Here is a 57,671-nt window from a genome sequence, read left to right as displayed (position 1 = left end):
CGAGATCGTGCCCGCGGGCACCGGGGTGCCGGTCATTGGCTGGTTCGGCAATTACAAGGACCTGCGTGCCTTCGCGCATTGCGACTGGTTCGTGGGCTGCACGGCGGATATGGCGGCCTCCATGGTGGCCCGTGGCGCGCCAGCGGACCGCGTGGCCTATATCCCCACGTTCCCATCCGTAAAACCGCAGCCGCCGGTATTGCGGCACGCACTTGATACGCCGCCCGATGCCCCGGTGCTGCTGGTGCTCTCGCGCCTGCACCCGGCCAAGGGGCTGGAAACCCTGCTTGACGCGCTGCCCGCCCTGCCGCGCTGCCATGTGTGGCTGGCAGGCGAGGGCGAACTGCGTGAAGCCCTTGGCGCGCAGGCGGCACGGCTGGGGGTGGCGGAGCGGGTGCATTTTCTGGGCTGGCGCTCGGACCGGGGGGCTTTGCTGGCGGCAGCGGATCTGTGCGTGTTGCCCTCGCGCTATGAGCCGTTTGGCACCGTGATCCTCGATGCCTGGTCAGCGGGCGTGCCGCTGGTGGCCTGTGCGGCCGACGGGCCGCGCGCGCATATCCGCAATGGCGAGAACGGCATGCTGGTGCCGATCGACGATGCCCCGGCCCTGGCCACTTCCATCCGCGCGGTGCTTGATGACCCGGCCCTGGCCGCGCGTATCGTGGCAGGCGGCACGCGTGATTACGAGGCAGGCTTTACCCCGCAGGCGGTAACCACCCAATGGCTGGCCTTTTACGACCGGGTGCAACGGACCCAAAACGGATAAAAGTTTTTGGGTGCCGCCTTTTTTCAAAAAGGCGGCGTCTTTCGAAGCTTTTTGAAAAAAGCTTCACCAAAAACTTCTGTTATTTTACAGCCGCTTTGACTGCGGGCGGGGGTTTTGGGGCAGAGGCCATGCCATCAAGAAATGCCTCGGCCAGGGCGGCGTAGAGCGGCTGCGAACAGATCATGCGCGATACGCCATAGGCCAGGAACGACGTGGCCAGCAGTGCCAGCGTGACCTGCTGGTTGTCACACATTTCCATGACAATGACCGAGGCCGTCAGCGGTGACTGCACCACGGCGGAGAAATAGGCCACCGTGCCCAGCAGCACCACGGCACCCGGCGTGGTGTGCGGCAGGAACTGCGCCACCCACCCGCCAAACCCCGCCCCGATGGCCAGCGAGGGCGCAAACAGCCCGCCCGGAATGCCCGAGCAGTAGGAAATGATGGTGGCGATGAATTTGAGGATGAAGAACGAGGCGGGATAATGCGTCCGCCCATCAATGATTTCATGCGCCTGATAATAGCCGGTGCCATAGGTGATCCCGCCCGAGGCAATGCCCAGTATGGCCAGCAAAAGCCCGCACACGGCGGCAAAGGCCACCGGCCGCCCCTTGGCAAAGCGCCCCAGCCCGCCGGGCAGGCCACGCGTGGCCCGGATGAGAATGGCCGAGAACACGCCCCCGCCAATACCGCCCAGAATGCCGCAGGTCGGCACCGCGATCCAGCTTATGCCAATGGGCACGACCACATCGGTGTGGCCGAAATAGCTGTAATTGCCCACGAGTGCTATGGCCGTCACACCCGACAGGATCACGCCGGTGAGCATGGTGCCGCTGGTGCGCTGCTCAAACGAGTGGCTGAGTTCCTCGATGGCGAACACGATGCCCGCCAGCGGCGTGTTGAACGCAGCCGATACGCCTGACGCGCCGCCCGCCAGGATCAGCCCGCGCCGCATGCTGATGGTGGACAGGTTGAGCCACCGCCCGCACGCATGCATGATGGCCGCACCGATCTGCACGCTCGGCCCCTCGCGCCCGATGGAAGCCCCCGCCACCAGCCCCAGCGAGGTCAGCACGATCTTGCCCGCCGCCACCCGCAGCGACAGCAGCCGGTCGACAATGGTGAAATTTTCAAGGTGCAGCGTGGCAATGGTCTGCGGTATGCCGCTGCCCTGCGCGCCACGGAACCACGTGCGCGTGAGCCACGTTGAAAGCGCAAGGCCGCCCGGCGTCAGCACCAGCATCAGCCACGGGTTGAACGCGATGATGTGCGTGCGCAGGCTTGCCGCCGCATCGGCCGCCATGGCAAAGCCCACCGCCACCACGCCCACCACCACGGCCGCCGCCCAGCACGCGAGCTTGCGCCGCCACTGCTCGGTGGTGATCCGCGCGGAACGGCGCAGGTGGCGCATGTGTTTCCGGCGTATCTCGGTAAGGTCGGTTCGCATGCCCGGTAACGTACTTTCAGCAACAGCCCTGAAACAGGTAAAACCGGGTTCAGGCCGTCCGGTTTCGCGGCAGGGATGGTATTTATCGCAGGTCAGGCGGTCATCGGCACACTATCTGCCCCGTCCGCCCCGTCGCCAGGTCAGGGCAGCACCAGCACGCCGGTATGCTTGGCCTTGCGCTCGGGTTCGACATGGATGTTGATCAGCGCATCGCCCAGCCCCGCGCGCAGGCCCTCTTCCACCCGGTCGCATATATGGTGGGCTTCCTCTACGCTCATGGCACCGGGCACGACAAGATGAAACTCGATAAACGTCATGGCACCCACGATGCGCGCGCGGATGTCATGCGCCTCCATCGCGCCGGTGGCGGTGTGCGAGATGATGGAGCGGATCTCGCCCAGCGTTTCGGAGTTGGGGGCCTCGTCCATCAGCCCGGCGATGGATGTGCGCATCATCTCCCACCCCGTGCGCAGCACGTTGACCGCAATCAGGGCGGCGAGCAGCGGGTCGAGCCACAGAAAGCCGGTGAGCGGGATCAGCACGAACCCCGTGATCAGCACCGCCGATGTCCAGACATCGGACAGGACATGATGCCCGCTGGCCACCAGCGCGGGTGAATGGCGCGCGCGCCCCAGCCGCAGCAGGAACAGCCCCCACACCAGGTTGAGCACGCCCGCGCCGCCATTGAGCGCAATGCCCAGCCACGAATCCTGCGGCGCATGCATGTGCCGGAAGCCGATCCACGCCTCATGCGCGATGGTGATGGCGGTAATGACCACCAGCACCCCTTCGGCCACGGCCGAGAGGTATTCGGCCTTGTAGTGGCCATAGGTGTGGTTGTGGTCGGGCGGCAGGCTGGCCACCCGCAGTGCCCACAGCCCGGCCACGGCGGAGACCACGTTGATGATGGTCTCGATGGCATCGGAATACAGCGCGATGCTGTCGGTCACCCGCCATGCGGCATATTTCATGCCCAAGGCGATGAGGCTGACGGCAACGCTGCACCAGGCGGCGCGGATCTTCGGGTCGGTGCTGGAAGACATGCTGAACGGGGTGTCCTTGCGATCAGACGGAGTGGGCTTCGGCCAGAATGCAGTGGTCGGCATCGGTCAGGGTTTCAATCTGCAAGGTGGGGTGAACAATGCCAAAGCGGGCCTGAAGCTCGCTGGCAGCGCGGTTCAGCAGGCCATCAGGCGCGTGGCCCTGCTCGTCCGCCGCGCGCACGAGGTGAACGGTCAGCGCGGTTTCGGTGGTGCTGATGGGCCAGATATGCAGGTCATGCAGGTCGCACACGCCGGGCAACGTGCGCAAAAAGGCATCGACGGCGGCGGGGTCGATGCCGCGCGGCACGCGGTCGAGCGCCATGTCCAGCGAATCGCGCAGCAGCGACCATGTGGCCACGATGATGGACAGCGACACCACAAGGCAGATGACGGGGTCAACGCGCAGCCAGCCGGTGAGCAGGATCAGCCCGCCCCCCGCCACCACGGCCAGCGCCATCACCGCGTCGGATGCCATGTGCAGGAACGCGCCATGCAGGTTGAGGTCCTTTTTGCCGCCACTGGCAAACAGCAGCGCGGTCGCGCCGTTCACCACGATGCCGATTCCCGCCACCACCATCACCGCAACGCCTGCTACCGGATGCGGGTGGACCAGCCGCAGCACGGCCTCCCACATGATGCCGCCGGTCACCACCAGCAGGGCCACCGCATTGCCCAGCGCTGCGAGGATGGAAGAGCGCCGCCACCCGTAGGTGAAATTGGCGGTCGGCGCGCGGCGCGAGAGCACCTCGGCCAGCCATGCCGCCCCGAGGGCCAGCACGTCGGACAGGTTATGCCCCGCATCGGCCAGCAGCGAGAGCGCATGGCTGCGCACGCCCCACACCGCCTCGCCCACCACATAGACAAGGTTGAGCGCGATGCCGATGGCAAACGCCCGGCCATAGGAGGCCGGCGTGTGCACATGGTGGTGGCCAAACAGCCCGCCATGCCCGTGATCGTGCCCGCAGCCGCCATCATGCTCATCGGCGGCGTGGTCATGCGCATGGTCATGCCCGCCGTCATGGCCCGCATCCGGCCCACAGGCGGCAGGGCCGTGGTGCGCATGGTCGCCCTGCGCGTGGTCGTGGCCGGTGCAGGCCGTGCCGTGCGCGGGTGGGGGAGCGGCGTGGTCATGGGAGTGGTCATGGCCATCCGCGCCATGGTTGTGCTGGCATTCGCCCATGGGGCCTTAAGTCCATATTGATCGGGAGGGGCAGGGTATCGCCGCCTTCCTAGCAGAAGGTTGCGGCGCGTCACCAGCATTTAGCACATTCCTGTGCGCTACCCCGGCGTGATATGGCTCCCGCACTGTCACCAGCCACGGAAAACCCGCCCATGATCCGACTGACCGAACTGCGCCTGCCCATCGCGCATGACGAAGCCGCACTGGAACAGGCGGTGGCCGGGCGGCTGGGTGTGGCGCGGGCGGATATCGAGGCCATCACCATCTTCCGCCGTGGCCATGACGCGCGCCACCGGCACCGCATGATGCTGGTCTATACCGTGGACTGCACCGTGCGCGACGAGGCCGCCGTGCTCGCCGCCCACCCGGGCGCGCGCAACATCATGCCCACGCCTGATACCACCTACCGCCTTGCGGTGGAGGATGGCCCGGCCCTTGCCGCCCGGCCCGGTTTTGCGCGCCCGGTGGTGATCGGGGCGGGGCCGTGCGGGCTGATGGCAGCGCTCGTGCTGGCGCAGATGGGCCTGCGCCCCGTGGTGCTCGAGCGCGGCAAGGTGGTGCGCGAGCGCACGGTCGATACTTTTGCCCTGTGGCGCAAATCCATCCTCAACCCTGAAAGCAACGTGCAGTTTGGCGAAGGGGGGGCAGGCACCTTCTCCGATGGCAAGCTGTACAGCCAGGTCAGCGATCCGCGCCATTATGGCCGCAAGGTGCTGGCTGAATTCGTGCGCGCGGGCGCGCCGCCCGAGATCGAATACCTCTCGCGCCCGCATATCGGCACGTTCCGCCTGGTGTCGATGGTCGAGCATATCCGTGCCGAGATCGAGGCGCTGGGCGGTGAATACCGCTTTGGCGCGCATGTGACCGAATTCGTGACCGGCGATGACGGCACAGGGGGCCAGCGCATCCGCGCGCTGCGCCTGGCGGATGGCGATGAGATCACGGCAAGCCACGTGGTGCTGGCTATCGGCCATAGCGCGCGTGACACCTTTGGCGCGCTGCATGACGCAGGCGTTGCCATGGTGGCCAAGCCGTTTTCCATCGGAGTGCGCATCGAGCACCCGCAATCGGTCATCAACACCGCCCGCTATGGCCAGCCCGAGGCCGTGCCGCTGCTGGGGGCGGCGGATTACAGGCTGGTGCACCATGCCAGCAATGGCCGCGCGGTCTATTCCTTCTGCATGTGCCCCGGCGGCACGGTGGTGGCCGCCACATCCGAGGTGGGGCAGGTGGTGACCAACGGCATGAGCCAGTATTCCCGCGCCGAGCGCAATGCCAATGCCGGGCTGGTCGTCGGCGTGACGCCGGAGCGTGATTACCCCGGCGGGCCGCTTGCGGGCATCGCCTTCCAGCGCGAGTGGGAGCGCCGCGCGTTCGCCGCCGGTGGCGGGGCCTATTTCGCGCCCGCGCAGACGGTGGGTGACTTCCTTGATGGCGTGGCCTCCACCACGCTCGGCGCTGTCGTGCCATCCTACCGCCCTGGCGTGACACCGACCGACCTTGCAACCTGCCTGCCGGATTTTGCCATCGAGGCCATGCGTGAGGCCCTGCCGCATTTTGACAGCAAGCTGGCAGGGTTCTCCATGCGGGATGCGGTGATGACGGGGGTGGAGACGCGCACATCCTCGCCGCTGCGCATTCCGCGCGGGGTGGACGGGCAGGGCGTGAACCTGCGCGGGCTGTTCCCGGCGGGCGAGGGGGCGGGTTATGCCGGGGGCATTCTCTCGGCAGGCATTGATGGCATCCGCATTGCCGAGGCAGTGGCCCTGTCGCTGGCGGGGCGGGATGTGGAGCAGGCGCTGCACCGGGGCATGACCCATGCCACGGAGGCGCAGTAAAGCCTTAAAAAAGTAAAAGTTTTTGGGTGCCGCCTTTTTTCAAAAAGGCGGCGTTCTTCGAAGCTTTTTGAAAAAAGCTTCACCAAAAACTTTTATCTTTTTTCCTGTCTACAGGAACGAGACCGGATCGATATCCACGTCAATCCGCGCCCCGCGCTCGGGTTTCACGCGGCTGAGCCATTCGCGCATGATGGGCTGCACCGCAATGTTGCGCCGTGCGCGCAACAGCAGCCGATGGCGGTGCCGCCCGCGCAAAATGGCCAGGGGCGCCGGCGCGGGGCCAAGAACCTGCACGCCATCAAGGCGGGGTGCGTTCTGGCCAAGGGCGCGGGCTGTCAACTCGGCGGCATCGGGTGTTTCAGCACTTACGATCAGGGCGGCCAGCCTGCCATAAGGCGGCCAGAAGCCGGGGCGGCGTTGTTCGGCCTCCTGCTCCATGAAGCTGCCGAAATCACCTGAAACCAGCGCCTGCATGACCGGGTGGTCAGGCACGTAGCTCTGCAACAGCACCCGGCCCGGTGCTTCCGCGCGGCCCGCCCGGCCCGCGACCTGATGCAATAGTTGCACCGTGCGTTCGGAGGCCCGCAGGTCGCCGCCGCCAAGGCCGAGATCGGCATCGACAATGCCAACAAGCGTGAGATGCGGGAAGTGCCAGCCCTTGGCCACGATCTGGGTGCCGATCACAAGGTCCACCTCGCGCCGGGCAATGCGTTCGACCGCGGCGGCCGTGGCGGCCGGGCCGCTGAGCGTATCGCTCGCCATGACCAGAATCCGCGCATCGGGGAAGGTGGCGCGTGCCTCCTCCGTTATGCGTTCCACGCCGGGGCCGATGGGGGTCAGGCTGTCGGCATCGGCGCATTTGGGGCAGGTCTGGGGAATGGGCTCGTCATACCCGCAATGGTGGCAGGTCAGGATATGGCGGGCGCGATGCTCCACCAGCCAGGCCGTGCAGTTGGGGCACTGCATGCGGTGGCCGCAGGTGCGGCACAGCGTGAGCGGCGCGTAGCCCCGGCGGTTGAGGAACAGCATGGCCTGCTCGCCCCGGCCCACGGCCTCGTTGATTGCGCCGGTCAGCACGGGCGAGAGGAACAGCCCGCGCTCGGGCGGGTCGGCGCGCATGTCCAGCGTTTGTACCACCGGCATGGTGGCATTGCCGTGGCGGGCATTGAGCTTGAGGTGCCGGTAGCGGCCCGCCCCCACATTGGCCAGGCTTTCAAGGCTGGGGGTGGCCGAGACCAGCACGATGGGCGCTTTGCTCATGCGCGCGCGCACCACCGCCATGTCACGCGCGTGGTAGGTCACGCCATCTTCCTGCTTGAAGGCGGTCTCGTGCTCTTCATCAACGATGATCAGCCCAAGCTGGCTGAACGGCAGGAACAGCGCCGAGCGCGCGCCCACCACCACGCGGGCCGTGCCATCGGCTACCGACCGCCACGTGACCCGCCGCAGCCTTGCCCCAAGGTCGGAATGCCACAGCGCGGGCTCCGCGCCAAAGCGGCGGGCGAAGCGCCCGGTCCACTGTGCCGAGAGCGCGATTTCGGGCAGCAGCACCAGCGCCTGCCTGCCTGCCTCAAGGCAGGCGGCGATGGCCTCCATGTAGATCTCGGTCTTGCCTGATCCGGTCACCCCTTCCAGCAGGGTGATGGAAAAGCTGTCCTCATCCACCCTGGTCCGCAATTCGGTCGCCACCTCGGCCTGGTTGCCGCCCAGCGTGGGCGGGCAATGCGCCGGGTCGGGTGTGGCGAAGGGTGGCGGGGGCGTGATTTCAACCGCGCGCAGGGCACCGGCCTGCGCCAGGCCGCGAATCACGGCCGCCCCCACGCCCGCCCGGCGGGCGAGTTCGGCGGCGGGGAGCGGGGGGTTATTGCCTGCAATGTCCAGCACCTTCTGGCGCGCGGGTGTGAGCCGGAGGTCAGCGGGCAATGTCGGCGCAGGGCTGTAGCCCGTGCTGGGCTTGGGCAGCGCAGCCAGCGCATTGGCCCGCAGCGCCATGGCCAGCACCATGCCGGGTGGCGAGAGCGTATAGGCGGCCACCCAGTCCACGAACTGGCGCAGTTGTGCTGGCAGGGGCGGCAGGTCAAGGCGGGCGGCCACGGGCTTGAGGCGGCTGGTGGGCACCTCCTTTGGGGGGGGCGGCCTGAATTCGGGCGGCAGGTTGGGGGCGGCATCCCAGATCACGCCGGTTTCCGTGCGGCGGCCAAGCGGCACGGTCACGATATCACCGGGGCGGGCCTCGGCCAGGTGCTGCGGCAGCAGGTAGTCCAGCGGCCCGGCAAAGGGCAGGGTGAGCATGACCCGCACGCGCCCGTCAGGGGCGGGGGGCAGCAGGTCCGTCTGGGTAGGGTTGCGATGCGGCATGTGTTTTTCTACCGTCAGGCAGCGGCTGTGTCTTGTCCATCCGTAAGGCATGGCGCATCCATCGCCCCGATAAGATATGATTTTGAAACAGTGCATTGATTAAAAAGTGATAAAAGTTTTTGGGTGCCGCCTTTTTTCAAAAAGGTGGCGTTCTTCACCAAAACCTTTTTTCAGTCAGGCAAAGGGCAGGCGGCATGATGGCAACCGGGGCACGCGATGCCTTTTTGCAGTGGATGGAGACCGAACGCCGGGCCTCCCCCCTCACGCTTGCGGCCTATCGGGGCGATCTGGACCGTTTCCTGGCCTTCCTCATGGGGCATCTGGGCGCCGAGCCCGATCTGGGGGCGCTGGCAGGGCTTTCGCTGGCCGACCTGCGGGCCTGGCTGGCCCATGAGCATCACGCCGCCCTGACCGGCAGGCGCCCCACCACGCAGGACCGGGCCGCGCGCACGCGGGCACGGCGCGTTTCAGCGCTGCGCTCGTTCTATCGCTACCTTGCCCGCTACCATGGGGTGGACAATCCGGCCCCCGCCCTGCTGGCCACGCCGCGCACCCGCCGCCCGTTGCCCCGCCCGCTGCCCAGGCCCGATGCGTGCGAGGTGCCCCAGGGCGTGGCCGACATCGCCCACACCCCCATGGCGCAGGTGCGCGACGGGGCGCTGTTCCTGCTGCTGTACGGCTGCGGGCTGCGCATTTCAGAGGCGCTGGGGCTGGATGTGCGCGATTTTGATCAGGCCGCCAGCCTTGGCAACCCGGTGCAGGGCGATGGCGTGCTGCGCATTCGCGGCAAGGGCGGCAAGGAGCGCATGGTGCCGGTGCTGCCACAGGTCATGCAGGTATTGCGGCGGTGGCGCAATGCCCACCCGCTGCCCCAGCCCGATGCGCCGCTGTTCGTGGGGGTGCGCGGCGGGCGGCTGCAGGCGGGCATTGCCCAGCGCGCCATGCGCACGTGGCGGCATATGGCGGGCCTGCCCGAGCATGCAACTCCGCATGCGCTGCGGCATTCCTTTGCAACCCACCTGATGGAAGGCGGGGCCGACCTGCGCGTGATCCAGGACCTGCTTGGCCATGCCAGCCTGTCCACCACCCAGCGCTACACCCTGGCCGATGAAGCACGGCTGATGGATGTCTGGACACGCGCCCATCCGCATGCCACCACCGACACCCCGCCCGATACTGCCCCATGAACAGGAAAATCCATGCCTGAGCGGTTTGCCTACCCCCCCATCGACCCCTACGACCACGGCTGGCTTGATACGGGGGAGGGGCACCGCGTTTACTGGGAGCTGTGCGGCAACCCTGATGGCATTCCCGTCGTGTTCGTGCATGGCGGCCCCGGCGGCGGGTGCTCGGCCTTCCAGCGCCGTATGTTCGACCCCGCCCGCTACCGCATCCTGCTGTTCGACCAGCGCGGCTGTGGGCGTTCCACGCCACATGCCTCGCTCGAGCACAACACCACATGGCACCTCGTGGCCGATATGGAGCGCCTGCGCGTGCTCACGGGGGCACAACGGTGGATGGTGTTTGGCGGCTCATGGGGCTCCACCCTGGCGCTGGCCTATGCGCAGGCGCACCCCGATCAGGTCACGGCGCTGGTCATGCGCGGCATCTTTACCCTGCGCCGGGCGGAACTGCTGTGGTACTATCAGGAAGGCGCGTCATGGCTCTTCCCCGACCTGTGGGAGCAGTTCATCGCCCCCATCCCGCCCGAGGAGCGCGGCGACCTGATCACGGCCTATAACCGCCGCCTGACCGGCACCGACCACGACGCGCAGATGAAGGCCGCCATCGCCTGGAGCGTGTGGGAAGGGCGTACCATCACCCTGCACCCCGCGCCTGATACCATCACCCGGCATGGTGACCCGCGCTATGCGCTGGCCTTCTCGCGCATCGAAAATCATTATTTCATCAATGCCGGATGGCTGGAGGAGGGGCAGTTGATCCGCAACGTGGACCGCATCCGCCATATCCCCACCATCATCGTGCAGGGGCGCTATGACGTGGCCACCCCCATGCGCACGGCATGGGACCTGCACCGCGCCTGGCCGGAGGCGGATTTCCAGGTCATTGACATCGCCGGGCATGCCATGACCGAACCCGGCATTCTTGAAGCCCTGCTGGCCGCGACCGATGCCATGGCGGAGCGGCTGGGCTAGTGGCGGCCCGCAACGCCCTGCTGGCCATGGGGCTGGCCTGTGGCCTTGGCGTGGCCCATGATGCCGCGGCCGCCCCCGATGCCGCGCGCGCCGATACTGCGCGGCTATGCAACCATGAGCGCGTAGCCCAGGTGCCGCTGCGCAATGATGGGGGGTACCTCTCCATCGTCATCAGCATTGCAGGCCACAGCCTGAGCGCTCTGGTCGATACCGGCTCGGATGGCGGGCTGCTTACGCCCGAGATGGTGGGCTACCTGCGCCTGCGCCTCGACCCCGATCATGAAACGGTGGTGCATGGCACCGGCGGGGTGGCGCAGGCCACGCCCAACGCCATCGTGCCCGATCTGCGGGTGGGCGGGGTGGATTTTGGCGCACGCTCCGTGCCGGTGGGCGAACTGCCCGGCCAGCCCATGATCCAGCCGCCCGTGGCGGGGCTGCTTGGTGGTGATATCCTCTCGCGCTTCGATCTCGACATGGACGTGCCCGGCGGCACGCTCAGCCTGTGGAACATCCAGCACGGCTCGCTCGCCTGCGCGCCCCCGCCCGCGTGGGATGGCCCGTATGAAAGCCTGCCCCTGCGCAGGCAGGACAACCGCTTCCTGCTTGACGTAAAGCTTGATGGCAGGCCGGTCACCGCCCTGCTCGATAGCGGCGCGCGCTCGCGCATTGTCTCGCCCGACGTGGCGCACCGCGCCGGTGTGGCCCAGTCACAGCTTGAGCGCGACCCCGGCGGTGTCACCGCCAGCGTGGACGGGCACAAGGACATCTATCACTGGCACCGCTTTGACAGCCTTCAGGTGGGCCACGAACTGGAGCGCAATGTCACGCTCACCGTAGCGCCCCTGCGCGAGCATCTTGAAATGCTGCTGGGCTCAGACTGGTTTGCCACCCACAGGGTGTGGATATCCTACGCCACCAGCCAGGCCTTCGTCCGCCCCGCGCGCCAGCAGGGCGGGTAGGGCACGGGCCACCGGCAGGGCAGCCCGTGCGGGGCATCAGCCCTTGAGTCTGGCGTTGCACAGGCTGTAATAGCCGCCGCCCTTCTGGATCCAGCGCAGGCCGGCATTGGCATTGGTGGCCTTGTTGGCATTGTACTGGTCAAGGCAGGTGTGCATGCGGGCGGTGCCAGCGGCTTCCTTGCTGTATTTTTCAGCGATGGCCGTCGGCATGACGGCGGAGGTGGCGGCCTCAGGTGCCGCGGCCTTGCTGGCTGCCGGTGCGGAGGCCCTGGCGGCCTCGGGGGTGGTGGCTGCCGTGCCGGTATCGCACTGCGCGGCCTTGAATTGCTTGTAGGTCTGCGTGCCCAGCGTTCCGGCCGTGCGGGCCGCCGTGAATTTGGCGTGGCAGGACTTGGAGGTTTCACGCGCCTGGGCGGCCCCGGTGGAAAGGGCAAGCGCAACGGCGCAGGCGGCGGCGAGGGAGAGGCGGAGTGATGTGGCCATGGGGTCTGGTCAGTCCTGAAATGATGTATGGAAAATAGGGGGCTTACAGCGCGCTGTCGCCTGTCTCGCGCGTGCGGATGCGGATGACGCTGTCAAGCGGGGAGATGAATATCTTGCCATCGCCGATCTTGCCGGTGTGGGCGGCTTCCAGAATCGTCTCGACCGCCTGTTCCACAAGTTCGTCGGTCACGGCGACCTCGATCTTGATCTTGGGCAGGAAGCTGACATGGTATTCCGCCCCGCGATAGATTTCGGTCTGGCCCTTCTGGCGACCGAAGCCCTTGACTTCCGATACGGTCAGCCCCTGAATCCCCAGCGGGGTCAGGGCCTCACGCACATCGTCGAGCTTGAAAGGCTTGATGATGGCTGTGACAAGCTTCATCGCACCGCGTCTCCATTCTTGCTGTTCCGGCCGGTTGACCGTGGGTGAAGTAAGGTAACCGCTCCGTCTATACCCCGATCGGATGATCCATGTCATCCGCCTTCGCGCCGTGCATATGGCAAGCGTGCTTGTGCGTTACCCCCGGTGGGGAGTAAATCCGTGTGGCCTGCCCCGTTGCCCGGGGGGCCCAGAACAGGAAACGAGATGACCGCGAACATGACAGCCACCGCCATGCCCGAAGCCCTTGGGGTTGATGTCTGCATCGTGGGGGCGGGTCCGGTTGGCGCCACGCTGGCCTGCCGCCTGGCAGCAGCGGGCCTGCAGGTCGCGATCATCGACCGCGCGGCCCTGCCGCCCATGGAGCACCCGGCCTTCGATGGTCGCGCCTATGCCATTGCCGCAGGCTCGCGCCGCCTGCTCGAGGAGGCGGGCGTATGGGCCCGCCTGCCCATGGAGTCGTGCGATATCAACGAGATCCGCGTGACCGATGGCCGTCCCGGCCAGCCGCCTTCGCCCCTGTTCCTTGAATTTGGCCGTGCCGATGCCGACCAGCCCTTCGGCGCGATGATCGAGGCGCGCGCCCTGCGCGTGGCGCTCAATGCTGCCCTTCACGCAACGCCGGGGCTGCATGTCTTCGCCCCCGATGAAGGCCGCGTGACCCGCACGCCCGAAGGGGCGGTGATCCATACCACCAGCGGCCGCACCATCAACGCCCGCCTCGTGGTGGCAGCCGAGGGGCGGCGCAGCCCGCTGCGCGAGCAGGCCCGCATCACGGTTACCCGCATGCCCTACAACCAGTGTGGCATCGTGTGCGCCGTGGCCCACGAATTCCCGCATGAAGGTCGCGCGCTGGAGCATTTCCTGCCCGCAGGCCCCTTTGCCCAGTTGCCCATGGCGGGTAACGCGCAGCATCCCAACCTCTCCGCCCTGGTCTGGACCGAGAGCGAGAAGGTGGCCCACCGCCTGGCCGACCTGCCACATGAGGCCTTTGCCCATGAGATCCGCCGCCGCATGGGCGATGACTGGCTGGGCGCCGTGACTCCTGTGGGGCGGCGCTGGGTCTATCCGCTTTCCGCGCAGTACGCGCAGCGTTACATTGATGCGCGTCTGGCGCTGGTGGGCGACGCCGCCCACGGCATCCACCCGATTGCGGGCCAGGGGCTCAACCTTGGCTTCCGTGACGTGATCGCCATGGCCGACATCCTGGCGCAGGTGCATGCGGCGGGTGGCGATGTGGGCGCGCCCGACGTGCTGCGTCGCTACCAGGCGCGCTGCAGGCCGGCCAACATGCTCATGCTGGCGGCCACCGATGCGCTCGAGCGCCTGTTTGGCAACGATAACCCCGTGCTGCGCCTGGCGCGTGACGTGGGGCTGGCCACCGTCAACCGCATCACACCGCTGCGCCGCAGCTTTGCCCGGCACGCCATGGGGCTGTGAACGCCTGCCTGCCAGTCATATGACAACCGCCCATCGGACGGAACGGACCGATCATGCCTGAAAACCCGCCTGCCGCCCTTTCACGCCAGGACCGTGCCAGTCCCGTGCTGCCCCCCACGCTGGGGCCGGTCGATCCCGCCATGCTGTGGCGCGAGATCGTAAGCGGCGCGTGTGGCTGCAATGACCCGCTGGTCAAGGGGCTGCTGGCCACGGGCATCCGCAATCACGGCTCCTTTCGCGGCGCGCTGGCCGCCCTGCTCGGGCGCAAGCTTGGCGACCGCTCGGTAGCCGATGACGCGCTGGCCGAACTGGTGACGGAGGTGTTCGAGGCCGACCCCGACATCGTCAACGCCGCCGCCGCCGACCTCGTGGCCATCCGCGAGCGCGATCCGGCCACGGCGGAATACGTAACGCCCTTCCTGTTCTTCAAGGGCTACCATGCCGTGCAGAGCCACCGCGTGGCGCACTGGCTGTGGCATAACGGGCGCGGCTATCTGGCGCTGCACCTGCAGAGTCGCTGCTCCGAACTGTTCGGGGTTGATATCCACCCCGCCGCCCGGCTGGGGCGGCGGGTGCTGTTCGACCACGGCACGGGCATCGTCATTGGCGAGACCTCGGTGCTGGAGGATGACGTGTCGCTGCTGCAGGGCGTAACCCTTGGCGGCACCGGCAAGAACGTGGGCGACCGCCACCCCAAGGTGCGCCGCGGCGTGCTGATCGGGGCCGGGGCCACCATCCTGGGCAATATCGAGATTGGCGAGGGGGCCAAGGTGGGGGCGGGGTCCATCGTGCTGGAATCCGTCTCGCCCTACACCACGGTGGTGGGCAACCCGGCCCGCGTGGTCGGCACGCGCCATTCCAGCCTGCCCGCCTTCACCATGGACCAGATGCTTCCGCCGATCGATTACATCATCTGATGACCGAATTCGTTTTCCGGCCGCATGTGGCCATTATTGGCGGTGGCCCGGCGGGCCTTGCCGCAGCCGAGATCCTGTCCGGGCGGGGCTGTGCGGTCAGCGTGGTCGAGCAGATGCCCACCATGGGCCGCAAGCTGCTCATGGCCGGGCGCGGCGGGCTGAACCTCACCCATTCCGAGGATATGGCAGCCTTTGGCGCCCGCTATGGCGCGGCCGCGCCCATGATGCAGGCGGCCCTGACCGCCTTCAGCCCCGCTGACATGATGAAATGGGCCGAAGGGCTGGGGCAGCCATGTTTTACCGGCAGCAGCGGGCGGGTGTTTCCGCGCGCCATGAAGGCGTCCCCCCTGCTGCGCGCATGGCTTGAGCGGCTGGCCGCGCGTGGGGTGCGCCTGCTCACCCGCCACCGCTGGCAGGGCTGGGATGAGGCGGGCCGCCTGCGCGTGTCCGGTCCCGGCGGGGCGGCGTGCTGGCGGGTTGATGCCACCGTGCTGGCCATGGGCGGGGCAAGCTGGGCGCGGCTGGGGTCGGATGGCGCATGGCGCGGGCGCCTTGAGGGGCTTGGAGTGGATGTAACACCCTTCGCGCCCGCCAATTGCGGGTTTGTTACCGGGTGGAGTCCGGCCTTTCGCGAGCGGTTTGCAGGCACGCCGCTGCGCGGCATCGGCCTTGCGCTGGAAAATGGGCCAGGCACGCGCAGCGAGGCGGTGGTGACCGAGACGGGAATCGAGGGCGGCGCGGTCTATGCGCTTTCAGCCGCCATTCGCGAGCGGATTGCCCGCACCGGCCATGCGCGCCTGCTCATTGACCTGCGCCCGGCCCTTGATCCCGTCGGGATCGCCACCCGCATCGCCCGCGTGCGGGCGCGTGAGAGCCTGTCCAACACGTTGCGCAAGGCGCTGAAGCTTTCCCCCGTTGCGGTGGCGCTGATGCGTGAAGGTGGTGATGGTCCGCTGCCGCGCGCGCCACAGGCCCTGGCGGCCCGGGTCAAGGCCGTGCCGGTTGATGTATGCGCTCCTGAAGCACTGGACCGCGCCATATCGGTGGCCGGTGGCGTTGCGTGGTCTGCACTTGATGCGCATTTCATGCTCCGGGCCTTGCCCGGCGTGTTTGCCGCAGGCGAGATGCTGGACTGGGAAGCCCCCACCGGCGGCTACCTGCTGCAGGGCTGCATGGCCACGGGCCGCATGGCGGGCGAGGGCGCATGGGCGTGGTTGCAGGACTCGCGGCGCGAGCGGTATCCGTCAGCGCCATGAGTGTTGCAATCACGATAGGCGAGCGGCGCGGGGCGGTTGCGGGCGATGGCCCGGTGACGATGGACCTGGCCGAACTGCTCTCCACCCGCCTGCTGGTGCAGGGCAATTCCGGCTCGGGCAAGTCGCACCTGCTTCGTCGCCTGCTGGAACAGTCGGCGCGCATGGTGCAGCAGGCCATCATCGACCCCGAGGGTGATTTTGTCAGCCTGGCCGAGCGCTTCGGCCATCTGGTCATTGATGCCGCCGAGCACACCGAGGCGGCCTTGCAGGCGGCAGGCGAGCGCATGCGCATGCACCGCGCCTCGGTCATCCTGAACCTTGAGGGCGTGGATGCCGATGTGCAGATGCGCCGCGCTGCCGCCTTCCTTGGCGGCATGTTCGAGGTGCCGCGCGATTACTGGTACCCCGTGCTGGTGGTGGTGGATGAAGCCCAGCTCTTTGCGCCAGCGGCGGCGGGCGAGGTGTCGGATGAGGCGCGTCGGGCCTCGCTTGGCGCCATGACCAATCTCATGTGCCGTGGCCGCAAGCGCGGGCTGGCAGGCGTGATCGCCACGCAGCGCCTGGCCAAGCTGGCCAAGAATGTCGCGGCCGAAGCCTCGAACTTCCTCATGGGCCGCACCTTCCTTGATATCGACATGATGCGTGCGGCTGACCTGCTGGGTATGGAGCGGCGGCAGGCCGAGAGCTTCCGTGACCTTGAGCGCGGCTATTTCGTAGCCCTCGGCCCCGCCGTGTGCCGCAGGCCGCTTGCGGTGAAAATTGGCCCGGTCGAGACCGAAAGCCGCTCGGCTGGCCCCACGCTGATGCCCTTCGAGCCGGTGCCTGCGGGCGACGAGATCCGTGAACTGATCCTGACCCCGGTGCCCGAGCGTGAACTGCCCGCCCGCCCGCCGCGCAGCATCAATCCGCCGCCTGATATCCTCTCGCAACTCGCAGCCCATGCCGAGACCGCGACGCTGGAGGCCGAAACCGCAGCACCCGAAGCCCCGCCGGTGGATGCGGCAGCGCTCCGGCTGCGCTTTATCGACATCCTGACCGACATATTGCGTGATGAGGATGCCGGTTTCCGCCCGGTGCATGTGCTGTATCAGGATTTTCTGGTGCGCTGCCGGATCGAGGGCATGGGGCGTGACGCGCTCGACATGCCGCGCTTCCGCCGCCTGCTGGCCGTTGCCCGCGCGGGCGTGGATGCCACCACGGTGGAAAGCGAGGACTGGCGGCAGGCCGAGCAGATGGCTGCCGTGTTGCCCGATGACATACAGGGCATCTTCCTGCTCATTGCGCGGGCGGCACTGCATGGGGAGCCTTGCCCGTCCGACAGCCTGATTGCGCGGACTTACGGCACCCACTCGCTTGGCCGCGCCCGGCGGCAGCTTGCCTATCTTGAAGAGCAGAACATGATCGTGCTGCGCCATGACGGGCTTGGCCGCCGCAGTGCCGCGATTATCGGTCCCGGCTGGGAAACCGCGCCCGCCTTGCCTGAAGGCGCTTGATCATAAAGAAGTTTTTGGTGAAGCTTCTTTCAAAAAGCTTCGAAAGACGCTGCCTTTCTTAAAAAAGGCAGCACCCGAAAACGTTTATTGCAGCGCGTGCCTGTCAGTAAAACTCGCACGCCCAGCGCCACGTCCCATCGGGCGCGCGGAAGAAATAGGCGATCCCGGCATCAACCCAGGCCAGGTGGACCTTTTCCTCCGAGCCGATCTGGAACACGAAATCCTCCACCCCCACGTCAGACTGCACCACGGTCGGGTAGCCGCCCACCTTGGTCTGGTCATAGCGCTGGAAATCATCGTAGAACGCCTTTTCTGCCTCTTCATCGTCATCGAGGGCGCGCATGTTGAGCAGGGCACAGGCTCCTTCCCAGTAGGGCGCGTCATCCTCAACGCGCGTCCAGCGGATGGGGAAGGGCTTGAAGTCGTGTGTAGCCTCGGGCAGCGGCACCAAGCCGTTGGTGGACGTATATTCACGGATCAGCCAGCCCTCGCCATGGGGCTTGTCGAAGGGCAGGTCCTCCATGTCCAGGAACACGACAATAAGGGCCAGATGGGCCAGTTGTTCTGGCACGTAAGGCAGTTCATCAATACGGATCTGGAGGATCGGGATCATGGGCCTGCCGTTCCATTGTGGCAGGTTTTCACCCGGCTGGCCCACGGCCCGGCAGAACCATGACGTGACCGGGTCGGATGGCGGGCGGAAGCCGCCTGCGGTTGCGACTGACGCCGGGCGCAGCAGGGTGCGAAGCTGGTCAAGGCATTTGCGGGCGGCTGGGGTCATGGTTATTCCAGTCCTTTAACTTGTACAGTTTCTACAGGAATAGGGTTATTGTACACCAATAATAAAATAAAAAAAGTTTTTGGGTGCTGCCTTTTTTCAAAAAGGCGGCGTTCTTTCGAAGGTTTTTGAAAAAAGCTTTACCAAAAACTTTTGATGAAAACAGAATTCATTCGAACAATAAAAAACCTGCCTTCTTGCGAAGGCAGGTTTTCTACTTGGTCAGTCAGTCACGCTGCACTCAGCGCTTCCACCAGCCCGTGCGGCGGCGGGGTGTCGCTTCCGCTTCGGTCGATGCGGCAGGTTCAGCCGCCTCATCCGTTGCCGGTTCCGCTGCGTCTTCCGCCTTCTTGCGGCGGCGCGTGCGGGTGGCTGTCGCCGTGGTGGTGGCAGCCTTGCGGGTGGTGGCCCGCTTGCGCGGCGCAGGCTTGGCCGGTGCGGCTTCCACTGGCTCGGCAACCACTTCCGCCGGGGCCTCTGCTGCCTCGGTGGCGGCAGGCTCGGCCTTCTTGCGGCGTGCCGGGGCACGGCGGCGCTTGGGGGCTTCCTCCGCAGCCGGGGCTTCGGCTTCCGCTTTCACAGGGGCTTCTGCCGTGGCCTCGGCAGCCTCATCCGCCTTGGCAGCCGTCTTGCGGGTGGTGCGGCGGCGCGTGGTGGCCGTCGTCGTGCCCGTGCTCCGGCTGGCCGCACGCTTGCGCGCGGGTTTGGCGGGTGCGGCTTCCGCAGCGGGTGCGGCCTCTTCCGCTGCGCTTGCGGCTGCTGCCTCGACCGGGGTTTCCTCCGGCGTCTTGGCGGCGGCCTTGGTGCGGCGGGTGCGCGTGGTGGTGGTTGTGCTGCTCGCGCGGCGGCGGCGCGGCTTGGGCGCTTCCTCCACGGGTTCGGCCACGGCTTCCACAACCACCGGCTCGGCAGGGGTGGCTTCCACTTCCACAACGGTGGCTTCGGGCTCCGGCGCGCTTGCTTCGGCTTCCGCCCCGGCCTGCGGGGCCTCGGCGGTGGCTTCCGTTTCCACCGGGGTGCGGCGGCGCGTGCGGCGGCGGCGGCGCGGCCTGGGCGCTTCCTCTTCTTCCGCCACGGCAACGACCGCAGGCTCGGCTTCCACAACCTCTTCCACGATCTCGGCAGGCGCCGTGGTCTGCTCGATCACGTCAAAGATGTCGATGATCGGGTCACCATACGGATCAGCCGGGGTGGGGCCGCGATAGGCTTCATGCGCGGGAGCAGGCACGGGGGCCGGTTCCACGGCGGTGGGCTGCTGCGGCGTCTCGGTCGTCTGCTCGGGCGTGGTGGCCGCCGAACCGCGACGGCGACGACGGCGACGGCGGCGGCGGTGGTCGGTGCCCGAGGCGATATCCTCGTCCTCTTCCGTGCTGGCCGGGGCTTCCGGGGTTGTTTCGGCGACCGGCGGCTCGGCCTGGATCTGGATCTCGCGCACATGGCTGGTTTCAGCCGGGGCATGCGCGATGGCGGCCGGGGCCTCGAAGCGGGCCGTCTGCTGGCGCACGCGCTCGATCTTGCACTCGGGCGGCTGGAGCGTGGCATCAGGCGCGAACACGACCTGCATCTTGTGCCGCGTCTCGATTTCCGAAAGCCAGGCGCGCTTGTTGTTGAGGATGTAGAACGCAACCTCGGGTGCCACCTGCACGGTAATTTCCGCGGCCTTGCGCTGCATGCCCTCGTCCTCGATCGCGCGCAGCACGTGCAGCGACGAGCTTTCGATCCCGCGCACGATGCCGGTGCCCTGGCAGTGCGGGCAGGGCATGAAGGCGGATTCGGCAATGGAGGGGCGCAGGCGCTGGCGCGACATTTCCAGCAGGCCGAAATGCGAGATCTGGCCTACCTGGATGCGCGCGCGGTCGGTGCGCAGGGCATCCTTGAGCTTGCGCTCGACCATGCCGTTATGCTTGCGGCTTTCCATGTCGATGAAGTCGATCACGATCAGCCCGGCCAGGTCACGCAGGCGGAGCTGGCGGGCGACTTCCTCGGCGGCTTCGAGGTTGGTGCGCAGCGCCGTTTCCTCGATGTTGCGCTCACGCGTGGCGCGGCCCGAGTTCACGTCGATCGCGACCAGCGCCTCGGTCTGGTTGATGACCAGGTAGCCACCCGACTTGAGCTGCACGGAAGGCGAGAGCATGGAATCGAGCAGCCCCTCCACCTTGTAGTGCGAGAACAGGGTCTGCTCGTGGTCCTGCCACAGGCGCACCTTCTGCGCGTTCTGGGGCATGAGCATGCGCATGAACTCGCGCGCCGACTTCCAGCCCGGCTCGCCATCGATCAGGATCTCGCTCACCTCACGCGTGTAGATATCGCGGATGGCGCGCTTGATCAGGCTCGCTTCCTCATAGATCAGGGCGGGGGCGACGGATTCCAGCGTGTGCTGGCGGATGTCATCCCACAGGCGCAGCAGGTACTCGCAATCGCGCATGATCTCGGCGCGCGGGCGCTGGGCGCCGGCGGTGCGCACGATCATGGCCATGCCGCGGGGGATCGAAAGCTCGGTGATGATGTCACGCAGGCGGCGGCGGTCGGCCACCGAGGTGATCTTGCGCGAAACCCCGCCACCACGCAGCGAGTTGGGCATGAGCACGCAGTAGCGGCCCGCCAGCGAGACATAGGTGGTCAGCGCCGCACCCTTGTTGCCGCGCTCTTCCTTGACCACCTGCACGAGCAGGATCTGGCGGCGGCGGATGACTTCCTGAATCTTGTAGTTGCGCAGGAAGCGGGCGATGCGGCGCTGGGCCTGGGCCTCGTCACCGGTATCGTTCTCGCCGCCTACGGTCTCGGGCTCGTCGCCTTCATCGCCCGCGGGGGTTTCGGCCTCGTCCTCGGCGCGGGGGGCGTCTTCTTCCTCGTCATCACGCGCGCGGCGTTCTTCTTCCGCGCGGCGTTCCTCCTCCTGCAGCGCGAGCAGCTTTTCGCGGTCGGCTACGGGGATCTGGTAATAATCGGGGTGGATTTCGCTGAAGGCGAGAAAGCCGTGGCGGTTGCCGCCATAATCCACGAACGCAGCCTGAAGGCTGGGTTCTACACGGATAACCTTGGCGAGGTAGATGTTGCCCTTGAGCTGCTTCTTGGAAGCGGCTTCGACATCGTAGTCCTCAAGGTGGTTACCATCCATCACGACCACGCGGGTTTCTTCCGCGTGGGTCGTGTCGATCAGCATGCGTTTGCTCATAAATAGGCGCACTCCGGTGTGTCACGCTCCGGCATCCGGGCTGCGCGCGAGTCGTGGCGGCAGGAAGGGCGGGGGAGCGGACAAAAGCATGATTGAAAAAGCCGTGACTGAAACCGGACGGGAGACCACCGCGCCCTGCGCGGGCGGACAGGCCATGGGCTGCGAGCGGATGCGGCATGATCGTGCCGCCCGTGTTCGCGCATGGTGTCATCGCATATGCGGAAAAGGTCCGCGTGGTGTCCAATCCATCCTCTGTCCTGGCTGGGGAGGGCGCGGCCCGGCCTGATTGCCGGGGCGGAACCTTCCGTATCGACTGGTATGCCATCCGGTTTCCTGTCGATGGGGAACACCGGCGCGGCTGCCTCAGGTCGTGCGTGGCATGTGCCCCCACGCCGTGGCGTGGCCGGTAAGCGTACCGGTAAGCGCATGTCGCGCATGCATGATGCATGCCGGATGGAGTTTTGAAGTCATGCCTGCTGGCATTCCGCCCCGTTCAGGCATGCCGGCAGGGCAGCCAGACCGGGCGCGGTCCATCACGGCTGGGCAGCATGGCGCAATGCGGCCCGTCCTGCAAGGGCCTTGCGTTTATCCCGCTGACGAAGGGCGTGGATGGTGGTAAGGAAACAGGGCCTATCACCCAACAACAATCTTGACCGGAACCCGATGCATGATCCCTGGCTGGCCTGATGGAAAAAAGGCGGCCCCGCCGGCGCGCAGGCCCGACCCCGTGCTGCCGCGCCGCGCTGTCGTGGCGGGGCTGGGCGTGCTGTTGCCCGGCCAGGCGCTGGCGGGGGTGGCATCGCATGTGCCGGCCCACGTGCATGCGGCGGCCGCAGCCCGCCATGCCACCCACCCGCTGCACGCGCCTGCCATCGTGGGGCGGGCGGCGGCGCCGAAGCCGCTGGTCATGCTCGACCCCGGCCATGGCGGCAAGGACCCCGGCGCCATCGGCATTTCCGGCACGTATGAAAAGCATGTGGCCGAGGCGGCAGCCAGCGAACTGCAGCGCCAGCTTGAGGCCAGCGGCCGCTACCGCGTGGCCATGACGCGCGCCGATGACCGCTTCATCCCGCTTGAGGGCCGGGTGGACATCGCGCATAGCCACAAGGCCTCGCTGTTCATTTCCATGCATGCCGATGCGCTGACCAACCGCGCCGTGCGCGGGGCCAGTGTCTATACGCTCTCTTCCAAAGCATCGGACCGGCAGACCGCCATGCTCGCGCGCACCGAGAACAGCGCTGACCGCTATGGCGGCCCGCAGGTGCATGCGGACTCGCCCGAGGTGCAGGAAATCCTGGCCAGCCTCGTCACCGAGGAAACCCGCCATGGGGCCGCCCACATGGCCAGCAGCATCGTCACCGCCTTCCGCCCGCGCGTCGGGCTGTTGCAGCATCCTTCGCGGCATGCCTCCTTCGTGGTGCTCAAATCGGCTGATATTCCCTCCGTGCTGGTCGAGATGGGCTTCATGTCCAACCACATGGATGAAGCGGCACTGAGGCAGGCGGCGCACCGCATGGTGGTGGCAGGGGCCATGGTGCAGGCCATCGACCGCTATTTCGCCACCGACAGCATGGTCACCCACGCCACGGGCTGAAGGGGGTGCGCTTTTACGGTTGCAATCAGGGTTCGGGGCTGTATTGTGCCCGGCATGGTAACGATCGCGCACATTGCCGGGGCTGGAACGGGCGCACACGCGCACCTGTCCGCGCGCGCATGTGCCGGTGCCGGGCTTCTTCGTCTTCGACTTATCCGCCCCTGAGCGATCAGGGCCGGCCGCGTGCCGGTGCGCCCAGGGGATTGATCAGGCCGGTTCATGCCGGTTTGCGAAACGAATGACAGGGGCACGCAACCGTGCCGCCTCCCGCCACATAACAGGACCAAGTCCGGGGTATTACCATGAGCATCGACCATCCTTCCTTTGGCCGCATCGACGCCAACCGCGTCATCATCTTTGACACGACGCTGCGTGATGGCGAGCAGTCGCCCGGCTTTTCCATGAACCTCGCCGAGAAGCTGCGCATGGCAGAAGCGCTGGAAGAACTGGGCGTGGACGTGATGGAGGCGGGCTTTCCCGTGGCCTCGAAAGGTGATTTCGACAGCGTTCACCAGATTGCCCAGAAGGTGAAGAACACCGTGGTATGCGCGCTGGCACGCAGCGGCGGCAAGAACGACATCGCCAGCGCGGGCGAGGCAATCAAACCGGCAAAACGCGGGCGCATCCATAACTTCATCTCCACCTCGCCGCTGCACATGAAGTACAAGCTGCGCATGGAGCCTGAAACGGTGCTGGAAGTCATTGAGGCCGGCAACCGCGCCGCCCGCCAGTTCACCGATGACGTGGAATGGTCCGCCGAGGATGGCTCGCGCACCGAGCCCGACTTCCTGTGCCGCTGTGTCGAGACCGCCATCCGCGCGGGGGCGACCACCATCAACATCCCCGATACGGTGGGCTATTCCACGCCCGAGGACATGGCCCGCATCTTCGCTGACCTGCGCGCCCGCGTGCCGGGGGCCGATGGCGTTATCTTCTCCACCCACAACCACAATGACCTGGGGCTGGGGGTTGCCAATACCATCGCGGCGCTGAAGGCGGGCGCGCGCCAGGTGGAATGCACCATCAACGGTATTGGCGAGCGCGCGGGCAACGCGGCGCTGGAGGAAATCATCATGGTGCTGCGCACGCGCCATGACGTGCTGCCGTTCACCACCGGCATCCATACCGAGCGCCTGCTGCGCACCTCGCGCATGCTGGCCACCATCACCGGCTTTGATGTGCAGCCCAACAAGGCCATCGTGGGCCGCAACGCGTTTGCGCATGAAAGCGGCATCCATCAGGATGGCATCCTGAAAAATGCCGCCACCTACGAGATCATGACGCCCGAAAGCGTGGGCTGGACGCGCTCCTCGCTGGTGCTGGGCAAGCATTCGGGGCGTGCGGCCTTCCGCGACAAGCTCAAGGCGATGGGGTACGACAAGCTGGAAGAAGACCAGTTCAACGAGGCGTTCTCGCGCTTCAAGGATCTGGCCGACCGCAAGAAGGTCATCTACGACGAGGATCTGGTGGCGCTGGTTGATGATGAAGTGCGCGACCATGCCCGCATCCGCTTCATCTCGCTCGATGTCACCGCAGGCTCGCGCCGCCCCGCCACCGCCGACCTGGTGCTGGAAGTCGATGGCGCGCGCCGTGAAGGCCGCGCGGAAGGGCAGGGGCCGGTCGATGCCGCGTTCAACGCCATCCGCGCCATCGTGCCGCATGATGCGACGCTGCAACTGTATTCCGTCGGCGCCGTGACCGAGGGCAGCGACGCGCAGGCCCGCACCTCCGTGCGGCTGGAAGAAGATGGCAAGCTGGTCGATGGCCAGGGCGCGGATGCCGATACGCTGGTCTCGGCCGTGCGGGCCTACGTGCATGCGCTCAACAAGCTGCTGGTCAAGCGTGACCGCGCCGAGCCTGCTGCCCTCGAGGCCTGAGCAAAGAAAAGCTGCACTAGAAATGCTGCTTTATTCAAGTAAAGGCGGCACCAGATGCCGCCACAACGCCCCGCCGTGTCATGTCACGGCGGGGCGTTGTCGTTCCGGGGCTTAGTAGCCGCCTTCGCCTTCGTAGCCCTGCGGGTAGCCGCCTTCCTGCCCGTAGCCATAGGGCTGGGCATAGCCACCCTGCTGCTGGCCGTAATAGCCGCTCTGGTCATATCCACCCTGGCTATATCCACCTTGGCCATATCCGCCCTGGCCATACGCGCCTTGCCCATAGCCGCCCTGCTGGGGGTAGCTGGGGGTGGCATAGCCGCGCTGGCTGCCATAGCCCGCGCGCTGGGCCGCGGCCTCGGGGCAGCTCTGCGGCCCGTAGCCCGGCGGCAGCACCCGGCCCCCCGCGCACACGGTGGAAGGCGCCTCGCCACGGGGGCGGTTGCGCGGCGTGGTGGCCGCCCCGATGGCAGCGCCCCCCGCCGCCCCGGCCAGCGCGCCGATGGCGGCACCCTGCCCGCCGCCTGCCAGCCCCCCGATCAGCGCGCCGCCACCCGCGCCGAGCAGGCCGCCGCCAATGGCGCGCTGGCCGGGGTCGCGCGTGTCCTCGCATGCGCCAAGGCCGAGGCACAGCGTCGCCGCAAGCAGCAGTGCCGGGCGAATGGTCATGCGGGGCGATGAAGTCTTCATGTAGGTTTTTCCGCTCTTGTTGACGGGCGACGCCACGATGGTCCGCTTTCCGCCTGTACAGGGTATAGATGAAGCGGTGATGGTGGTTTGGCCATGACCAAAGAGGGGCAATTTGTAACAATCCGTCCGGCTATGAAGATTTTAATAAATTAAAACCCTCTCGCCTCTTGCCCCTGCCACCATGCACCGGTAATCCCTCGACCTTACCCAGACGGTTTTCGACGTGACGCAGCCATGCCATGAGGGCATGCGGTGCCGCCGGTCGGGAGATGGACGGTCCTGTCTGGTGGTTGTTGTCGGGAGTTCTGGATGTTTGCTCGTGTACTGGGTCTGCTTTCCGCTGACATGGCGATCGACCTCGGCACGGCGAATACGCTGGTTTACGTAAAGGGGCGTGGCATCGTCCTGAACGAACCTTCGGTCGTCGCGCTGGCAGAGGTACGGGGCAAGAAGCAGGTGCTCGCGGTAGGCGAGGAAGCCAAGCAGATGGTTGGCCGCACGCCCGGCAACATCACGGCCATCCGCCCGCTGCGCGATGGCGTGATCGCGGACTTTGAGGTGGCGGAGGAAATGATCAAGCATTTCATCCGCAAGGTCCATAACCGGCGCATGTTCGCAAGCCCGCTGATCATTGTGTGCGTGCCGTCGGGCTCCACCGCCGTCGAGCGCCGCGCCATCCAGGAAAGCGCTGAAAGTGCCGGTGCGCGCAAGGTGTTCCTCATTGAGGAACCCATGGCGGCGGCCATCGGCGCGGGCCTGCCGGTTACCGAGCCTTCGGGCAGCATGATCGTCGATATCGGCGGTGGCACGACGGAAGTGGCCGTCATCTCGCTCGGCGGCATCGTGTATGCCCGCTCGGTGCGCGTGGGGGGTGACAAGATGGATGAGGCGATCATCTCCTACATCCGCCGCAATCATAACCTGCTGATTGGTGAAAGCTCGGCCGAGCAGATCAAGATCCATCTCGGCTCGGCCATGCCGCCTGATGACCCGCATGATCCCGGCCCGTGGCGCGAGGTCAAGGGCCGCGACCTGATCAATGGCGTGCCGCGCGAGGTTGTTGTCTCGCAGGCGCAGATTGCCGAGAGCCTGGCCGAGCCCGTCAGCCAGATTCTTGACGCGGTGACCACGGCGCTTGAAAATACCCCGCCTGAACTCGCGGCCGATATCGTGGACAAGGGCATCGTCCTGACCGGTGGCGGCGCGCTGCTGTACCGGCTTGATGAAGTGCTGCGGCGTGAAACCGGCCTGCCGGTTACGGTGGGCGAGGATGCGCTGTCCTGCGTGGCCATGGGCACGGGGCGCGCGCTTGAGGAAATGAAGCGCCTGCGCAATGTACTGACAAGCATGTACTAACGACGGCCGCCGCCCACGGCGCAAGGCAGGGCGGCGTGCCGAGGGGGGAGACGCAGGACGATGCAGGTCCGGCGAGCAGGCAGGAATGAACGATCCGACCGGCACGGCGCCGCCGCGCGTGGGGTGCGTGTGTGATGCCTGTCTCCATCCAGTTCCGCCAGGCATTGGGCAAGCTTGTGCTGCCCGCCCTCATTCTCGTGGCCTGCGGCGTGATCCTGCTGGGCAAGGCCGATCGTGGCCTGATCGAAAAACTGCGCATGAACACCGCCGACCTGCTCGCCCCCGCCTATGGGCTGGTGGCCTGGCCGCAGGAGAAGCTGCGCTGGGTGTCAGGCAACCTGCAGGACATCCGCAACCTTGAGGCCGAGAACATCCGCCTGCGCGCCGAGAACGCATCGCTGCGCCACTGGTATGACGTGGCGGCCGCGCTGGCCGATGAAAACGCGACGCTGAAGGCCAACCTGCACTGGATTCCCGATAACGCGCCCACCTTCGTCAGCGGGCGGGTGGTGCGCGATACCAGCGGGCTGTACGCGCGCGCGGTGCTGCTGTCGCTCAACCCCGATACGGCGGTGCGCAAGGGGGGCATCGCCCTTGATGGCGCGGGGCTGGTTGGCCGCGTGACCGAGGTGGGGCGGCGCTCGGCGCGGGTGCTGCTGATTACCGATTCGTCAAGCCGCCTGCCGGTTACGCTGGAATCGAGCCATGCGGCTGCCATCATGGCGGGCGACAATTCAGCCCTGCCGCGCATCATCTTCTACCCGCAGGACAATGTGCCGATCGAGGGCGAGCGTGTCGTGACCAATGGCGAGATCGAGAGCCTGCCCGCCGGCCTGCCGGTGGGGCATGTGCATTACCTGCGTCCCGGCCAGCCGGTAGTGGTGCCCGCGGCCGATCTCGACCATGTCGATATGCTGCGCGTGTTCGATTATGAGGACAGCGTGGTGCCGCCTGATGCGCCGGGCCGCGTGCCCCTGCCCGCAGGCGGCGGCACCATGCCCCTGCCCGCGCACCCCGACCAGGGCCTGCACGGATGAAAACCTTCACCCCGCCCCCGATCCGCCCCGGCATCCATCCCCGCTCCGGGCTGGGCTACCGTATCGACCATGGCGTGCGCAGCAGCGTGCCGTTCCTGTTCGTGTTCTTTGCAACACTGGTGCTCTCGGCACCGCTCAACCTGCCGGGGCAGGTCGAACTGATGCCCGCCATCATCATGGCCACCATTTTCCTGTGGTCGGTGTTCGTGCCGGTGCTCATGCCCTCGCTGGCGGTGTTCGTGCTGGGCATATGGGCGGATATCCTGAGTTTCGGCCCCGCGGGGGTGATGCTGCTCATGATGCTGATCGTGCATGGCGTGGCCCTGTCGGGGCGTTATACACTGGCAAGGGTTAATTTTTTTGTTCTGTGGCTTGTGTTTGGCGTGGTGATGGTGGGCGTTACGGCGCTACAATGGGTGCTGTGCTGCGCGCTGGCGCTGCATATCGTGGAGTTCCTGCCCTTTGTGTTCGAGACAGTCCTGGCCTTTGGCAGTTTTCCTGTTCTCTATACGGGATTTGTCTGGACCTACCGTTTTGTCGTCAATAACGCGGACCGCGCCTGAAGCCGGTGCCACGGCCTGCGTGCCGGATGAGTAAATGAAGTTACGCAAGAAGAAATCCGGCAACCGGCTCATGTCGCGCCCGGAGGAGGGCAAGAATCCCTCCCGTGGCGTCTTTACCCGGCGCGCCCTGCTGCTCATGGCGGCCCAGGGCGCGGTGCTCGGGGCATTGGGTGAACGTCTGTACGGGCTTCAGGTTCTCAACGGCAGCCATTATGCGAAGCTTGCGGAAAACAACCGCCTGAGCAAACGCTTCTTTGCCCCGCCGCGCGGGCGCATTACCGACCGGTTCGGCATCTCGGTCGCGGCCAACCGCATCAACTGGCGCGCCCTGCTGCTGGCGGAGGAAACCAGCGACATCAACGGCACGCTCGAGCGTTTTGCCCAGCTCGTGCCGCTCGAGCCGCGCGACAGCGTGCGCATCGAGCATGAACTGCGCCACAAGCGGCGGTTCATCCCCATCATGCTGCGTGATTTCCTGTCATGGGATGACATGGCGCGGCTGGAACTCAACATGCCCTCGCTGCCGGGCGTGCTGATCGATGTGGGCACCACGCGGGTCTACCCCTTCGGCCCGCTCATGGCGCATGTGGTGGGCTATGTCGCCCCCCCGGCCGAAAAGGACGTGGTGCACAATGCCGAACTCGCCCTGCCGGGCATGCGCGTGGGGCGCTCGGGCATCGAGCAGACACAGGACCTGAACCTGCGCGGGCAGGTGGGTTCGGTGGAGATGGAGGTCAACGCGGTGGGCCGCGTCATGGCCGAACTCGACCGCGACCCCGGCCTTGCGGGCGACGAGATCGCGCTCACCATCGACAGTGGCCTGCAGCAGCAGGTGCTTGGCCGCATTGGCGACCAGTCGGCCAGCGCGGTGGTGATGGACTGCCGCAATGGCGAGGTGCTGGCCATGGTCAGCAACCCCTCCTTCGACCCCTCGCTGTTCGATAGTGGCGTAAGCCAGGCGCAGTGGATCGAGTGGACCAACAACAGCCAGACCCCGCTCATCAACAAGGCGGTGTCGGGGCTGTATCCGCCCGGCTCCACCTTCAAGCCTGCCGTGGCCATGGCGGCACTCCGCGCGGGAACGCTGTCCCCGTCCGACCGTATCACCTGCCCCGGCTATATCGACGTGGGCGGCACGCGCTTTCATTGCTGGTCGCGCTACGGGCATGGCACGATCAACCTGCGCCAGGGGCTGAAATATTCGTGCGACGTGTTCTTCTATGAAGTCGCGCGCCGCACCGGCATGGACCCGATTGCCGCCACGTCCGAACTGTTCGGCCTTGGCGCCAAACTGCCCGAGATCGAACTGCCGCATGTGCGCCAGGGGCTGATCCCCACGCCCACGTGGCGGCGCGCGCATGGCCATCACTGGAATGGCGGCGACACCATTGTCAGCGGCATCGGGCAGGGCTTCGTGCAGGTCACGCCGCTGCAGCTTGCCACCTATGCCTCACGCATTGCCACGGGGCGCAACGTGCAGCCGCACCTGATCCGCTCGGTGGCGGGGCGCATGGCGGACCTGACCGACCTTGGCCGCGCGCCGGGCATGGACATGCCCGAGCACTTCTTTGAAGACATACGGGCGGGCATGTACGCCGTGGTGAACGAGGAAGGCGGCACCGCCCCCAAGGCGCGGCTGGACATTCCGGGCGTGCAGATGGCGGGCAAGACCGGCTCGGCGCAGGTGCGGCGGGTGTCGCGCGCCATGCGCGAGAGCGGGCACTTCAACTCCGCCAACCTGCCGTGGGAATACCGCCCCCATGCGCTGTTCATCTGTTTTGCGCCCTATGACGCGCCGCGTTACGCCACGGCCGTGGTGATCGAGCACGGCAATGCCGGTGCCGATGTGGCAGCCCCCCTTGCGCGTGATATCATGACCGATACCCTGCGCCGCGACCCGGTCAACCACCGCGAACCCCCGGGCCAGGAAGTGGCGCAGGCCGAGGTGGACTGATACGGGCGCACGCGCCCCCGCCATGCCCGCGCCTGTTGTGGAGAATGGAATGAAATTCCAGAAGCGCCTGCTGCGCGCCGAACCCAATTTCCAGATCCTGACCAAGCTGTGGCAGGTCAACTGGCTGTATGTGCTGCTGATCTGCGCGCTGGCGGTGATTGGCTACGGGGCGCTGTACTCAGCCGGTGGCGGCACGTCGCGGCCGTTTGCCGGGCCGCAATCCATCCGCTTCTGCTTTGGCCTGGTCATGATGCTGGGCATAGCCCTGATGAGTCCGGCCATTCTGGTGCGCATGGCGTGGCCGCTGTACATCTTCTCGCTCATCCTGCTCGTTGCGGTGCTGCGCATGGGGCATGTGGGCAAGGGGGCGGAGCGGTGGCTGATGCTGGGCGGCATGCAGGTCCAGCCCTCGGAGCTGGCCAAGATCGCGCTGGTGCTCATGCTGGCCGCGTGGTTTCACAAGATCAGTTACCGCAGCATGGGCAATCCGCTCATGCTGGTGCCGCCTGCCCTCATGGTGCTGCTGCCCGTGGCCCTTGTGCTCAAGGAGCCGAACCTTGGCACCGCCGTCATTATCGGCACGGTGGGGGCGAGCATGTTCTTTGGCGCCGGCATGCGGCTGTGGCAGATTGCGCTGCTGGTGCTGCCCATGCCCTTCCTGGCCAAGATCGCCTATGCCCACCTGCATGATTACCAGAAGGCGCGGGTGACCACCTTCCTCCACCCCGAGAGCGACCCGCTGGGGGCGGGCTACAACATCATCCAGTCCAAGATCGCGCTGGGCTCGGGGGGCATGTGGGGGCAGGGCTACCTGCGCGGCACGCAGGGGCAGCTCAACTTCCTGCCCGAAAAGCAGACCGACTTCATCTTCACCATGATTGCGGAGGAATGGGGGTATGTGGGCGGCATTACCGTGATTGGCATGCTGCTTTTACTGGTATTTGGCGGCATGCTGATCGCCATGCGCAGCCGCAACCAGTTCGGGCGTCTGCTCGGGCTTGGCATTTCCATGAACTTTTTCCTGTACTGCGCGGTCAACCTGTCCATGGTGATGGGGGCGATCCCGGTGGGTGGCGTGCCGCTGCCGCTCATTTCCTATGGCGGGTCGGCCATGCTCATGGTCATGTTCGGCTTCGGGCTGCTCATGTCGGCATGGGTGCATCGCAATTCCACCTTTGGCGAGACCACGCCGGGGGAAAAGGACTGATGGCAGCCATCCTGCCGCCGACGCCCGCCATCCACCGCTCCTACCGGCTCAGCACCTATCATGTGCCCGGTCTGCCGGTCATTCGCATCGGCCACCGGCCGCGCTGGCAGGGGTGTGCGCCCGCGGGTGATATTGTTCTGCTCAGTGCATGCAACCCCGGTGGCAGGAGGCGGCCCGATGGCTGGAACCGGCGCATGATGGCGCATCTGGCCCGCGCCCTGCACGGCCTGCCCCATGCGTTGGGGGAAGGGCGGCTGGGAAGATGGTCCGAGCCGCTTTATGGCGTGCGGGTGGGGCTTGCGCGTGGGCTGGGTCTGGCGCGGCGGTTCCGGCAGAATGCCGTGGTGGTGGTGCATGGCAACCGGCCCGCGCGACTGGTGTACCTGGCCTGAACCGGGAAGCAGACAAAAGCTTCAAAAAAGAATGCCGCCTTTTTAAAAAAAGGCGGCACCCAAAAACGTCTGTTTTTTTTAAGTCTTTTCAGCCTTCGATCTGGCTGAAATCAGCGATCAGCACCGTCATGCGGCACAGCTCCGACAACAGGCGCAGGCGGTTGGCGCGGATGGCGGGGTCGTTGTCATTGACCGTCACCTTGTCAAAGAACTGGTCAAGTGCCGGGCGCAGGGCCGCGACATCGCGCATGGCGTCGGCGTAGCGCTCCTGTGCCGTGGCCTGCTCGACGGCGGGGATGGTGGTGGCAAGCTGGTCGGCCAGCGCCTTTTCCTCGGCTTGGGTATACAGCGCGGGGTTGGGCGTGCCTTCATGCGGGCCGTCCTTGCGGTCCTCGATGCGCAGGATGTTGGCGGCACGCTTGGTGGCAGCGAGCATGTTGCGCCCGTCATCGGTTTCCAGCATGTCGGCAATGGCCCTGGCGCGGGCCAGCAGGCGCACGATGTCGGTATCGGTATTGCCCACCGATACGGCGGCCAGGATGTCATGCCGCGCGCCTTCGCCACGGAGCTGCACGCGCAGGCGGTCGGCCACGAATTCTGGCAGCACGTCCAGGTCGGGGGCCAGGCGCAGGGACTCGGGCAGGCCCTGTGCGGCCTCCCAGAACACTTTTGCCAGGTCCAGCCGCAGCCCGTTTTCACGGATGATGCGGATCACGCCAAGGGCGGCGCGACGCAGGGCGTACGGGTCGCCCGAGCCGCCCGGCTTCTCGCCCGCGGCGAAGAAGGCCACCAGCATGTCGATCTTGTCGGCCAGCGCCACCACGACCGAGACCGGGGCCGTCGGCACCGCATCGAGCGGCCCGCGCGGCATGTAATGCGCGCCAATGGCATCGGCCACGGCGGCGGGTTCGCCATCGTGGCGGGCGTAATAGGCCCCCATGATGCCCTGCAGTTCGGGGAACTCGCCCACCATGCCGGTGGTCAGGTCCGCCTTGCACAAAAGGGCCGCGCGTTCGGCCTGTGCCGGGTCGGCCCCGGTCATGCCCGCAAGGATGCCCGCGAGTTGTACGATGCGCCTGACCCGCTCGCCCTGGCTGCCAAGGCTTGCGTGGAACACGATGCGGTCGAGCGCAGGCACGCGGCTGGCCAGCGTGGCGGCGCGGTCGAGATCCCAGAAATGGCGGGCATCGGCAAAGCGGGCGCGCAGCACGCGCTCGTTGCCCGCAATGGTCAGCGCCCCGCCATCACCGGGCAGCAGGTTGGCCACGAAGGCAAAGCGGGGGGCGGCCGAGCCATCGGAATTGCGCAGCGCGAAGTAGCGCTGGTTCACCCGCATGGAGACCTGCATGACCTCGGGCGGCAGGGTCATGAATTCATCATCGATCTGGCCCAGGAAGGGCACCGGCCATTCGGTCAGGCCCGCCACTTCATCGATCAGGCCGGGATCGGCTGCCACGCTCAGTCCTTCCTCACCCGCAAGGCGGGCTACGCCTTCGGCAATCAGGGTACGGCGGCGGGCGGCATCAGGCTCGACCTGACGGGCGCGCAGGCCGTCGAGCCAGTCCTGCGTGCTGCTGACGGCAAACGCGCCGGGAGCCGTGAAGCGATGGCCTTCGGTCAGGTTGCCAGATTGCAGGCCGTGGCCGTTATCCTCGCCTTCCGCCAGCGTGAAATCGACCACTTTTCCATCGAGCAGGCACACGATCCGGCGCAGCGGGCGGACCCATGTAAAGGCGCTGCCCACGCCCCAGCGCATGGATTTGGGCCACGGGAAGCGGCGCAGCAGGCCGGGCAGCACCTCGGCAATTCGTGTGGCCGCATCCACCGGCGGGATGTCTCGGTGCAGGACCCAGAAGCCGTTTTCCAGCGTCAGCGCATCCTGTGTCACGCCATGCTTGCGCGTGAAGCCGGCCAGCGCTTTTTCGGGCGCGCCTTCACGTGGGCCACGCTCATTGACCGTGCTGCCGGGCACGGTGGCATCAACCGTGAGTGACAGCGCAATGCGGCGCGGGCTGGCATAGGCCGTGGCCGCGCGCGGCTTGAGGGGATCCAGCGCCTCGGTTACGAGGCGTTCGAGGTCGGCTGCCGCGCGCGCCTGCATGCGGGCGGGAATTTCCTCGGAGAAGAGTTCGATAAGCAGTTCGAGCATGATCTCTTATTCCTCGCCCGCCAGCCACGTTTCACAGCAGCGCCTGGCCAGGTTGCGCACGCGGCCGATATAGGCGGCGCGCTCGCTTACGCTGATCACGCCGCGCGCGTCGAGCAGGTTGAACAGGTGGCTGGCCTTGAGGCACTGGTCATAGGCGGGCTGGGCCAGCCCGGCCTCGGCCAGGGTGGTGGATTCGCGCTCGGCGTCGATGAAGTGCCGGTGCAGCATCTCCACATCCGCCACCTCGAAGTTGTGGCGCGAATAGTCCTGCTCGGCACGCAGGAACACATCGCCATATTTCAGGCCCTGGCCGTTGAAATCGAGGTCATAGACATTCTCGATTCCCTGCACGTACATCGCCAGCCGTTCCAGCCCGTAGGTCAGTTCGGTGGACGGCATGACGGTGGGAATGCCGCCAACCTGCTGGAAGTAGGTGAACTGCGTCACCTCCATGCCATCGCACCACACTTCCCACCCCAGGCCCCAGGCGCCGATGGTGGGGTTTTCCCAGTCATCCTCCACAAAGCGGATGTCGTGCTCGAGCGGGTCGATGCCGATGGCGCGGTAGCTGTCGAGCAGCAGCTTCTGGCTCTCCTCCGGCGTGGGCTTGAGCAGGACCTGGTACTGGTAATAGTGCTGGAGGCGATTCGGGTTCTCGCCATAGCGGCCATCGGACGGGCGGCGGCACGGCTGCACGTAGGCGGCCTTCCATGGCTTGGGGCCAAGGGCGCGCAGCGTGGTGTGCGGCGAGAGTGTGCCTGCACCCACCTCCGTATCATAGGGCTGGAGGATGGCGCAGCCCTGATCGGACCAGAACTGGTGCAGTTTCAGGATCAGCCCCTGGAATGACAGCGGGCGCGGTGAGGTGGGTGATCGGGGCACGGGGGCCGGGTCCATGAACGAGATGCTCCGGTAAACGGGGAGAGGTCTGCACCATCTGGCGCAAAATCGCCGGACAGCATACCGTTATGCGGCCCCGACCGGAAGGTCGGGCGTGCCATACGCCCAAAGCGGCCCCGCATGGCGGGTTTGGGCCTTGCTTATTGCGCCCGCACGGACCACATCGGCAGGGAGACGGTATTCCCAGCCCAAGGCAGGACAGACAGGATGAATGACCAGGAACGCGCACTGATCACACAGTTTTTTGCCCGCGTGGGGGGCAATGCCCCCGGTAGCGTGCCGCAGACGACAAATGCCCTCCCGCCGATCGACCCGCAGGCCGATCAGTATATCGGGCAGATGTTCCAGCAATATCCTGAAGCCCGCTACCGCATCACCCAGACCGCCGTGGTGCAGGAAGCGGCCCTGGCCGAGGCGCAGAACCAGATTCGCCAGCTTCAGTGGCAGCTCCAGCAGGCGCAGCAGCAGATCCAGCAGATGCGCCAGCAGGTGCCGCCGCAGCAGTCATCGGGTGGCAGCGGTGGCGGGTTCCTCAGCGGTATTTTTGGTGGCGGGCAGCGCGCGCAGCAGGCAGCACCCCCGCCGCCGGGCTGGGGTGGGGCTGCCCCTTCCAGCCCGCCGCCGCAGCCGGTCTACCCGCAGGGCATGCAGCCGGGCATGTTCCCCGCGCGGGGGTCGGGCTTTCTGGGCTCCGCGCTGACCACGGCAGCCGGTGTGGCCGGTGGCATGATGATGGGCAACGCGCTGACCGGCCTGTTCAGCGGGCACCATGATGATGGCGGCTTTGCCAGCGGCATGCCCCAGGGCGGCACGGGCGAGACCATCATCAACAACAACTATGGTGACAGCACGGCTGGCACCGGCGGCGCCGACCCGTTTGCCGGTGGCGGCACCACGGCGGATTCCGGTTTTGATGCCGGTGGTGGCGATGATGGTGGCGGGTTTGACGCAGGCGATGACAACAGCTTCTGATTGAGCGCTGTCTTGCTACGGGAAGGGGCATCCGGTGCGGGTGCCCCTTTTTTATGTGGAGGCTTGCAAAAGGGTGCGGCGGACTGGCCTCATACCTTCATGCCGGTATCGATGCGACAGGAAAGGATGGCGCCATCAGGAACCCGGCCGGGTTCGGCCCCGGTCGTCAGGACGTGCCATCACCAACGAGACCGGGTCGTACCTGGCACCAGTCTTCCCACGCGTTTTCCAGTGATATGTCATCATAACCGCGCTGTTTACTTGCCTGAAGGGCTGCGAAATAGGGTACGGTCATGCAGGCAGCGTTATCCCTTATGGATAAGACTTCTTCTTTCGTGAGGGGAGAACCTTTTTCTTCTTCTTTGCGCAGTAGCAGTAATATCAGGGCTGGTATGGCGACCAATACCGGCTGGTTTTCATCCATGAATATGGTTCCTTCCGTGATGGATGCAATGCCTGGTTTTTGGTGAAGCTTTTCCCAAAAAGTTTTGAACAATGCTGCCTTTATTGAAAACCGGCAGCATCAGGAAAGCAATGGTTGCCTATGGTTCGTGGCAGGGCACAGGGGGTATACAGGGTAGATGCAGCAGGAATTCATGCTCGACCCACCGCCAGCCTCCGCGCCCAGGCATGAAGTGCTCGATGCCGGGGCCATGGTGCTGCGCGGTCATGCCGCGCCACAGGCGCAGGAGATGCTGGCGGGTGTAAAGCAGATTGCCCGCCTCTCGCCCTTCCGGCGCATGACAGTGGCGGGCGGGGGCACCATGTCGGTTGCCATGACCTGTTGCGGGGCGGCAGGGTGGTGCAGTGACGCGCAGGGCCACCGTTATGAAACCCGCGACCCCATGACCGGCCAGCCCTGGCCCGCCCTGCCGCCTGCGTGGCGGGACTGGGCCATCGTGGCGGCGCGGCTTGCGGGGCATGAAGGGTTTGCGCCCGATACCTGCCTGATCAACGGCTACCGCCCCGGCGCGCGCATGGGGCTGCATCAGGATGGTGACGAGCGGGCGGATGCGCCGGTTGTGTCCGTCTCCTTCGGCCTGCCTGCCATCTTTCAATGGGGTGGGTTGCAGCGTGCCGACCCGGTGCGGCGTATTCCGTTGCTACATGGTGATGTGGTGGTGTGGGGCGGCCCGTCGCGGCCTGTCTTTCACGGCATTGCGCCGCTGCGGGCAGGACAGCATCCGGTTACGGGGCCATGCCGCTACAACCTGACCTTCCGGCGGGTGTGGTAGGGCAGGGCTGCGTCAGGCCGGGCGGAACTGCCAGCTACCCAGGAAATGATCGAACACCATCTGCACTTCTTCGCGCCGTGCCCAGAACAGGTCGGTATCCATATTGGCGATCCTGTACAGATCATCGGGGTTGCAATGGCTGAGCAATGCAACGGACATCAGGTAGCTGAAGATATCGAATGCCTGCGCGCGTATCGCGGCATCCTGGCATTTATGATGGGTCAGGCAGGTGATGGCCTGCTTCAACTGCGCGAATTCGCCTTCATCCCAGATCCATTCCTCATGCAGTCTGCCAAGGAAGGACCCATCGCGGAAATGGGGACTGAAGGGGGCGTTGCATGCAACGATTGCTTCCGCCTGTGCCTGATCCATAATGACTCTGTTCCCTTGAATGACAGGCAGGATCTTATGGCGTCATGGCCTGAAAGACGATGGTTGGCATGGGGCGGTGCTATTGATGGCGCGTTTTTCAAACAGCTCCGGGGAACGCCGCCTTATTTTAAAAAGGCGGCGCCCGGAAACTTTTGATTTTATCAGCCTTTCAGCGCCGCTGCCTGCCTTGCGCGCGCGGTAATAGCCGCCACATCCGGCGCACCTGCGGGCACCAGCCACGACCCGCCCACGCACAGCACGGCAGGCAGGCCCAGCCACTCGGTTGCGGTCTCCGCCTTGATGCCGCCGGTGGGGCAGAACCGCGCCTGGCCAAACGGGGCGGACAGCGCTTTCAGCGCCGGGATGCCACCCGCCGCCACGGCGGGGAAGAACTTGAAGTGCGAAAGGCCAAGGTCCATCCCGCGCATGATGTCGCTGGCATTGGCCGTGCCGGGCAGCAGCGGCACATCGCTCGCCCGTGCGGCCTGCGCAACCCCCGTGGTCAGGCCGGGGCTGACAATGAAGCGCGCCCCCGCATCGACCGAGCGCTTGAGGTCATCGCCATTGAGCACGGTGCCAGCGCCCACAACGGCGCCTTCCACCTTCGCCATCTCGGCAATGACTTCCAGCGCGCAGTCGGTGCGCAGGGTCACCTCCAGCGCGCGCAGGCCACCGGCCACAAGGGCCTCGGCCACCGGGCGGGCATGGGCGGGGTCGTGAATGACCAGCACCGGAATAACCGGGGCAAGGGTCATGATCTCTTCAATGCGGGCCATGTCGGCTTCCTTGTGCAAGGCGTTGGGGTTCATGCGCTCTGTTGTGCCGCCATGTGGTCCATGGAAGCAAGAATGGCCGAGGCCCCCTGCTCGGGCAGGTCCACGTTATTGCGCATCAGCGCAAACAGTTCGCGCCCGGTGCCGAACTGTGGCGCGGGCGGCCGGGCGGGCGTGCGGTCGGCCATTACGCTGGCCTCCACCAGTGCCTCGATGCGGCCTGTCTGCGCACAGACGCGCACCATATCGCCATCGCGCAGCAGCGACAGCGGTCCGCCCACATAGGCTTCCGGCCCGATATGGATGGCAGCGGGCACCTTGCCGCTGGCCCCCGACATGCGGCCATCGGTGACGAGTGCCACCTTGTGGCCGCGGTCCTGCAACACCGCCAGGGTGGGGGTGAGCTTGTGCAACTCGGGCATGCCGTTGGCGGCGGGGCCCTGAAAGCGCACCACGACCACCACGTCACGGTCGAGTTTGCCATCGCGGAAGGCAGCCAGCACGTCTTCCTGGTGGTCGAACACGGCGGCCGGGGCCTCGATGGTCCAGCGCTCGGGGGCGACGGAACTGGTCTTGTAGATGCCGCGCCCCAGATTGCCCTCCATCACCTTCATGCCGCCATCGGCGCGGAAGGGGTTGGCGGGCGCGCGCAGGATGCCCTCGTTGGTGGAGGGGCCAGCTTCTTCCCACACCACCTTATCGTCACGCAGTTCGGGCTTCTTGCGGTATTCATTAAAGCCGCCACGCGCCACGGTCAGGATATCGGGGTGCAGCAGGCCGGCATCGAGCAGCGAGCCGATCAGGCTGGGCATGCCGCCTACCGCGTGGAAGGCGTTCACATCCTCCGACCCGTTGGGGTACACGCGGGTAAGCTGCGGCACGATGGCCGAAAGCTGGTCGAGGTCGGTCCAGTCAATGATGATGCCCGCCGCCCGCGCCATGGCGGGGATGTGGATGGCAAGGTTGGTCGATCCCCCCGTGGCCAGCAGGCCCACGGCGGCGTTGACAATGGCGCGTTCATCAACACACAGCCCCAGCGGGCGGTAATCTTCGCCGCGCGCGCCGATCTCGCTCAGGCGGTGGATGGCGGCACGCGTCAGTTCCTGCCGCAGCCTGGTGTTGGGCGGCACGAAGGAGGAGCCGGGCAGGTGCAGGCCCATCACCTCCATCAGCATCTGGTTGGTGTTGGCCGTGCCATAGAAGGTGCAGGTGCCCGCCGCGTGATAGGATTCGGATTCCGCATCCATCAGTCTGTCCTTGCCGACCTTGCCCTCGGCATAAAGCTGGCGGATGCGCTGCTTCTCGCTATTGGGCAGGCCCGAGGGCATGGGGCCGGAGGGGATCAGGATGGTGGGCAGGTGGCCAAAGCGCAGCGCGCCCATCAGCAGGCCGGGCACGATCTTGTCGCATATGCCCAGCATGGCCACGCCTTCATACATGCCATGGCTCAGCCCCACGGCGGTGGACAGCGCAATCACATCACGGCTGAACAGCGAGATTTCCATGCCCGGCTGGCCCTGGGTCACGCCATCGCACATGGCGGGCGTGCCACCGGCCACCTGCGCCGTGCCGCCCACCTCACGCGCGAACAGCTTGATCTGGTCAGGATAGCGGCCATAGGGCTGGTGGGCGGAGAGCATGTCGTTATAGGCGGTGATGATGCCCACATTCATGCCGCCTGCCGTGCGCAGCCCTGCCTTGTCGCTGCCCGAGGCCGCAATGGCGTGGGCCAGGTTGCCGCAGGCCAGGCGCGGGCGGCTGATGCCGTTTTCACGCTCGCGGGCGATCAGGTCCAGATAGGCCCGGCGGGTACGGGCCGAACGGGCAATGACCCGCTCGGTCACGGCGGTCAGGACAGGGTGCAGGCTCATGGCATCTCACAGACTCTGAAGCACCTGCGCCGGGCCGGGGCAGGCTCGCCATCCATTGCACCGGCAATGATAGCGGGAGGGAAAGCGGCCGGAATGTGCGAATATCCTGTGACCGCATGGCGGAAGGCCATTTATTTGAAAAAACAGCCATAGATCAAGACATAAAATTATAAAAAAATTGGCAATAAGATAATTTAATTATTAAACCGAATGTGAAGCCGCCTGAAAACGCATTTTTCTGGAGCCATCTGCCCCTTTCAGGGTCTGCATCCGGCCACGACCTGTCGCCACGGGCCGGGGCGGTCCATGGTGGTTATATCGAAATTTGGGGGGTAGGGTCGCAGCGCCATGGGTTCGTTGTGGCATGCGCGAACAAACATGCCCCACGCCACGCAACAGGGGCGGTGGGATCATAAAAGCGGAAAAGGGAGGGGAGGGTTCTGGTGAGCCGGGTGGGATTCGAACCCACGACCATTCGATTAAAAGTCGAATGCTCTACCGACTGAGCTACCGGCTCACATGACCTGTTTCATCAAGGGGCCAGCCTGCCGGTCGAACCGGGGCGTGGCGCCTTGGGCAGGTCTCTAAACATCCACGGCGGGAGTGTCAACCTGCGCGTGCCGTTTAGGCTGGCGCGATGGTGCCGGGCGGCGGCAGGGCGCGCCGCCCGGCGGGAGCCGATCAGGCCGCGGCGTCGGCCGGGCGCATCTTGATGATGCGGTCAGGGTCCTGCACCATACCGCTCTGGCCCGCGCCACGCTTGATCTGGTCGATATGGTCCATGCCTTCGATCACCTGGCCCACGATGGTGTACTGGCCATCAAGGTGCGGCGAGGGCTCGAACATGATGAAGAACTGGCTGTTCGCGCTATTGGGGTTCATGGTGCGGGCCATGCCCACCGTGCCGCGCTCGAACTTGGCCTTGTTGGTGAACTCGGCCTTGAGGTCCGGCAGCTTGCTGCCCGAGGTGCCGGTACCCGTGGGGTCGCCGCCCTGCGCCATGAAGCCATGGATCACGCGGTGGAAGGGCGTGTTGTCGTAAAAGCCTTCCGCGGCCAGCGTGCGGATGCGCTCGGCAGCCAGCGGCGCGAGGTCGGGGCGCAGGCGGATCACCACCCGTCCTGTCTTGAGATCGACGTTGATCAGGTCGGACTTGTTTTCAGTAGCAGACATCGTGATCCGTTTCGTAAATATAGGGGTGGGAGGGCAGGGCCGCCCAAGGCGTGGTCCCGGCCCGTCAACCGCGCAGGCGACTCAGGATGTGCCTGCGCGTAAAGGGGGGGACAAAACCGGAAATGTCCCCATCCAGCTTCGCTATTTCCTTCACCAGCCGCGAGGAGACGTACTGGTGCCCCTCGCGCGCCATGAGGAACAGCGTGTCAATGTCCGGGGCCATGTGCTGGTTCATACCGAACATCTGGTTCTCGTATTCGAAATCCGCAACCGCCCGCAGCCCGCGAATGATTGCATGCGCCCCATGCGTACGCGCCGCATGCACCACCAGCCCCGTAAAACCGACAACGGTGATGGGAATGACCCGCCCCGCATTGAGCGGTTCGATATCGGTGCGCAGGCACATGATCCGCTCGTCCAGCGGCAGGAGCGGGTGCTTGTCGGGGTTTTCGGCCACCCCGATCACCAGCCGGTCCATCAGCCCGGCTGCGCGTTCGATAATATCCATGTGCCCGCAGGTCACGGGATCGAACGTGCCCGGATAGAAGCCGGTGCGGGCGGGAATGGCCTCAGTCATCGCTGCCGGCATCAGGGGCGGCGGTCTCGGCGGCATCACCGTCCTCGCCCTCTTCGCCGTCATCCATCACGGGGAAGACGCTGGTCACCTCTTCCGTATCGTTCAGGCGGAACAGGGTCACGCCGCTGGCCTGGCGCGACATGATGCGCACCTGCGCGATCGGCAGGCGGATCAGGCGGCCCGCATCGGTCACCAGCATCACATCCGTGCCCTCGAGCACCGGCAGGGTGGCCACCACCGCGTTGCCGCGCTTGTTGGCCGAGAAGGTCATGTTGTTGATGCCCTGCCCGCCACGTCCGCTCACGCGGTAGTCATAGGCGGAAGAGCGGCGGCCAAAGCCCGCGTTGCTGACGATCAGCAGCACTTCCTCCGCCGCCTCGAGTTCGGCGAAGCGCTCGGGGGTCAGGGGCAGGTCGCCTGCAGTTTCGTCATCATCGGGGGTGATGATGTCTTCGGCCTCATCCTCGCCAGCGGCGGCCTCGGCGCGGCGGCGGGCATTGGCCATGCGCAGGTAGGCGGCGCGTTCCTCCACCGTGGCCTCGACATGGTTGAGCACGCACAGGCTGTTCACGCTGTCGCCCTCGGCCAGCTTGATGCCGCGCACGCCCGAACTGCCACGCCCGGCAAACACGCGTAGCGTGTCATCGGTGATCTGGAAGCGGATGCAGCGCGCATTGCGGGTGCCAAGGAACACGTCCTGCCCCTCGCGGCAGGTGGCAACGCCGATCAGGCGGTCATCCTCATCGAGCTTCATGGCGATCAGGCCGGATGAGCGGATGTTGCGGAAATCGCTCAGCCGGTTGCGCCGCACGCTGCCCGAGGCAGTGGCGAAGACGAGGTGCAGGTTCTCCCACAGATCCTCATCCTGCGGCAGCGGCAGGACGGCGGTAATCGTGTCGCTGCCCAGGTCGGGCAGCAGGTTGACCAGTGCGCGGCCCTTGGCGGTGGGGCTGGCCTCGGGCAGGCGCCACACCTTCTCGCGGTAGGCCTTGCCACCCGATGAGAAGAACAGAACCCACTGGTGCGTATGCGCGTTGAACGAGCGGACGATGATGTCATCACCCCGCCTTCCTGCCGCCGTGCGGCCACGCCCGCCCCGGTTCTGGGCGCGGAAGACATCAAGCGGCGTGCGCTTGATGAAGCCCTCGCGCGTGATGGTGACCACCATCTGGCCGGGTTCGATCAGGCTTTCATCGGTCTGGTCGCCAGCGTAATCGGCAATGTCGGTGGCGCGGGGCGTGGCGAGTTCGGCGCGGATGGTGGCGAGCTCCGTGCACATCACCTCCATGCGGCGCGGGCGGCTGGCGATGATTTCCAGCAGCTCGTTGATCTTGACCGCCACTTCCGAGAGTTCGCTCTGGATCTTGTCGCGCTCAAGCCCGGTCAGGCGCTGCAGGCGCAGCTCAAGGATGCCACGGGCCTGCGCCTCGGTCAGGTGGACCTTGCCGTCCACGATGACATTGCCTTCATCATGGATGAGTTCGAGCAGCGGCGCCACGTCAGCCGCATCCCACGCGCGCGCCATGAGCGACGCACGGGCGGCTGCCGTGTCGGGGGCCGAGCGGATCAGCGCGATCACGGCATCGATGTTGGCCACCGCAATGACCAGGCCAACGAGCAGGTGGGCGCGGTCGCGGGCCTTGTTGAGGTCGAAGCGCGCGCGGCGCAGGATCACGTCCTCGCGGAAGCGGATGAACGCCTCGAGCACGTCCTTCAGCCCCATCAGGCGCGGCTGGCCGCCATCAAGGGCGAGCATGTTCACGCCGAATGAGGTCTGGAGCTGCGTGAAGCGGTAGAGCTGGTTGAGCACCACCTCCGGCGTCGCCTCGCGCTTGATCTCGATGACGATGCGCATGCCCGAGCGGTCGCTCTCGTCGCGGATGTCGGAAATGCCTTCCACCTGCTTGGTGCGCACGAGGTCGGCAATGCGCTCCTGCAACGTGGCCTTGTTCACCTGATACGGGATCTCGGTGACGATGATGGCCTTGCGGTCCTTGCGGATGTCCTCGATCTCGGCCTTCGCGCGGATGATGACCGAGCCGCGCCCGGTCTCGAACGCGCTGCGGATGCCCGCGCGGCCAAGGATGGTGCCACCGGTGGGGAAGTCGGGGCCGGGCACGTATTCAAGCAGGTCATCGAGCGTCATGTCCGGGCGGGCAATGAGCGCCAGCGTCGCATCGATGATCTCGGTGGGGTTGTGCGGCGGGATGTTGGTGGCCATGCCCACCGCGATGCCCGATGCGCCATTGACCAAAAGGTTGGGGAAGGCCGCGGGCAGGATCTGGGGTTCCTGCTCGCTTTCATCATAGTTGGGCTGGAAGTCGACGGTATCACGGTCGATGTCATCAAGCAGGAAGGCGGCGGCCTTGGCCAGGCGCGCCTCGGTATAACGCATGGCGGCGGGCGAATCGCCATCCACCGAGCCGAAATTGCCCTGTCCGTCGATCAGCTTCACCCGCATCGACCACGACTGCGCCATGCGCACCATGGCGTCATAGATCGAGGAGTCGCCATGGGGGTGGTATTTACCCATCACGTCACCCACCGCGCGGGCCGACTTGCGGTAGGGCTTGTCGTGCGTGAACCCGCTCTCGCGCATGGAATACAGGATGCGGCGATGGACCGGCTTCAGCCCGTCGCGCACATCAGGCAGGGCGCGGCTGACAATGACGGACATGGCGTAAGCCAGGTAGGAGGAGCGCATTTCCTCCTCGATCGTGACCGGCAGCATGTCGGACGGGGGCAGGGGATCGTCGGGTATCTCGGTCAAGGCAGTTCCGTCATGTCAGGGTTATCCGCCCCCACGGCCAGAAGGCCACGGGGGTGGAGCGGAAGGCAGGCATGGCGCGGTTGGCGGCCATCATATCCCTGCGTCTCTCATAGCATGGCTTGCCCCCCGGCGCGAAGCGCCGCGCAGGGGGCAGGGGCGGCTCAGAACGGAATTTCGTCATCCAGGTCGCTGCCACCGGCGGGGGCGTCCCATCCGCCGCCACTACCGCTACCGCCTGCCGGGCGCTCGCTGCGCTGGGGCTGGCTGCGCGCGGGTGCGCTGTAGCCGCCACCGCCACCACCACCGCCATAGCCGCCGCCCATGTCATCACCGCCACCGGCGTCACCGCCGCGGTTGCTGTCAAGCAGCACCAGTTCGCCACGGAAGCGGTCGATCACCACCTCGGTGGTGTAGCGGTCCTGGCCGCTCTGATCGGTCCATTTGCGGGTCTGGAGCGTGCCCTCGAGATAGACCTTGCGGCCCTTGCGCAAAAAGCGCTCGGCCACATCGCCCAGGCGTTCGTTGAAGATGACGACCCGGTGCCATTCGGTGCGCTCGCGCCGCTCGCCCGAGGCGCGGTCATTCCATGTGTCGCTCGTGGCCAGGGTGAGCGAGACGATCTTCGCCCCGCTCTGGCTGTTCCGCACTTCGGGGTCCTTGCCCAGGTTACCGACCAGAATGACCTTGTTGACGCTGCCCGCCATATGCTGTCCTTCGAATATGGGGCCGACGGATCATGGACCGGAGGCCCCCGTCGGCTGCCACGATGGCCGCCTGTCAGGCTGCCGTGGCGCAATAGATGGGGCGATCTTACCGTATAGTACGCTGGCAGGCCAGTGTATCACGGCCCTTGTCTGAATGGACCGGCGCAACCAGATATGGCAGGGCCGGATATCGTGGCCAGCATCCGCCATCCCCACGGGGGCGGAACAGGGAGAGTTCATGAGCGTTTCTTCGCGTCCGGGGCAGGTTCCGGCGGGTCAGCATGTCAGCCAGCAGTCCATTCGCGTGCGCGGAGCGCGCGCGCATAATCTCAAGAATGTCGATGTGGACATCCCGCGTGATGCGCTCACGGTCATGACCGGCCTGTCCGGCTCGGGCAAGTCCTCGCTGGCGTTCGATACGGTCTATGCCGAAGGCCAGCGGCGCTATGTCGAGAGCCTATCGGCCTATGCGCGGCAGTTCCTTGAGTTGATGGGCAAGCCCGATGTCGATTCGATCGAGGGGCTGTCGCCTGCCATCTCCATCGAGCAGAAGACCACGTCAAAGAACCCGCGCTCCACCGTCGGCACCGTGACCGAGGTGCATGACTACATGCGCCTGCTATGGGCGCGCGCTGGCGTACCGTATTCGCCCGCCACCGGCCTGCCGATCGAGGCGCAGACCATCAGCCAGATGGTCGACCGCGTCATGGCCATGCCCGAGGGCACGCGGCTGATGCTGCTCGCCCCGGTGCTGCGCGACCGCAAGGGCGAGTGCAAGAAGGAACTGGCCGACCTCCAGCGCAAGGGCTTCACCCGCGCCAAGGTGGACGGCACGCTCTACACCATTGACGAGGTGCCCGAACTCAACCGCCGCCTGCGCCACACGGTCGAGGCCGTGGTGGACCGCATCGTGGTCAAGGCGGGCATCGAGAGCCGCCTGGCCGACAGTTTCGAGACCGCCCTCGGCCTGTCCGACGGGCTGGTCTATGCCGAGGAGGTGGTGAAGGGGGCCAAGGAAGGCGAGGAAGCCCCGCGCACGGTGTTCTCCTCGCGCTTCGCCTGCCCGGTCAGCGGCTTTACGCTTGAGGAGGTCGAGCCGCGCCTGTTCTCGTTCAACGCCCCGCAGGGCGCGTGCCCGGCCTGTGATGGCATCGGGCAGGAAACCTTTTTCGACCCGCGCCTGATCGTGCCCGACGAATCGCTCTCGCTGGCCGCGGGCGCCATCGCACCCTGGCGCAATAGCCAGAGCCCGTACTATGCCCAGACGCTGGCCTCCATCGCCAGGCATTACGGCGTGTCGATGGAGACCCCGTGGGAAGACCTGCCTCAGGGCGTGCGCGACGTGATCCTTGAGGGCGGGAAAGACCCCATTGAATTCACCTATCGCGACGACCGCCGCGCCTACAGCCTGACCAAGCCGTTCGAGGGCGTGGTGACCAACCTGCGCCGCCGCATGGCCGAGACCGACAGCGTGTGGGTGCGCGAGGAACTCTCGCGCTACCAGTCCGAAAAGCCTTGTCATGTGTGCGATGGCGCGCGCCTGCGGCCCGAGGCGCTCTCGGTCAAGGTGGCGGGGCTGAACATCGCGCAGGCATCCGACATGCCCATCAGCAGGGCGCTGGAATGGTTCGGCACGGTAGAAGCCACGCTCACCCCCCAGCGCGCCGAGATCGCGCGGCGCATATTGCGCGAGATCCTCGACCGGCTGCGCTTTCTTGATGACGTGGGGCTGGACTATCTCACGCTCTCGCGCGGCTCGGCCACGCTTTCAGGCGGCGAGAGCCAGCGCATCCGGCTGGCCAGCCAGATCGGCTCGGGGCTGACGGGCGTGCTGTATGTGCTTGATGAACCCTCGATCGGGTTGCACCAGCGCGATAACGAGCGCCTGCTCGGCACGCTCGACCGGCTCAAGAAACTGGGCAACACGCTCATCGTCGTCGAGCATGACGAGGATGCCATCCGCGCCGCTGACTGGCTGATCGACATGGGGCCGGGCGCTGGCGTAAACGGCGGCAACATCGTCGCCGCCGGCACCCCGCAGGAAGTGGCGGCCAACCCGGACAGTCTGACCGGTGCCTATCTGTCAGGCCGCAAATGCATTCCCGTGCCCGCAAAGCGCCGCAAGATCGACCCCAAGCGCGAACTCGTGCTGCGCGGGGCCACGGGCAACAACCTCAAGGACGTGACCGCAAAGTTCCCCTTGGGCACGTTTACCTGTGTCACCGGGGTTTCGGGTGGCGGCAAGTCCACGCTGGTGATCGACACGCTGTACAAGGCGCTCTCGCGCAAGCTGATGGGCTCGGGGCAGAACCCGGCGCCCTATACGGGCATCGACGGGCTGGACCAGCTCGACAAGATCATCGACATCGACCAGTCGCCCATCGGGCGCACGCCGCGCTCCAACCCGGCTACCTATACCGACCTGTTCGCCCCCATCCGCGACTGGTTTGCCGAACTGCCCGAGAGCAAGGCGCGTGGCTACAAGCCCGGGCGCTTCTCGTTCAACGTAAAGGGCGGGCGGTGCGAGGCCTGCCAGGGCGATGGCGTGCTCAAGATCGAGATGCACTTCCTGCCTGATGTGTTCGTCACGTGTGATACCTGCAAGGGCGCGCGCTACAACCGCGAGACGCTGGACGTGAAGTTCCGCGGCAAGTCGATTGCCGATGTGCTGGCCATGTCGGTAGACGAGGCGCTGCCCTATTTCTCCGCCGTGCCACGCATCCGTGACCGGCTGGCCATACTCCAGAAGGTGGGGCTGGGCTACGTGGCGCTGGGCCAGCAGGCCACCACCCTTTCGGGCGGTGAGGCGCAGCGTGTCAAGCTGTCAAAGGAACTGGCGCGCCGGGCCACGGGCCGCACGCTCTACATCCTTGATGAACCCACCACCGGCCTGCACACCGAGGACGTGCGCAAGCTGCTCGAGGTGCTGCATGCCCTCGTGGACCAGGGCAACACGGTGGTGGTGATCGAGCACAACCTCGAGGTGATCAAGACCGCTGACTGGGTGATCGACATGGGGCCGGAGGGTGGCGATGGCGGGGGCCGCATCGTGGCCTGCGGCACGCCCGAGCAGGTGGCCGCCACGCCTGAAAGCCATACCGGGCGATTCCTGCGCCCGCTGCTGGAGCACAGGCCGCTGGTGCCGGTGGAAGAGTCGGCGCCCGCGCCGCGCAGGCCACGCGGCAAAAAAGCCACAGTGGCAACCGACGGCAAAACGCCTGAAAGCCCGAAAAAGAAAGAAAAACCGGCAAAAGCGAAGCGTAAACCGGCAAAATAGACACCGCTTTGCGCACAGGGTTGCGGGGCAGGTGCAAAAAACTTTTCGCAGGCTGCGAAAAACACTTGCACCCCAAGCCCCGCAGGCCCTATCAGCGCCTCTCTTGGCCCAAGGGGGCAATTCTGCCCAACAGGCTGTCTACTGGTTTGGGGGTACGTGATGAACGCACTTGCTCAACTGGGGATGGTCTCGGAACACCCGAGCGATAACCAGATCTCTTCAGCGCCGTTTTCGTCCGAGGACGACCGGAAGGATTATTTCGTCGAGAAAGACGGAATGAAGTTTGCGGGAACGCACCTTCTTGTCGATCTGTGGGATGCCCGGAATCTCGATGATCCGGAACAGATCGACCGTACCCTGTGCGAGGCCGCCGTCACGGCGGGGGCGACGATCCTGCACAGTCACTTCCATCACTTCACGCCCAATGGCGGCGTGTCGGGCGTGGTGGTGCTGGCGGAAAGTCACATCTCGATCCACACATGGCCCGAGCGCAATTTTGCCGCCGTGGATATTTTCATGTGCGGGGCGTGCGATCCGCACCTTGCCATTCCGGTCATGCAGCGCCTGTTCCAGGCGGGCCGGATCGAGGTGGACGAGCAGCGCCGTGGGCGCGTGCAGCTTTAAGCAGCTGTGGCCGGGGTGGCGTTTATGCGCCCTGGCGTGCTTTCAGTAAATCAAAGTCGAAGTGGCGGGCCGGATGTATTTCCGGCCCGTGCTTTTTCATGTGCATCGATTAGGACGGAAAAAAGGGGGTTGGTCATGTCCCGTGAGTGGATCAGCGAGGGCCTGTATCAGGGCTGGCGGCAGGAACTGAGCGTGGATAGGCTGCTGGCACGCACCAAAAGCCAGTTTCAGGACATTGCGGTGTTCGAGAACGTCGACCTTGGCCGGGTGCTGATGCTTGATGGCGTGGTCCAGATCACGGAACGCGACGAATTCGTCTATCAGGAAATGCTGACCCATGTGCCGCTGCTCGAGCATGGCGATGCGAAGCGCGTGCTGATCATCGGCGCGGGCGATGGCGGCGTGCTGCGCCGCGTGCTCGAGCACCGCACGGTGGAAAAGGCCGTGATGGTCGAGATTGATGGCGAGGTCATCGCACTTTCCAAGAAGTTCCTGCCCGCCATTGCGGGCGATGCCTGGAACGACCCCCGCGCCGAGGTGATCGTGGGCGATGGCATCGAATACGTGACGAACGCGGCGGATGGCTCGTTTGATGTCATCATTGTCGACAGCACCGACCCGATCGGCGTGGGCGAGGTGCTGTTTACCGATTCGTTCTACAGGCACTGCGCCCGCATCCTCAGCGCCAACGGCATTATCGTGAACCAGTGCGGCGTGCCGTTCATGCAGGCGGATGAACTGCGTGACACCAGTGCGCGGCGCGCGCAGTTCTTTGATCATGTCTCGGCCTATGTCGCGGCCGTGCCGACCTATGTGGGCGGGTTCATGACGCTGGGCGTGGCCGCCAAGGGCACGGTGCCGGGCCGCCACGCGGCTGATGTGATCCGCGCGCGCGCCGAAAAGGCGGGCATTGCGAACACGCGCTACTGGACGCCGGAGATGCATGTCGCCGCCTTCGTCCTGCCGCCCTATATCGCCCAGAACCTGCCGCGCTGAGCCTGTCGCGCCTGGCTTGGGGCTGGCGTAAAAAAGGGCCGGAGGGGTACACCCCTCCGGCCCTTTTCTGTTGTGCTTTCAGGCCGGTGGTCAGGCGCGGGGGGCGATGCGGGCGGTCTTGCGCAGGCTGACCAGATCCACGCCCAGTTCCTTCACGGCCACTTCGAACACCTTGAAATGCGGGGTGGCGAGATGGGTCTCGAAGGCGGCTTCATCATCATAGACTTCCACCAGGATGACGGTGTGCGGGTCATCGAGCGGGCAGACGGCCTCAAAGCGCTGGCAGCCGCTTTCATCTGCCACGGAATGGGCGCTGTCATAGGCGCAGAGTTCGAGAAAGTGGGCGCGATGTTCGGCGGGAACGCGGAATTCGGCCACGATGGTCAGCGGGCTTGTGCTCATGAAGGGATCATCCTTTTTACGTTACAGGCCCAGAACGTAATGCCTGCGGTGGGCGGTGTCATGATGTGCGCGATCGTTGCGCATTTTCATGGATTGACTTGGCGTATCGGCTCATGTCAAGTCAGCTTTGTCGACACGGGAGAGACTGGCCCCGCGCCAGCGCCGAAGGAGCAACCGCCCCGGAAACTCTCAGGCCAAAGGACCGGTCGGCCAAGACTTCTGGAAAGAGGTGTCCGCCAACCCGGATGCCCGCCGACGGGATAGCGATCTCAGGCACATGCGACAGAAGGGGCACTTAAGAATCCACACAGGATTCGACAGGAGTCCCGCATGCCTACGCCGTTCGTTACCGTGTTCTCCGCATTTCCCCCGACCTGTTCCGCTGGCGCGTTTCGTGCCTGCCCATCCGCATGCCTGGCATGCGGGGCCGCGCGCGTGCCTGCGAACCTGCACAAGGCCCAGCCCGCATGACCCAGCCCCTGCTGCGCACCCCGCTTTACGACCTTCATATCGAACTCGGCGCCCGCATGGTGCCGTTTGCAGGCTACGACATGCCGGTGCAGTACCCTGCCGGCGTCATGGCCGAGCACCTGCACACGCGGGCCAAAGCGGGTCTGTTCGATGTCTCGCACATGGGGCAGGTGCGCATCCGCCCGCGCTCGGGCAACATCGCCGATGCGGCTCACGCTCTCGAGGCGCTGGTGCCTGCCGATATTGTGGCGCTCAAGCCCGGCCGCCAGCGCTATGCCGTGTTCACCACCGATGATGGCGGCATCAGCGATGACCTGATGGTGACCAACATGGGCGCGTGGCTGCTGCTCGTGGTCAATGCGGCCTGCAAGGCGGCCAATTTTGCCCATGTGCACAAGGCCCTGAACGAAACCTGCACGGTGGAGAGGCTTGATGGCCGCGCGCTGATCGCACTCCAGGGCCCCGCTGCCGAGGCCGCGCTCACCGCCCTTAACCCCGCAGCCGCCGCCATGCGCTTCATGGATGTGGCGGAAATGGACCTTGCGGGTGTGTCCTGCATCGTCTCGCGCTCGGGCTATACCGGTGAGGACGGGTATGAAATCGGCATGGCCAACGAGGGCGCCGAAACCGTGGCCCGCGCCCTGCTGGCCCAGCCCGATGTGGCGCCCGTGGGGCTTGGCGCGCGTGACAGCCTGCGGCTTGAAGCGGGCCTGTGCCTGTACGGCGCGGATATCGACCTGACCACCACCCCGGTGGAAGGGGCGCTGGAATGGTCCATCCAGAAAAGCCGCAAGCCCGGCGGGGCGCGCGCGGGTGGCTACCCCGGCGCGCGCATCGTGGCCGACCAGTTGGCCGATGGCACGACGCGCCGCCGTGTGGGCCTGCGTGCTGAAGGCCGCGCCCCGGTGCGCGGCGGTGTGGCGCTGTTTGCCGATGAGGCAGGGCAGGTGCCTGCGGGCCGGGTCACGTCCGGCGCGTTTGGTCCCAGCGTGGGCGGCCCGGTGGCCATGGGTTATGTGGCGACTGACCATGCTGGTGTGGGCACGCGGCTGTTTGCCAGCGTGCGCGGGCGGCTGCTGCCGGTATCGGTCGTGGCGCTGCCCTTCGTGCCCGCTACGTTCAAGCGCTAGTTTTTGCTGTTTTTTCAAACTCCTATTCAGATCAAGGAAATACGGACATGACCGTCTATTACACCAAGGAACATGAGTGGCTGCGCGTTGAAGGCAATGAGGCCGTGGTCGGCATTACGGCGCATGCGGCCAATGAACTCGGCGAGATCGTGTTCTCCGAAGCGCGTGACCCCGGCACCACCGTGGAGCAGGGCGACAGCGTGGCGGTGGTCGAATCCGTCAAGGCGGCATCCGACATCTATGCCCCGGTCACGGGCGATGTGCTGGCCTTCAATGACGCACTGACCGATGACGCGGCCCTTATCAACCGCGACCCCGAGGGCGAAGGCTGGATCGTGCGCATGACCGTGGCTGACGCCACCCAGCTTGAAGGGCTGATGGACCACGCCACCTACACCGCGCTGGTTGGCTGATTTTTAACCCCCCGTTCCCACCTCTTACGGAGTATGCTGGCCGTGACGTCTTCTTCCTGCGGTTCTTCTTCCCTGTGGCAAGATACGGGCGATGATGCCGGGGCGTTCTGCGCCCGGCATGTCGGCCCTGATGCACATGACGTGGCGGCCATGCTGCGCGTGGTGGGTGCGGATACGCTCGACACCCTGATGGCCCAGACCGTGCCCGGCTCCATCCGCCTTGATGGCGCCATGGGTCTTGGCGCGGGCGTGCCCGAGCATGTGGCGCTGGCCCGGCTGCGCGGCATAGCAGGCGAGAACCGGGTGCTGACATCGCTGATCGGCCAGGGCTATTACGACACCATCCTGCCCGGCGTGATCCAGCGCAACGTGCTGGAAAACCCGGCCTGGTACACCGCCTATACCCCCTACCAGCCCGAGATCAGCCAGGGGCGGCTTGAAGCGCTGCTCAACTTCCAGACACTGGTGATCGAACTGACCGGGCTGGACGTGGCCAACGCCTCGCTGCTCGATGAAGGCACCGCCGCAGCCGAGGCCATGGCCATGGCCCGCCGCGTGGCCCGGAGCAAGGCGCAGGCGTTCTTTGTCGATGCTGCCTGCCACCCGCAGACCATCGCCGTCATCCGCACCCGCGCCGAGCCGCTGGGCTGGCAGGTGGTGGTGGGTGACCCCGCCACCGACCTCGATGCGCAGGCGGTATTTGGCGCGGTGTTCCAGTATCCCGGCTCGACGGGTGAGATCCGTGATCCGCGTGCGTGGATTGAAAAGCTGCACGCAGCCGGTGCCATCGCCGCCCTGTGCGCCGATCCGCTGGCGCTGATGCTGCTGCAAAGCCCTGGCGCACTCGGGGCCGATATCGCGGTGGGGTCCATGCAGCGCTACGGCATGCCCATGGGGGCCGGTGGGCCGCATGCGGCCTATATGGCGGTGCGCGATGCCTTCCGCCGCAACATTCCCGGCCGCATCGTGGGCGTGTCGATCGATGCGCGCGGCAAGCCCGCCTACCGTCTGGCGCTCCAGACACGCGAGCAGCACATCCGCCGCGAGAAGGCGACATCGAACATCTGCACGGCGCAGGCGCTGCCAGCCATCGTGTCGTCCATGTACGCGCTGTATCATGGGCCGGTGGGGCTGAAGGCCATTGCCACGCGCATCCACCGCCTTGCTACCATCCTTGCCGCTGGCCTGCGCGCGCTGGGCGCCGAGGTGGTGACGCAGGCGTTCTTTGATACCGTAACGCTCAACACCGGCGCGCAAACGGATGCCGTCATGGCGCGCGCGCTCGCTGCGGGCATGAACCTGCGCCGGGTCGATGCCGCCCATGTGGGCATCAGCCTTGACGAGACCACAACACCCGACACGGTGCGCGCCATCTGGGCCGCTGTCAGTGGCGATGCTGCCCGCATGGCACAGGTCGAGGCCGGGCTTGCCGCTCCGGGCAGCGCCATCCCCGGGAGCCTCGTGCGCACGGGTGAACTGCTGGCCCAGCCGATCTTCTCGGCCTGCCAGTCGGAAACCGACATGCTGCGCTACATGCGCCGCCTGGCCGACCGTGACCTTGCGCTTGACCGCTCGATGATTCCGCTGGGCTCGTGCACCATGAAGCTCAACGCCACGGCGGAGATGCTGCCGATCACGTGGCCTGAATTCTGCAATATCCACCCCTTCGCGCCAGCCGACCAGATGCGCGGCTATGCCCGGCTGTTTACCGACCTTGAGCGCATGCTGTGCCAGATCAGCGGCTATGCGGCGGTGTCGCTCCAGCCCAACTCGGGCGCGCAGGGCGAGTTTGCGGGGCTGATGGCCATTCGCGGCTACCATCGCGCACGCGGCGACATGGGGCGTGATGTATGCCTCATCCCGGCCTCGGCGCATGGCACCAACCCGGCCTCCGCCCAGATGGCAGGCATGAAGGTGGTGGTCGTGGCGTGCGACAGCCACGGCAATGTCGATATCGAGGACCTGAAGGCCAAGATTGCAAAGCACGCCGATGCGCTGGCTGCGATCATGATCACCTATCCCTCGACCCACGGCGTGTTTGAGGAGAACGTGCGCGAGATCTGTGAACTGGTGCATGCGGCAGGCGGGCAGGTTTACGTTGATGGCGCAAACCTCAACGCGCAGGTGGGCCTTGCGCAGCCGGGCGTGTATGGCGGCGATGTCAGCCACTTCAACCTGCACAAGACCTTCTGCATTCCCCATGGTGGCGGTGGTCCCGGCATGGGGCCGATCGGGGTGGGGGCGCATCTGGCCCCCTACCTGCCGGGTGCGCCGCAGGATGGCGGGGCCAATGCCATTTCGGCAGCTCCCTTCGGCTCGGCGGATGTGCTGCCCATTTCGTGGATGTACATGGTCATGATGGGCGATGCGGGGCTGAAACGCGCCACCGAGGTCGCGATCCTGAACTCCAATTACATCGCTACCCGCCTCGCGGGCCATTACCCGGTGCTGTATCAGGGGGCCAATGGGCGCGTTGCGCATGAATGCATCATCGACCTGCGCCCGCTCAAGGACGAGACGGGGGTGACGGTCGATGACATTGCCAAGCGGCTGGTTGACCACGGCTTCCATGCGCCTACGGTCAGCTTTCCGGTGGCGGGCACGTTCATGATCGAGCCGACCGAGTCCGAAAGCCGGGCCGAACTGGACCGGTTCTGTGATGCGATGATCGCCATTCGCAAGGAAATCAGCGCGGTTGCGGCAGGCGAACTCACCATTGAGCAAAGCCCCCTGCGCCACGCGCCGCACACCGTGCGCGACCTGACTGACCCCGACTGGGCGCGCGCCTATGACCGCGCGAGCGCCTGCCTGCCCGGCGCGGTGCACCCGGCAAGCAAATACTGGTCGCCCGTCAACCGGCTGGACAATGCCTATGGCGATCGCAACCTGATCTGCTCGTGCCCCGATATGAGTACTTACGAGGCCTGATAGGCAGATTTAAAAAACAGCAAAAGTTTTTGGGTGCCGCCTTTTTTAAAAAGGCGGCATTTTTTTCAGCTCTTTGAAAAAAGCTTCACCAAAAACGTCCTTATGTTTTCAGGGGTGGCTTTTCAGGCAACCTCTGCGGGACTGATTGCGCCGGGCCGGTTAGTCTATATATCTGCAAGGATATAATAACCGCTCAGGGGACAGGATTGTGAACTGGGGCAGATGCACTGTAGCAACGGGGGCGCTGGCATGCGCCATGGCAGCGGGCCTCGTGGTCCATTGTGCCACGGCGCGCGAGATTACGGACATGGCAGGCCACGCGCAGGCCGTGCCCGACCATCCCGCCCGCATTGCCGACCTGTGGTTCGCCCATAACGAACTGCTGCTGATGCTTGGCGGCGTGCAGCAGATTGTCATCACGGTGGACAGCCCGCAGGCGCGGCCGTGGATGTACCGGGTGTTTCCGGCCCTTGGGCAGGCGCGGGTGGTCAACGGGCCGCAGGTCAATGCGGAATCCCTGCTGCGCGACCAGGTGGACCTCGTGTTCGTGCCGCAGGCCTCGGCTGCCATTACGGCGTTTGGCGCGGTGGGCATTCCGGTGCTGGTGTCCTCGTTCCAGGATGTCGATGGCCTGCTGCGCGTGGTGGACATGACGGCGGCGGCTCTGGGCACCGAGCACGCGCACGCTACTGCCACGCATTACCGCACCATGATGAAGCAGACGGTCAATGACGTGCGCGAGCGCCTGGCCAGCGTGCCCGAGGCCACGCGCCCGCGCGTGCTGCACATCCAGTCGCTGCACCCGCTGCGGGTGGACGGGGCGGACAGCATCGTGGATGAATGGATTACGCTGGCGGGCGGCCGCAATGCCGCAACCGGGGTGAGTGGCAACATGAAGCCGGTCACGCCCGAGCAGGTGGCAGCGTGGAACCCCGATGTCATCATCCTCGGCCCCGAGTGCGGCACCATCGACCTTGCCGCCGATGGCGGGCTGTGGCAGCGGTTGGACGCCGTGCGTAACGGGCGGGTGCATGCCAACCCATCTGGCGTTTTCCCGTGGGATCGTTATGGCAGCGAACTGCCGCTCCAGATCAGTTGGGCGGCAAAAACGCTGCATCCCGACCTGTTTACGGACACCGACCCCGTGGTGCTGACGCGGGACTTCTACCGCACCTATTTCCATTACAACCTGAGTGAGGATGACGCGCAGCGCATCCTTGCAGGCCAGCCCCCGCTGCCCGTGGCGGGTACTGCCCCTTGAGGCTGCGCGGGCTGATGATTGCGGCGCTGGCGACTATCGTGCTGGTGGGGCTTGCGGTTTTCTCGGCCTGTATCGGGCGCTTTGCGGTGCAGCCCGCGCAGGTGCTGCACGCGCTGGCGGCCAGCATCGGGCTGGTGGCGCGGGCCGATACGCCACAGGCGCATATGGTGCATAGCGTGGTGTTTGGCGCGCGCCTGCCACGCATCGGTGGTGCCATCTGCGTGGGGGCCGCGCTTTCGGTGGCCGGAGCGGCGTATCAGGCGGTGTTTCGCAACCCGCTGGTTTCGCCCGGCCTGCTTGGCGTTCTGGCGGGGGCGGGCACGGGGGCGGCGCTGGGC

47 protein-coding genes, 1 tRNA gene and 1 riboswitch (1 of these 49 running past the window's edge) are annotated in these 57,671 nt (G+C 65.9%); of the genes, 27 read left to right on the top strand and 21 right to left on the bottom strand.

Going from position 1 to position 57,671, the window contains the following annotated elements; genetic code table 11:
* A protein-coding gene (locus tag HNW77_RS08795; RefSeq protein WP_172156988.1) for a glycosyltransferase crosses the window boundary here: on the top strand, positions 1–766 show its 3' portion. The gene continues 272 nt to the left of window position 1, outside the view; 766 of the gene's 1,038 nt are visible here — the last part of the coding sequence; its start codon lies off the left edge, out of view; it ends in the stop codon at positions 764–766.
* 79 nt (positions 767–845) lie between these two features.
* Here the strand turns inward: HNW77_RS08795 and HNW77_RS08790 are convergent, their stop codons facing one another.
* The 3 genes from HNW77_RS08790 to HNW77_RS08780 all read right to left on the bottom strand — a co-directional run bounded on the left by HNW77_RS08790 (position 846) and on the right by HNW77_RS08780 (position 4,436).
* Positions 846–2,177, bottom strand: coding sequence for a chloride channel protein (locus tag HNW77_RS08790; RefSeq protein WP_172156986.1), 1,332 nt, complete (start codon positions 2,175–2,177; stop codon positions 846–848).
* 176 nt (positions 2,178–2,353) lie between these two features.
* The gene (locus HNW77_RS08785; protein ID WP_172156984.1) at positions 2,354–3,256 is read right to left on the bottom strand and encodes a cation diffusion facilitator family transporter; all 903 of its coding nucleotides are present in this window, start codon (positions 3,254–3,256) and stop codon (positions 2,354–2,356) included.
* Positions 3,257–3,278: 22 nt separating this feature from the next.
* Positions 3,279–4,436, bottom strand: a complete 1,158-nt coding sequence (locus HNW77_RS08780; protein WP_172156982.1) for a cation diffusion facilitator family transporter — start codon at positions 4,434–4,436, stop codon at positions 3,279–3,281.
* A 152-nt stretch (positions 4,437–4,588) separates the two neighbouring features.
* Here HNW77_RS08780 and HNW77_RS08775 point away from each other — a divergent pair, with 152 nt between their 5' ends.
* Positions 4,589–6,274, top strand: coding sequence for an NAD(P)/FAD-dependent oxidoreductase (locus tag HNW77_RS08775; RefSeq protein WP_172156980.1), 1,686 nt, complete (start codon positions 4,589–4,591; stop codon positions 6,272–6,274).
* A 108-nt stretch (positions 6,275–6,382) separates the two neighbouring features.
* Here the strand turns inward: HNW77_RS08775 and HNW77_RS08770 are convergent, their stop codons facing one another.
* Complete coding sequence (locus tag HNW77_RS08770) at positions 6,383–8,632, bottom strand: primosomal protein N' (protein WP_172156978.1); 2,250 nt, start codon at positions 8,630–8,632, stop codon at positions 6,383–6,385.
* Positions 8,633–8,826: 194 nt separating this feature from the next.
* On the opposite strand from HNW77_RS08770, the gene HNW77_RS08765 reads away from it, so the two are divergent.
* From HNW77_RS08765 to HNW77_RS08755, 3 genes are read left to right on the top strand one after another with little or no spacing between them, the layout of a single operon-like run.
* Positions 8,827–9,819 (top strand): tyrosine recombinase XerC, encoded by a 993-nt coding sequence (locus HNW77_RS08765; protein ID WP_172156976.1) that lies wholly within the window; start codon positions 8,827–8,829, stop codon positions 9,817–9,819.
* A gap of 12 nt (positions 9,820–9,831) precedes the next feature.
* Positions 9,832–10,788: a prolyl aminopeptidase gene (gene pip, locus HNW77_RS08760; protein ID WP_172156974.1), complete on the top strand. Its 957-nt coding sequence runs from the start codon at positions 9,832–9,834 to the stop codon at positions 10,786–10,788.
* Between the two features lie 26 nt (positions 10,789–10,814).
* Positions 10,815–11,747 carry a retroviral-like aspartic protease family protein gene (locus tag HNW77_RS08755; RefSeq protein WP_172157004.1) on the top strand — a complete coding sequence of 311 codons (933 nt, stop codon included), beginning with the start codon at positions 10,815–10,817 and terminating at the stop codon, positions 11,745–11,747.
* 36 nt (positions 11,748–11,783) lie between these two features.
* Here the strand turns inward: HNW77_RS08755 and HNW77_RS08750 are convergent, their stop codons facing one another.
* Positions 11,784–12,230, bottom strand: coding sequence for a hypothetical protein (locus tag HNW77_RS08750; RefSeq protein ID WP_172156972.1), 447 nt, complete (start codon positions 12,228–12,230; stop codon positions 11,784–11,786).
* 43 nt (positions 12,231–12,273) lie between these two features.
* The gene (locus HNW77_RS08745) at positions 12,274–12,612 is read right to left on the bottom strand and encodes a P-II family nitrogen regulator (RefSeq protein WP_061274536.1); all 339 of its coding nucleotides are present in this window, start codon (positions 12,610–12,612) and stop codon (positions 12,274–12,276) included.
* Positions 12,613–12,816: 204 nt separating this feature from the next.
* On the opposite strand from HNW77_RS08745, the gene HNW77_RS08740 reads away from it, so the two are divergent.
* The 4 genes from HNW77_RS08740 to HNW77_RS08725 all read left to right on the top strand — a co-directional run bounded on the left by HNW77_RS08740 (position 12,817) and on the right by HNW77_RS08725 (position 17,715).
* Complete coding sequence (locus HNW77_RS08740; protein ID WP_172156970.1) at positions 12,817–14,049, top strand: UbiH/UbiF/VisC/COQ6 family ubiquinone biosynthesis hydroxylase; 1,233 nt, start codon at positions 12,817–12,819, stop codon at positions 14,047–14,049.
* Between the two features lie 140 nt (positions 14,050–14,189).
* The gene (gene cysE / locus HNW77_RS08735; RefSeq protein ID WP_236944685.1) at positions 14,190–14,966 is read left to right on the top strand and encodes a serine O-acetyltransferase; all 777 of its coding nucleotides are present in this window, start codon (positions 14,190–14,192) and stop codon (positions 14,964–14,966) included.
* The gene (locus tag HNW77_RS08730) at positions 14,966–16,222 is read left to right on the top strand and encodes a TIGR03862 family flavoprotein (protein ID WP_172156966.1); all 1,257 of its coding nucleotides are present in this window, start codon (positions 14,966–14,968) and stop codon (positions 16,220–16,222) included. The genes cysE and HNW77_RS08730 overlap by 1 nt, the downstream gene beginning before the upstream one ends.
* Positions 16,219–17,715: an ATP-binding protein gene (locus HNW77_RS08725; RefSeq protein ID WP_172157003.1), complete on the top strand. Its 1,497-nt coding sequence runs from the start codon at positions 16,219–16,221 to the stop codon at positions 17,713–17,715. Before HNW77_RS08730 ends, HNW77_RS08725 begins: the two co-directional genes overlap by 4 nt.
* Before the next feature lie 103 nt (positions 17,716–17,818).
* Here the strand turns inward: HNW77_RS08725 and HNW77_RS08720 are convergent, their stop codons facing one another.
* Both HNW77_RS08720 and HNW77_RS08715 read right to left on the bottom strand, forming a co-directional pair.
* On the bottom strand, positions 17,819–18,496 hold the full coding sequence (locus HNW77_RS08720) for a DUF1963 domain-containing protein (RefSeq protein ID WP_172156964.1): 678 nt from the start codon (positions 18,494–18,496) through the stop codon (positions 17,819–17,821).
* A gap of 238 nt (positions 18,497–18,734) precedes the next feature.
* Positions 18,735–21,668 carry an Rne/Rng family ribonuclease gene (locus tag HNW77_RS08715; RefSeq protein ID WP_172156962.1) on the bottom strand — a complete coding sequence of 978 codons (2,934 nt, stop codon included), beginning with the start codon at positions 21,666–21,668 and terminating at the stop codon, positions 18,735–18,737.
* A gap of 667 nt (positions 21,669–22,335) precedes the next feature.
* Between HNW77_RS08715 and HNW77_RS08710 the strand changes: the two genes are divergently transcribed.
* Complete coding sequence (locus HNW77_RS08710) at positions 22,336–23,262, top strand: N-acetylmuramoyl-L-alanine amidase family protein (protein WP_241694368.1); 927 nt, start codon at positions 22,336–22,338, stop codon at positions 23,260–23,262.
* A gap of 302 nt (positions 23,263–23,564) precedes the next feature.
* Positions 23,565–25,139, top strand: coding sequence for a 2-isopropylmalate synthase (locus HNW77_RS08705; protein WP_172156958.1), 1,575 nt, complete (start codon positions 23,565–23,567; stop codon positions 25,137–25,139).
* Positions 25,140–25,250: 111 nt separating this feature from the next.
* Here the strand turns inward: HNW77_RS08705 and HNW77_RS08700 are convergent, their stop codons facing one another.
* Entirely contained in the window at positions 25,251–25,826 is a 576-nt protein-coding gene (locus HNW77_RS08700) for a YMGG-like glycine zipper-containing protein (protein WP_172156956.1), read from the bottom strand.
* 309 nt (positions 25,827–26,135) lie between these two features.
* Between HNW77_RS08700 and HNW77_RS08695 the strand changes: the two genes are divergently transcribed.
* From HNW77_RS08695 to HNW77_RS08670, 6 genes are all read left to right on the top strand, one after another.
* Entirely contained in the window at positions 26,136–27,182 is a 1,047-nt protein-coding gene (locus tag HNW77_RS08695) for a rod shape-determining protein (RefSeq protein ID WP_172156954.1), read from the top strand.
* A 134-nt stretch (positions 27,183–27,316) separates the two neighbouring features.
* Positions 27,317–28,219 (top strand): rod shape-determining protein MreC, encoded by a 903-nt coding sequence (gene mreC / locus HNW77_RS08690; RefSeq protein ID WP_172156952.1) that lies wholly within the window; start codon positions 27,317–27,319, stop codon positions 28,217–28,219.
* Entirely contained in the window at positions 28,216–28,782 is a 567-nt protein-coding gene (locus HNW77_RS08685) for a rod shape-determining protein (RefSeq protein WP_172156950.1), read from the top strand. Before mreC ends, HNW77_RS08685 begins: the two co-directional genes overlap by 4 nt.
* 34 nt (positions 28,783–28,816) lie before the next feature.
* Positions 28,817–30,736 carry a penicillin-binding protein 2 gene (gene mrdA / locus HNW77_RS08680; RefSeq protein WP_172156948.1) on the top strand — a complete coding sequence of 640 codons (1,920 nt, stop codon included), beginning with the start codon at positions 28,817–28,819 and terminating at the stop codon, positions 30,734–30,736.
* Positions 30,737–30,785: 49 nt separating this feature from the next.
* On the top strand, positions 30,786–31,943 hold the full coding sequence (gene rodA / locus HNW77_RS08675; RefSeq protein WP_172156946.1) for a rod shape-determining protein RodA: 1,158 nt from the start codon (positions 30,786–30,788) through the stop codon (positions 31,941–31,943).
* A complete protein-coding gene (locus tag HNW77_RS08670) occupies positions 31,943–32,335 on the top strand; it encodes a DUF3293 domain-containing protein (RefSeq protein ID WP_172156944.1) in 393 nt (130 codons plus the stop codon). Before rodA ends, HNW77_RS08670 begins: the two co-directional genes overlap by 1 nt.
* Positions 32,336–32,423: 88 nt before the next feature.
* Here HNW77_RS08670 and glyS read toward each other — a convergent pair whose 3' ends face one another.
* Positions 32,424–34,484 (bottom strand): glycine--tRNA ligase subunit beta, encoded by a 2,061-nt coding sequence (gene glyS / locus HNW77_RS08665; RefSeq protein ID WP_172156942.1) that lies wholly within the window; start codon positions 34,482–34,484, stop codon positions 32,424–32,426.
* Positions 34,485–34,490: 6 nt separating this feature from the next.
* Positions 34,491–35,381: a glycine--tRNA ligase subunit alpha gene (locus HNW77_RS08660; protein WP_172156940.1), complete on the bottom strand. Its 891-nt coding sequence runs from the start codon at positions 35,379–35,381 to the stop codon at positions 34,491–34,493.
* 210 nt (positions 35,382–35,591) lie between these two features.
* Here HNW77_RS08660 and HNW77_RS08655 point away from each other — a divergent pair, with 210 nt between their 5' ends.
* Positions 35,592–36,356, top strand: coding sequence for a DUF2076 domain-containing protein (locus HNW77_RS08655; RefSeq protein WP_172156938.1), 765 nt, complete (start codon positions 35,592–35,594; stop codon positions 36,354–36,356).
* 166 nt (positions 36,357–36,522) lie between these two features.
* Here HNW77_RS08655 and HNW77_RS08650 read toward each other — a convergent pair whose 3' ends face one another.
* On the bottom strand, positions 36,523–36,780 hold the full coding sequence (locus HNW77_RS08650) for a hypothetical protein (protein WP_172156936.1): 258 nt from the start codon (positions 36,778–36,780) through the stop codon (positions 36,523–36,525).
* 157 nt (positions 36,781–36,937) lie between these two features.
* Here HNW77_RS08650 and alkB point away from each other — a divergent pair, with 157 nt between their 5' ends.
* Entirely contained in the window at positions 36,938–37,591 is a 654-nt protein-coding gene (gene alkB / locus HNW77_RS08645) for a DNA oxidative demethylase AlkB (protein ID WP_196781834.1), read from the top strand.
* Between the two features lie 12 nt (positions 37,592–37,603).
* On the opposite strand, the gene HNW77_RS08640 is transcribed toward alkB, so the two are convergent.
* The 8 genes from HNW77_RS08640 to ssb form a co-directional block, all read right to left on the bottom strand.
* A complete protein-coding gene (locus HNW77_RS08640) occupies positions 37,604–37,963 on the bottom strand; it encodes a hypothetical protein (RefSeq protein ID WP_172156934.1) in 360 nt (119 codons plus the stop codon).
* Between the two features lie 161 nt (positions 37,964–38,124).
* Positions 38,125–38,739 carry a bifunctional 4-hydroxy-2-oxoglutarate aldolase/2-dehydro-3-deoxy-phosphogluconate aldolase gene (eda, locus tag HNW77_RS08635; RefSeq protein WP_172156932.1) on the bottom strand — a complete coding sequence of 205 codons (615 nt, stop codon included), beginning with the start codon at positions 38,737–38,739 and terminating at the stop codon, positions 38,125–38,127.
* Positions 38,740–38,768: 29 nt separating this feature from the next.
* Complete coding sequence (gene edd / locus HNW77_RS08630; RefSeq protein ID WP_172156930.1) at positions 38,769–40,607, bottom strand: phosphogluconate dehydratase; 1,839 nt, start codon at positions 40,605–40,607, stop codon at positions 38,769–38,771.
* Between the two features lie 441 nt (positions 40,608–41,048).
* Positions 41,049–41,124, bottom strand: a tRNA-Lys gene (locus HNW77_RS08625).
* A 164-nt stretch (positions 41,125–41,288) separates the two neighbouring features.
* Positions 41,289–41,780, bottom strand: a complete 492-nt coding sequence (locus tag HNW77_RS08620; RefSeq protein ID WP_172156928.1) for a peptidylprolyl isomerase — start codon at positions 41,778–41,780, stop codon at positions 41,289–41,291.
* A gap of 64 nt (positions 41,781–41,844) precedes the next feature.
* Entirely contained in the window at positions 41,845–42,357 is a 513-nt protein-coding gene (gene coaD / locus HNW77_RS08615; RefSeq protein WP_172156926.1) for a pantetheine-phosphate adenylyltransferase, read from the bottom strand.
* Entirely contained in the window at positions 42,350–45,127 is a 2,778-nt protein-coding gene (gyrA, locus tag HNW77_RS08610) for a DNA gyrase subunit A (RefSeq protein WP_172156924.1), read from the bottom strand. Before gyrA ends, coaD begins: the two co-directional genes overlap by 8 nt.
* A 161-nt stretch (positions 45,128–45,288) precedes the next feature.
* A complete protein-coding gene (ssb, locus tag HNW77_RS08605) occupies positions 45,289–45,831 on the bottom strand; it encodes a single-stranded DNA-binding protein (protein WP_172156922.1) in 543 nt (180 codons plus the stop codon).
* Between the two features lie 238 nt (positions 45,832–46,069).
* Here ssb and uvrA point away from each other — a divergent pair, with 238 nt between their 5' ends.
* From uvrA to speE, 3 genes are all read left to right on the top strand, one after another.
* Entirely contained in the window at positions 46,070–49,108 is a 3,039-nt protein-coding gene (gene uvrA / locus HNW77_RS08600; RefSeq protein ID WP_172156920.1) for an excinuclease ABC subunit UvrA, read from the top strand.
* Between the two features lie 159 nt (positions 49,109–49,267).
* Positions 49,268–49,732 (top strand): adenosylmethionine decarboxylase, encoded by a 465-nt coding sequence (speD, locus tag HNW77_RS08595; protein WP_025437442.1) that lies wholly within the window; start codon positions 49,268–49,270, stop codon positions 49,730–49,732.
* 135 nt (positions 49,733–49,867) lie between these two features.
* On the top strand, positions 49,868–50,728 hold the full coding sequence (gene speE, locus HNW77_RS08590; RefSeq protein ID WP_172156918.1) for a polyamine aminopropyltransferase: 861 nt from the start codon (positions 49,868–49,870) through the stop codon (positions 50,726–50,728).
* Between the two features lie 90 nt (positions 50,729–50,818).
* Here speE and HNW77_RS08585 read toward each other — a convergent pair whose 3' ends face one another.
* On the bottom strand, positions 50,819–51,130 hold the full coding sequence (locus tag HNW77_RS08585) for an antibiotic biosynthesis monooxygenase family protein (RefSeq protein ID WP_172156916.1): 312 nt from the start codon (positions 51,128–51,130) through the stop codon (positions 50,819–50,821).
* A gap of 126 nt (positions 51,131–51,256) precedes the next feature.
* A riboswitch (glycine riboswitch) is annotated at positions 51,257–51,344 on the top strand.
* Positions 51,345–51,597: 253 nt separating this feature from the next.
* On the opposite strand from HNW77_RS08585, the gene gcvT reads away from it, so the two are divergent.
* The 5 genes from gcvT to HNW77_RS08560 all read left to right on the top strand — a co-directional run.
* Positions 51,598–52,731 (top strand): glycine cleavage system aminomethyltransferase GcvT, encoded by a 1,134-nt coding sequence (gene gcvT, locus HNW77_RS08580; RefSeq protein ID WP_172156914.1) that lies wholly within the window; start codon positions 51,598–51,600, stop codon positions 52,729–52,731.
* A 47-nt stretch (positions 52,732–52,778) separates the two neighbouring features.
* A complete protein-coding gene (gene gcvH / locus HNW77_RS08575) occupies positions 52,779–53,144 on the top strand; it encodes a glycine cleavage system protein GcvH (RefSeq protein WP_172156912.1) in 366 nt (121 codons plus the stop codon).
* Positions 53,145–53,177: 33 nt separating this feature from the next.
* Complete coding sequence (gcvP, locus tag HNW77_RS08570) at positions 53,178–56,072, top strand: aminomethyl-transferring glycine dehydrogenase (RefSeq protein ID WP_172156910.1); 2,895 nt, start codon at positions 53,178–53,180, stop codon at positions 56,070–56,072.
* 256 nt (positions 56,073–56,328) lie between these two features.
* The gene (locus tag HNW77_RS08565; RefSeq protein ID WP_172156908.1) at positions 56,329–57,333 is read left to right on the top strand and encodes an ABC transporter substrate-binding protein; all 1,005 of its coding nucleotides are present in this window, start codon (positions 56,329–56,331) and stop codon (positions 57,331–57,333) included.
* A 14-nt stretch (positions 57,334–57,347) separates the two neighbouring features.
* A partial coding sequence (locus HNW77_RS08560; protein WP_172157000.1) for an iron chelate uptake ABC transporter family permease subunit occupies positions 57,348–57,671 on the top strand: 324 nt, incomplete at its 3' end.

The sequence above is a fragment of the Komagataeibacter melomenusus genome, from assembly GCF_013155395.1.
In the GTDB taxonomy this organism is placed as follows: Bacteria; Pseudomonadota; Alphaproteobacteria; order Acetobacterales; family Acetobacteraceae; genus Komagataeibacter; species Komagataeibacter melomenusus.
This window is presented reverse-complemented; position numbering and strand designations above follow the sequence as displayed.

Coding starts and splice junctions, on each gene's coding strand:
- HNW77_RS08790 (WP_172156986.1), bottom strand. CDS start 2,177: ATGCGCCACCTGCGCCGTTCCGCGCGGATCACCACCGAGCAGTGGCGG.
- HNW77_RS08785 (WP_172156984.1), bottom strand. CDS start 3,256: ATGTCTTCCAGCACCGACCCGAAGATCCGCGCCGCCTGGTGCAGCGTT.
- HNW77_RS08780 (WP_172156982.1), bottom strand. CDS start 4,436: ATGGGCGAATGCCAGCACAACCATGGCGCGGATGGCCATGACCACTCC.
- HNW77_RS08775 (WP_172156980.1), top strand. CDS start 4,589: ATGATCCGACTGACCGAACTGCGCCTGCCCATCGCGCATGACGAAGCC.
- HNW77_RS08770 (WP_172156978.1), bottom strand. CDS start 8,632: ATGCCGCATCGCAACCCTACCCAGACGGACCTGCTGCCCCCCGCCCCT.
- HNW77_RS08765 (WP_172156976.1), top strand. CDS start 8,827: ATGATGGCAACCGGGGCACGCGATGCCTTTTTGCAGTGGATGGAGACC.
- pip (WP_172156974.1), top strand. CDS start 9,832: ATGCCTGAGCGGTTTGCCTACCCCCCCATCGACCCCTACGACCACGGC.
- HNW77_RS08755 (WP_172157004.1), top strand. CDS start 10,815: ATGGGGCTGGCCTGTGGCCTTGGCGTGGCCCATGATGCCGCGGCCGCC.
- HNW77_RS08750 (WP_172156972.1), bottom strand. CDS start 12,230: ATGGCCACATCACTCCGCCTCTCCCTCGCCGCCGCCTGCGCCGTTGCG.
- HNW77_RS08745 (WP_061274536.1), bottom strand. CDS start 12,612: ATGAAGCTTGTCACAGCCATCATCAAGCCTTTCAAGCTCGACGATGTG.
- HNW77_RS08740 (WP_172156970.1), top strand. CDS start 12,817: ATGACCGCGAACATGACAGCCACCGCCATGCCCGAAGCCCTTGGGGTT.
- cysE (WP_236944685.1), top strand. CDS start 14,190: ATGCTGTGGCGCGAGATCGTAAGCGGCGCGTGTGGCTGCAATGACCCG.
- HNW77_RS08730 (WP_172156966.1), top strand. CDS start 14,966: ATGACCGAATTCGTTTTCCGGCCGCATGTGGCCATTATTGGCGGTGGC.
- HNW77_RS08725 (WP_172157003.1), top strand. CDS start 16,219: ATGAGTGTTGCAATCACGATAGGCGAGCGGCGCGGGGCGGTTGCGGGC.
- HNW77_RS08720 (WP_172156964.1), bottom strand. CDS start 18,496: ATGACCCCAGCCGCCCGCAAATGCCTTGACCAGCTTCGCACCCTGCTG.
- HNW77_RS08715 (WP_172156962.1), bottom strand. CDS start 21,668: ATGAGCAAACGCATGCTGATCGACACGACCCACGCGGAAGAAACCCGC.
- HNW77_RS08710 (WP_241694368.1), top strand. CDS start 22,336: ATGATCCCTGGCTGGCCTGATGGAAAAAAGGCGGCCCCGCCGGCGCGC.
- HNW77_RS08705 (WP_172156958.1), top strand. CDS start 23,565: ATGAGCATCGACCATCCTTCCTTTGGCCGCATCGACGCCAACCGCGTC.
- HNW77_RS08700 (WP_172156956.1), bottom strand. CDS start 25,826: ATGAAGACTTCATCGCCCCGCATGACCATTCGCCCGGCACTGCTGCTT.
- HNW77_RS08695 (WP_172156954.1), top strand. CDS start 26,136: ATGTTTGCTCGTGTACTGGGTCTGCTTTCCGCTGACATGGCGATCGAC.
- mreC (WP_172156952.1), top strand. CDS start 27,317: ATGCCTGTCTCCATCCAGTTCCGCCAGGCATTGGGCAAGCTTGTGCTG.
- HNW77_RS08685 (WP_172156950.1), top strand. CDS start 28,216: ATGAAAACCTTCACCCCGCCCCCGATCCGCCCCGGCATCCATCCCCGC.
- mrdA (WP_172156948.1), top strand. CDS start 28,817: ATGAAGTTACGCAAGAAGAAATCCGGCAACCGGCTCATGTCGCGCCCG.
- rodA (WP_172156946.1), top strand. CDS start 30,786: ATGAAATTCCAGAAGCGCCTGCTGCGCGCCGAACCCAATTTCCAGATC.
- HNW77_RS08670 (WP_172156944.1), top strand. CDS start 31,943: ATGGCAGCCATCCTGCCGCCGACGCCCGCCATCCACCGCTCCTACCGG.
- glyS (WP_172156942.1), bottom strand. CDS start 34,484: ATGCTCGAACTGCTTATCGAACTCTTCTCCGAGGAAATTCCCGCCCGC.
- HNW77_RS08660 (WP_172156940.1), bottom strand. CDS start 35,381: ATGGACCCGGCCCCCGTGCCCCGATCACCCACCTCACCGCGCCCGCTG.
- HNW77_RS08655 (WP_172156938.1), top strand. CDS start 35,592: ATGAATGACCAGGAACGCGCACTGATCACACAGTTTTTTGCCCGCGTG.
- HNW77_RS08650 (WP_172156936.1), bottom strand. CDS start 36,780: ATGGATGAAAACCAGCCGGTATTGGTCGCCATACCAGCCCTGATATTA.
- alkB (WP_196781834.1), top strand. CDS start 36,938: ATGCAGCAGGAATTCATGCTCGACCCACCGCCAGCCTCCGCGCCCAGG.
- HNW77_RS08640 (WP_172156934.1), bottom strand. CDS start 37,963: ATGGATCAGGCACAGGCGGAAGCAATCGTTGCATGCAACGCCCCCTTC.
- eda (WP_172156932.1), bottom strand. CDS start 38,739: ATGGCCCGCATTGAAGAGATCATGACCCTTGCCCCGGTTATTCCGGTG.
- edd (WP_172156930.1), bottom strand. CDS start 40,607: ATGAGCCTGCACCCTGTCCTGACCGCCGTGACCGAGCGGGTCATTGCC.
- HNW77_RS08620 (WP_172156928.1), bottom strand. CDS start 41,780: ATGTCTGCTACTGAAAACAAGTCCGACCTGATCAACGTCGATCTCAAG.
- coaD (WP_172156926.1), bottom strand. CDS start 42,357: ATGACTGAGGCCATTCCCGCCCGCACCGGCTTCTATCCGGGCACGTTC.
- ssb (WP_172156922.1), bottom strand. CDS start 45,831: ATGGCGGGCAGCGTCAACAAGGTCATTCTGGTCGGTAACCTGGGCAAG.
- uvrA (WP_172156920.1), top strand. CDS start 46,070: ATGAGCGTTTCTTCGCGTCCGGGGCAGGTTCCGGCGGGTCAGCATGTC.
- speD (WP_025437442.1), top strand. CDS start 49,268: ATGAACGCACTTGCTCAACTGGGGATGGTCTCGGAACACCCGAGCGAT.
- speE (WP_172156918.1), top strand. CDS start 49,868: ATGTCCCGTGAGTGGATCAGCGAGGGCCTGTATCAGGGCTGGCGGCAG.
- HNW77_RS08585 (WP_172156916.1), bottom strand. CDS start 51,130: ATGAGCACAAGCCCGCTGACCATCGTGGCCGAATTCCGCGTTCCCGCC.
- gcvT (WP_172156914.1), top strand. CDS start 51,598: ATGACCCAGCCCCTGCTGCGCACCCCGCTTTACGACCTTCATATCGAA.
- gcvH (WP_172156912.1), top strand. CDS start 52,779: ATGACCGTCTATTACACCAAGGAACATGAGTGGCTGCGCGTTGAAGGC.
- gcvP (WP_172156910.1), top strand. CDS start 53,178: ATGCTGGCCGTGACGTCTTCTTCCTGCGGTTCTTCTTCCCTGTGGCAA.
- HNW77_RS08565 (WP_172156908.1), top strand. CDS start 56,329: ATGGCAGCGGGCCTCGTGGTCCATTGTGCCACGGCGCGCGAGATTACG.